The sequence below is a fragment of the Pseudomonas fluorescens genome, assembly GCF_902497625.1.
Classification (GTDB): domain Bacteria; phylum Pseudomonadota; class Gammaproteobacteria; order Pseudomonadales; family Pseudomonadaceae; genus Aquipseudomonas; species Aquipseudomonas fluorescens_BQ.
Genome location: NZ_CABVGX010000042.1, coordinates 1 through 50,192, shown reverse-complemented (window position 1 = coordinate 50,192; position 50,192 = coordinate 1). Strand labels below are relative to the sequence as shown.

The 50,192-nt window shown below is 55.2% G+C and carries 42 protein-coding genes and 2 pseudogenes; 22 read left to right on the top strand and 22 right to left on the bottom strand.

Translation table 11 applies throughout. From position 1 onward, the window contains the following. The 3 genes and pseudogenes from F8N12_RS21645 to F8N12_RS21635 all read left to right on the top strand — a co-directional run. Positions 1 to 613, top strand: a pseudogene (locus tag F8N12_RS21645) (16S rRNA (cytosine(967)-C(5))-methyltransferase); the annotation flags it as partial. A gap of 21 nt (positions 614 to 634) precedes the next feature. Next, complete coding sequence (gene trkA, locus F8N12_RS21640) at positions 635 to 2,008, top strand: Trk system potassium transporter TrkA (RefSeq protein ID WP_150582220.1); 1,374 nt, start codon at positions 635 to 637, stop codon at positions 2,006 to 2,008. Positions 2,009 to 2,057: 49 nt separating this feature from the next. Next, positions 2,058 to 2,372: a tetratricopeptide repeat protein gene (locus F8N12_RS21635; protein ID WP_150582219.1), complete on the top strand. Its 315-nt coding sequence runs from the start codon at positions 2,058 to 2,060 to the stop codon at positions 2,370 to 2,372. Between the two features lie 113 nt (positions 2,373 to 2,485). Here F8N12_RS21635 and F8N12_RS21630 read toward each other — a convergent pair whose 3' ends face one another. Further along, positions 2,486 to 3,373: a lysophospholipid acyltransferase gene (locus tag F8N12_RS21630; RefSeq protein WP_150582218.1), complete on the bottom strand. Its 888-nt coding sequence runs from the start codon at positions 3,371 to 3,373 to the stop codon at positions 2,486 to 2,488. Between the two features lie 38 nt (positions 3,374 to 3,411). Beyond that, on the bottom strand, positions 3,412 to 3,969 hold the full coding sequence (gene tag / locus F8N12_RS21625) for a DNA-3-methyladenine glycosylase I (protein ID WP_150582217.1): 558 nt from the start codon (positions 3,967 to 3,969) through the stop codon (positions 3,412 to 3,414). A gap of 81 nt (positions 3,970 to 4,050) precedes the next feature. On the opposite strand from tag, the gene glyQ reads away from it, so the two are divergent. The 7 genes and pseudogenes from glyQ to F8N12_RS21590 all read left to right on the top strand — a co-directional run bounded on the left by glyQ (position 4,051) and on the right by F8N12_RS21590 (position 12,701). After that, positions 4,051 to 5,004, top strand: coding sequence for a glycine--tRNA ligase subunit alpha (glyQ, locus tag F8N12_RS21620; RefSeq protein ID WP_008155694.1), 954 nt, complete (start codon positions 4,051 to 4,053; stop codon positions 5,002 to 5,004). After that, entirely contained in the window at positions 5,001 to 7,055 is a 2,055-nt protein-coding gene (gene glyS, locus F8N12_RS21615; RefSeq protein ID WP_150582216.1) for a glycine--tRNA ligase subunit beta, read from the top strand. Before glyQ ends, glyS begins: the two co-directional genes overlap by 4 nt. 6 nt (positions 7,056 to 7,061) lie before the next feature. Next, positions 7,062 to 7,595, top strand: coding sequence for a D-glycero-beta-D-manno-heptose 1,7-bisphosphate 7-phosphatase (gene gmhB, locus F8N12_RS21610; RefSeq protein WP_150582215.1), 534 nt, complete (start codon positions 7,062 to 7,064; stop codon positions 7,593 to 7,595). Positions 7,596 to 7,676: 81 nt separating this feature from the next. Beyond that, positions 7,677 to 8,456: a lysophospholipid acyltransferase family protein gene (locus F8N12_RS21605; protein ID WP_150582214.1), complete on the top strand. Its 780-nt coding sequence runs from the start codon at positions 7,677 to 7,679 to the stop codon at positions 8,454 to 8,456. An 870-nt stretch (positions 8,457 to 9,326) separates the two neighbouring features. Beyond that, a pseudogene (locus F8N12_RS21600) lies at positions 9,327 to 10,822 on the top strand (recombinase family protein). Next, positions 10,819 to 11,721 (top strand): plasmid partitioning protein RepB C-terminal domain-containing protein, encoded by a 903-nt coding sequence (locus tag F8N12_RS21595; RefSeq protein WP_150582213.1) that lies wholly within the window; start codon positions 10,819 to 10,821, stop codon positions 11,719 to 11,721. The pseudogene F8N12_RS21600 and the gene F8N12_RS21595 overlap by 4 nt, the downstream one beginning before the upstream one ends. Positions 11,722 to 11,723: 2 nt before the next feature. Further along, a complete protein-coding gene (locus F8N12_RS21590; RefSeq protein WP_150582212.1) occupies positions 11,724 to 12,701 on the top strand; it encodes a plasmid partitioning protein RepB C-terminal domain-containing protein in 978 nt (325 codons plus the stop codon). A gap of 127 nt (positions 12,702 to 12,828) precedes the next feature. Here the strand turns inward: F8N12_RS21590 and F8N12_RS21585 are convergent, their stop codons facing one another. Then, entirely contained in the window at positions 12,829 to 15,195 is a 2,367-nt protein-coding gene (locus F8N12_RS21585; protein WP_150582211.1) for a TOTE conflict system archaeo-eukaryotic primase domain-containing protein, read from the bottom strand. A gap of 513 nt (positions 15,196 to 15,708) precedes the next feature. Here F8N12_RS21585 and F8N12_RS21580 point away from each other — a divergent pair. The 4 genes from F8N12_RS21580 to F8N12_RS21565 all read left to right on the top strand — a co-directional run bounded on the left by F8N12_RS21580 (position 15,709) and on the right by F8N12_RS21565 (position 19,006). Further along, positions 15,709 to 16,341, top strand: coding sequence for a hypothetical protein (locus F8N12_RS21580; RefSeq protein ID WP_150582210.1), 633 nt, complete (start codon positions 15,709 to 15,711; stop codon positions 16,339 to 16,341). A gap of 10 nt (positions 16,342 to 16,351) precedes the next feature. Next, positions 16,352 to 16,693 (top strand): hypothetical protein, encoded by a 342-nt coding sequence (locus F8N12_RS21575; protein ID WP_150582209.1) that lies wholly within the window; start codon positions 16,352 to 16,354, stop codon positions 16,691 to 16,693. Positions 16,694 to 16,708: 15 nt separating this feature from the next. Further along, entirely contained in the window at positions 16,709 to 17,488 is a 780-nt protein-coding gene (locus F8N12_RS21570) for a hypothetical protein (RefSeq protein ID WP_150582208.1), read from the top strand. Between the two features lie 1,071 nt (positions 17,489 to 18,559). Continuing rightward, the gene (locus F8N12_RS21565; protein WP_150582207.1) at positions 18,560 to 19,006 is read left to right on the top strand and encodes a hypothetical protein; all 447 of its coding nucleotides are present in this window, start codon (positions 18,560 to 18,562) and stop codon (positions 19,004 to 19,006) included. Between the two features lie 191 nt (positions 19,007 to 19,197). Here the strand turns inward: F8N12_RS21565 and F8N12_RS21560 are convergent, their stop codons facing one another. The 9 genes from F8N12_RS21560 to F8N12_RS21520 all read right to left on the bottom strand — a co-directional run bounded on the left by F8N12_RS21560 (position 19,198) and on the right by F8N12_RS21520 (position 28,231). Next, the gene (locus F8N12_RS21560; protein ID WP_224787740.1) at positions 19,198 to 20,355 is read right to left on the bottom strand and encodes a hypothetical protein; all 1,158 of its coding nucleotides are present in this window, start codon (positions 20,353 to 20,355) and stop codon (positions 19,198 to 19,200) included. Between the two features lie 283 nt (positions 20,356 to 20,638). Continuing rightward, positions 20,639 to 21,373, bottom strand: coding sequence for a metallophosphoesterase family protein (locus tag F8N12_RS21555; RefSeq protein WP_150582205.1), 735 nt, complete (start codon positions 21,371 to 21,373; stop codon positions 20,639 to 20,641). Positions 21,374 to 21,550: 177 nt separating this feature from the next. Beyond that, positions 21,551 to 21,958: a DUF6957 family protein gene (locus tag F8N12_RS21550; RefSeq protein WP_150582204.1), complete on the bottom strand. Its 408-nt coding sequence runs from the start codon at positions 21,956 to 21,958 to the stop codon at positions 21,551 to 21,553. Positions 21,959 to 22,072: 114 nt separating this feature from the next. Next, positions 22,073 to 22,405 (bottom strand): hypothetical protein, encoded by a 333-nt coding sequence (locus tag F8N12_RS21545; protein WP_150582203.1) that lies wholly within the window; start codon positions 22,403 to 22,405, stop codon positions 22,073 to 22,075. A 15-nt stretch (positions 22,406 to 22,420) separates the two neighbouring features. Further along, positions 22,421 to 22,777 (bottom strand): hypothetical protein, encoded by a 357-nt coding sequence (locus F8N12_RS21540; protein WP_150582202.1) that lies wholly within the window; start codon positions 22,775 to 22,777, stop codon positions 22,421 to 22,423. Beyond that, positions 22,774 to 24,690, bottom strand: a complete 1,917-nt coding sequence (locus F8N12_RS21535) for a TniQ family protein (RefSeq protein WP_150582201.1) — start codon at positions 24,688 to 24,690, stop codon at positions 22,774 to 22,776. The genes F8N12_RS21540 and F8N12_RS21535 overlap by 4 nt, the downstream gene beginning before the upstream one ends. Positions 24,691 to 24,700: 10 nt before the next feature. Continuing rightward, a complete protein-coding gene (locus F8N12_RS21530; protein ID WP_150582200.1) occupies positions 24,701 to 25,600 on the bottom strand; it encodes a TniB family NTP-binding protein in 900 nt (299 codons plus the stop codon). Next, complete coding sequence (locus F8N12_RS21525) at positions 25,597 to 27,525, bottom strand: Mu transposase C-terminal domain-containing protein (protein ID WP_224787739.1); 1,929 nt, start codon at positions 27,523 to 27,525, stop codon at positions 25,597 to 25,599. Before F8N12_RS21525 ends, F8N12_RS21530 begins: the two co-directional genes overlap by 4 nt. Then, the gene (locus tag F8N12_RS21520) at positions 27,515 to 28,231 is read right to left on the bottom strand and encodes a Tn7 transposase TnsA N-terminal domain-containing protein (RefSeq protein WP_224787738.1); all 717 of its coding nucleotides are present in this window, start codon (positions 28,229 to 28,231) and stop codon (positions 27,515 to 27,517) included. Before F8N12_RS21520 ends, F8N12_RS21525 begins: the two co-directional genes overlap by 11 nt. Positions 28,232 to 28,589: 358 nt before the next feature. Between F8N12_RS21520 and F8N12_RS21515 the strand changes: the two genes are divergently transcribed. Both F8N12_RS21515 and F8N12_RS21510 read left to right on the top strand, forming a co-directional pair. Next, positions 28,590 to 29,423, top strand: a complete 834-nt coding sequence (locus F8N12_RS21515; RefSeq protein WP_150582198.1) for a hypothetical protein — start codon at positions 28,590 to 28,592, stop codon at positions 29,421 to 29,423. Between the two features lie 94 nt (positions 29,424 to 29,517). Next, positions 29,518 to 30,408 (top strand): hypothetical protein, encoded by an 891-nt coding sequence (locus tag F8N12_RS21510; RefSeq protein WP_150582197.1) that lies wholly within the window; start codon positions 29,518 to 29,520, stop codon positions 30,406 to 30,408. 160 nt (positions 30,409 to 30,568) lie between these two features. On the opposite strand, the gene F8N12_RS21505 is transcribed toward F8N12_RS21510, so the two are convergent. The 5 genes from F8N12_RS21505 to F8N12_RS21480 all read right to left on the bottom strand — a co-directional run bounded on the left by F8N12_RS21505 (position 30,569) and on the right by F8N12_RS21480 (position 34,456). Next, positions 30,569 to 31,024, bottom strand: a complete 456-nt coding sequence (locus tag F8N12_RS21505) for an antitoxin Xre/MbcA/ParS toxin-binding domain-containing protein (RefSeq protein WP_224787742.1) — start codon at positions 31,022 to 31,024, stop codon at positions 30,569 to 30,571. Between the two features lie 78 nt (positions 31,025 to 31,102). Then, a complete protein-coding gene (locus F8N12_RS21500) occupies positions 31,103 to 31,702 on the bottom strand; it encodes a hypothetical protein (protein ID WP_150582195.1) in 600 nt (199 codons plus the stop codon). Continuing rightward, complete coding sequence (locus F8N12_RS21495; protein ID WP_224787737.1) at positions 31,699 to 32,865, bottom strand: helix-turn-helix domain-containing protein; 1,167 nt, start codon at positions 32,863 to 32,865, stop codon at positions 31,699 to 31,701. Before F8N12_RS21495 ends, F8N12_RS21500 begins: the two co-directional genes overlap by 4 nt. 475 nt (positions 32,866 to 33,340) lie before the next feature. Then, positions 33,341 to 33,793 carry a hypothetical protein gene (locus F8N12_RS21485; RefSeq protein ID WP_191623199.1) on the bottom strand — a complete coding sequence of 151 codons (453 nt, stop codon included), beginning with the start codon at positions 33,791 to 33,793 and terminating at the stop codon, positions 33,341 to 33,343. A 51-nt stretch (positions 33,794 to 33,844) separates the two neighbouring features. Next, on the bottom strand, positions 33,845 to 34,456 hold the full coding sequence (locus F8N12_RS21480; protein WP_150582191.1) for a hypothetical protein: 612 nt from the start codon (positions 34,454 to 34,456) through the stop codon (positions 33,845 to 33,847). Between the two features lie 504 nt (positions 34,457 to 34,960). Between F8N12_RS21480 and F8N12_RS27945 the strand changes: the two genes are divergently transcribed. Beyond that, positions 34,961 to 35,191 (top strand): hypothetical protein, encoded by a 231-nt coding sequence (locus tag F8N12_RS27945; RefSeq protein WP_224787741.1) that lies wholly within the window; start codon positions 34,961 to 34,963, stop codon positions 35,189 to 35,191. Here the strand turns inward: F8N12_RS27945 and F8N12_RS21470 are convergent. After that, positions 35,126 to 35,371 (bottom strand): hypothetical protein, encoded by a 246-nt coding sequence (locus F8N12_RS21470; protein ID WP_150582190.1) that lies wholly within the window; start codon positions 35,369 to 35,371, stop codon positions 35,126 to 35,128. The genes F8N12_RS27945 and F8N12_RS21470 overlap by 66 nt on opposite strands. A 14-nt stretch (positions 35,372 to 35,385) precedes the next feature. On the opposite strand from F8N12_RS21470, the gene F8N12_RS21465 reads away from it, so the two are divergent. From F8N12_RS21465 to F8N12_RS21445, 5 genes are all read left to right on the top strand, one after another. Further along, positions 35,386 to 35,640, top strand: a complete 255-nt coding sequence (locus tag F8N12_RS21465; RefSeq protein WP_150582189.1) for a DUF4258 domain-containing protein — start codon at positions 35,386 to 35,388, stop codon at positions 35,638 to 35,640. A 30-nt stretch (positions 35,641 to 35,670) separates the two neighbouring features. Further along, positions 35,671 to 37,428: an N-6 DNA methylase gene (locus F8N12_RS21460; RefSeq protein ID WP_150582188.1), complete on the top strand. Its 1,758-nt coding sequence runs from the start codon at positions 35,671 to 35,673 to the stop codon at positions 37,426 to 37,428. Between the two features lie 81 nt (positions 37,429 to 37,509). Beyond that, positions 37,510 to 39,840, top strand: a complete 2,331-nt coding sequence (locus tag F8N12_RS21455; RefSeq protein ID WP_150582187.1) for a type I restriction-modification system subunit M — start codon at positions 37,510 to 37,512, stop codon at positions 39,838 to 39,840. Continuing rightward, entirely contained in the window at positions 39,840 to 41,123 is a 1,284-nt protein-coding gene (locus tag F8N12_RS21450; protein ID WP_150582186.1) for a restriction endonuclease subunit S, read from the top strand. Before F8N12_RS21455 ends, F8N12_RS21450 begins: the two co-directional genes overlap by 1 nt. Positions 41,124 to 41,134: 11 nt before the next feature. Continuing rightward, positions 41,135 to 44,086, top strand: coding sequence for a type I restriction endonuclease subunit R (locus F8N12_RS21445; RefSeq protein ID WP_150582185.1), 2,952 nt, complete (start codon positions 41,135 to 41,137; stop codon positions 44,084 to 44,086). Between the two features lie 205 nt (positions 44,087 to 44,291). On the opposite strand, the gene gyrB is transcribed toward F8N12_RS21445, so the two are convergent. The 4 genes from gyrB to dnaA all read right to left on the bottom strand — a co-directional run. Next, positions 44,292 to 46,709: a DNA topoisomerase (ATP-hydrolyzing) subunit B gene (gyrB, locus tag F8N12_RS21440; protein WP_028620335.1), complete on the bottom strand. Its 2,418-nt coding sequence runs from the start codon at positions 46,707 to 46,709 to the stop codon at positions 44,292 to 44,294. Between the two features lie 5 nt (positions 46,710 to 46,714). Continuing rightward, positions 46,715 to 47,818, bottom strand: coding sequence for a DNA replication/repair protein RecF (gene recF, locus F8N12_RS21435; protein WP_150582184.1), 1,104 nt, complete (start codon positions 47,816 to 47,818; stop codon positions 46,715 to 46,717). A gap of 20 nt (positions 47,819 to 47,838) precedes the next feature. After that, on the bottom strand, positions 47,839 to 48,942 hold the full coding sequence (gene dnaN, locus F8N12_RS21430; protein ID WP_008155702.1) for a DNA polymerase III subunit beta: 1,104 nt from the start codon (positions 48,940 to 48,942) through the stop codon (positions 47,839 to 47,841). 38 nt (positions 48,943 to 48,980) lie between these two features. Continuing rightward, a partial coding sequence (dnaA, locus tag F8N12_RS21425) for a chromosomal replication initiator protein DnaA (RefSeq protein ID WP_150582183.1) occupies positions 48,981 to 50,192 on the bottom strand: 1,212 nt, incomplete at its 5' end.

Below are 50,192 nucleotides of genomic sequence, written 5' to 3'. Positions count from 1 at the left end.
GCTGGCCGCCGATCTGCTCGACCTCGCGCCGGGCCAGCGCGTGCTCGACGCCTGCTGCGCACCGGGCGGCAAAACCTGCCACATTCTGGAAGCCGAGCCTGCACTGGCCGGCGTCGTCGCGGTGGACCTGGAAGCCAAGCGCCTGGTGCGCGTACGGGAAAATCTTGCGCGGCTGGGCCTCAGCGCCGAACTGATCGCAGCAGACGGTCGCGACACCGCCAACTGGTGGGACGGCAAGCCTTTCCAGCGAATCCTGCTCGACGCGCCGTGCTCGGCGACCGGCGTAATTCGCCGCCACCCGGACATCAAGTTGACCCGCCAACCGGACGACATCACCGCACTGGCAGTTTTGCAAGGCGAGTTGCTTGACGCGCTGTGGATAACTCTGGAAGTCGGCGGCATCTTGCTCTACGCAACATGCTCCACATTGCCGACGGAAAACACCGAAGTCATCGAAGCCTTCCTCGCCCGCACGCCGGGTGCACGGGAACTGGACCTGGCCACGACCGCTGGCATAAAGCAAGCCCACGGTCGCCAGTTGCTTGCACAGGAAGGCGGCCATGACGGTTTCTATTACGCCAAGCTGATCAAGATCGCCGCCGCGCGCGGTTAACCGGTTTAAGGGAGTGAACGGATGAAAATCATCATCCTGGGCGCAGGGCAGGTCGGCGGTTCGCTGGCGGAACACTTGGCCAGCGAAGCCAACGACATCACTGTGGTCGATACCGATGGCGAACGCCTGCGCGACCTTGGCGATCGTCTCGACATCCGCACCGTGCAGGGGCGCGGCTCACTGCCTACGGTGCTGCGCCAGGCCGGTGCGGATGATGCCGACATGCTGGTGGCCGTGACCAACAGTGACGAAACCAACATGGTCGCCTGTCAGGTCGCCCACACCCTGTTTCACACGCCGACCAAGATCGCCCGGGTTCGCGAGGCCGCGTACCTCACGCGCTCCGAACTGTTCGACAACGAAGCGATTCCGGTCGATGTGCTGATCAGCCCGGAACAGGTCGTCACCAATTACATCAAGCGCCTGATTCAGCACCCGGGCGCGCTGCAGGTGATCGACTTCGCCGAAGGCAAAGCACAGCTGGTGGCAGTCAAGGCGTATTACGGTGGGCCGCTGGTGGGTCAGCAGTTGCGCCAGTTGCGCGAACACATGCCGAATGTCGAAACCCGCGTTGCCGCGATCTTTAGGCGTGACCGGCCGATCCTGCCGCAGGGCGATACGGTGATCGAGGCAGACGACGAAGTGTTCTTCATCGCCGCCAAAGCGAACATTCGCGCGGTAATGAGTGAAATGCGCCGGCTTGATGAAACCTACAAACGCATCGTCATTGCCGGCGGTGGACAGATCGGCGAGCGTCTGGCCGAGGCCATCGAAAGTCGTTATCAGGTGAAGATCATCGAGATGAACCCGGCACGCTGCCGTCATCTCTCGGACACCCTCGACAGCACCGTGGTCTTGCAAGGCAGCGCATCAGACCGCGATTTGCTGATGGAAGAGAACATCGCCGACGCCGATATCTTCCTGGCGCTGACCAACGACGACGAAGCCAACATCATGTCGTCGCTGCTGGCCAAACGCCTGGGTGCGAAGAAAGTGATGACGATTATCAACAACCCGGCATATGTGGACCTGATTCAGGGTGGCGACATCGACATCGCCATCAGCCCGCAGCTGGCAACCATCGGAACTCTGCTGGCGCACGTTCGGCGCGGTGACATCGTCAGCGTTCATTCACTGCGTCGCGGTGCGGCAGAAGCCATTGAGGCCATCGCCCACGGTGACGAGAAATCGAGCAAGGTGATTGGTAAGGCCATTGAGAACATCGGTCTGCCACCGGGCACCACGATTGGCGCGATCATCCGAGATGAAGAAGTGATCATTGCGCACGACGATACCGTCATCGCGGCAGGCGACCATGTGATTCTTTTCCTTGTGGATAAAAAGCATATTCGCGATGTGGAGAAGTTGTTCCACGTGGGTTTGAGCTTTTTCTGATCTGGCAACCAGAGCATGAAAACGATCGCTTTCTGAAGAGAGGTGCAAAATGCTCGAACCCCTGGAGAAAATGCTCGCCAAGGGTGTGGATAACTCCCTGCTGCGTTTCGGCCTTGGCAAGGGTTATCTCGATCTGGGGGACAATGCCAAGGCCGTCAAGCATTTCCAGCGCTGCGTTGAGTTCGACCCCAAGTATTCAGCGGCATGGAAGCTGTTGGGCAAGGCTCATCTGGGTCTGACGAATTTCCCGGCGGCGCGCGATGCATGGCACAAAGGACTGGAAGCCGCCCGCGCCCATGGCGACAAGCAGGCAGAGAAGGAAATGACGGTTTTCCTGAAGAAGCTCGATCGCCAAGAGGGCTGATTAACTTGTGGGCTCTCGTAGGAGCTGGCGCAGCCTGCGATCTTTTGATCTTTTCAAATCAGGATCGAAAATCGCAGGCTGCGCCAGCTCCTACATAGTTATCCACAGCTGAATCAATACCAGCGTTCTTCACCCGGCGGACGTTTCTTGAAGCGCTTCATGCTCCACATGTATTGGCTCGGATAGGCCCGCACATAGCGCTCAACCACTTTGCTCATGGCCGCGCACGACGTTTCGGTATCGGTGCTGTACATCGCATCCGGGGCCGCTTCGAGGATCACTTTGTAGCCTGAACCGTCGGGCAGCCGCAGCGCATGCAGAAATACACCCACTGCTTTACCGCCCGCCAGCATGTTGGGAACAAACTTGCTGGTCAGTGCCTGAGTCGCGAAGAACGGGACGAAGATGCCAGCCGATTCGGACGGCTCCGGGTCAGCGGGAATGCCCACCGCCCCCCCTTTGCGCACTTCCTTGATGACGCTGAGGATGCCTTCCTTGGTCGACGCCGCCACTTTGTTGCCTAGCTGCACGCGCTGCTTACGCAACAAGTCATCCACCGCTTTCAACTTTGGCGGACGGTAAAAGATGATCGGTTTGCACTGACTGCAGTAGAAGTGGTTCAACACCTCCCAATTGCCCAAGTGACTGGTGATGCCGACCACGCCTTTGCCGGAGGCGAGGGCCTCCTTCAATACGTCGAGGCCTTCGACTTCGCGCACCAGATCGATGGAGCGTTGCGCCGGCCAGATCCACGCGCACGCGCTTTCGGTCAGGGACTTACCGATGTCTTTCAGGCTCTGGCCTACCAGACGTTCGCGCTCGGCAGGGTCCATGTCCGGGAAGCATTTAGAGAGATTGATCCGCACCACGTCGCGGGACCGATTGGGGGTTTTCCACATGACCCAGCCAATCGCCGAACCCACCGCCTGCACTGCACGCCAGGGCAGCAGGGCGAACAGCCGTAGAGCGCCTACCAGCAAGGCGCCTTTAAACTTTTCCACAGGTCACTCCTGATCTTGTGCTGTGCGAGGCGGCTATTCTAACCACCGTTCGCCAGCGCCGCGTAACGATCGCAATCCTGGGTGTGATCCATGACCATGCCCGATGCCTGCATCAACGCGTAACAAATGGTCGGACCGACGAACGTGAAACCGGCCTTTTTCAGGCCTTTGCTCATCTCCACGGCGACCGGCGTAACGGCCGGCACCTCGCTGCGATCCTTGAAATGGTTGGTCACTGTCTGACCGCCGACGAACGACCAGAGAAATTTCACCGGATCTTCAAGCGCCAGCCAGGCCTGCGCATTGCGCCGGGCCGCATTGAGCTTGAGCCGATTACGGATGATTCCCGGATCGAGCATCAATTCCTCTATTTCCGCATCGCTCATCTGCGCCACGCGCTGTACGTCAAAGCTGAACAGCACCTGACGATAACGCTCACGTTTGCGCAGCACGGTGATCCAGGAAAGCCCGGCCTGGAACCCTTCGAGCAAAAGCAACTCGAACAAACCCTGCGCATCGCGTAGCGGCGTCCCCCACTCCTGATCGTGATAAGCCATGTACAGCGGATCTTCAGTGCACCAAAAGCAGCGTGGCATAAGGCTCCAGGGGGCGTGCGCAGGAACGAATCGGGTATACTCCCGCTCTTTAAATCGCAGCCCAAGAAACAGGTGAATTTCGTGAGCCAGCCTACGCCAGCCGTGCGTACCTTCCAAGACTTGATCCTCGCCCTCCAGCAATACTGGGCCGAGCAAGGTTGCGTGGTACTTCAGCCCTACGATATGGAAGTAGGCGCCGGCACTTTCCACACTGCCACGTTTCTGCGCGCCATTGGCCCGGAAACCTGGAACGCCGCTTATGTGCAGCCCAGTCGTCGCCCGACTGACGGCCGCTACGGCGAAAACCCGAACCGTCTGCAGCACTACTACCAGTTTCAGGTCGTCCTGAAGCCGAACCCGGACAACTTCCAGGAGCTCTACCTGGGCTCGCTCAAGCATGTCGGCCTGGACCCGTTGGTCCACGACATCCGCTTCGTTGAAGACAACTGGGAATCGCCGACTCTGGGCGCCTGGGGTCTGGGCTGGGAAGTCTGGCTCAACGGCATGGAAGTGACGCAGTTCACCTACTTCCAGCAAGCGGGCGGTATCGAATGCTACCCGGTGACCGGCGAGATCACTTACGGTCTCGAGCGTCTGGCCATGTACCTGCAAGGCGTGGATTCGGTCTACGACCTGGTCTGGGCTGATGGACCGATGGGCAAAGTGACTTACGGCGACGTGTTCCACCAGAACGAAGTGGAGCAATCGACCTACAACTTCGAGCACGCCAACGTCGAGAAACTGTTCGAACTGTTCGACTTTTACGAAAGCGAAGCCAAGCGCCTGATCGAACTGGACCAGCCGTTGCCGTTGCCTAGCTACGAAATGGTGTTGAAGGCGTCCCACACTTTCAACCTGCTGGATGCGCGCCGGGCAATCTCGGTGACTGCGCGTCAGCAATACATCTTGCGTGTACGCACCCTGGCGCGTTCCGTTGCGCAAGCCTATCTGCTGGCGCGCGCCAAACTGGGCTTCCCGATGGCGACCCCGGACCTGCGTGATGAAGTACTGGCCAAGCTGGAGGCTGCACAATGAGTGCTCAAGATTTTCTGGTTGAACTGGGCACCGAAGAACTGCCACCCAAAGCCCTCAATACCCTGGCAGATGCGTTCCTTGCCGGCATCGACAAGGGCCTGCAAGCTGCCGGCCTTAATTACGAAAGTAAAACCGTCTACGCCGCCCCGCGTCGTCTGGCGGTGCTGATCACAGCGCTGGCCACCCAGCAGCCGGATCGCAGCATCAATCTTGATGGCCCACCACGTCAGGCCGCGTTCGATGCCGACGGCAATCCAACCCAAGCCGCGCTGGGCTTCGCCAAGAAGTGCGGCGTTGAGCTGAGCGAAATCGACCAGAGCGGCCCGAAACTGCGCTACAGCCAGAGCATCGCCGGCAAGCCAACCGCGAGCCTGCTGCCGACCATCGTCGAAGATTCTCTGAACGACCTGCCGATCCCCAAGCGCATGCGCTGGGGTGCGCGCAAGGAAGAATTTGTTCGTCCGACTCAGTGGCTGGTCATGCTGCTCGGTGATCAGGTCATCGATTGCACGATCCTCGCCCAGAAGGCCGGTCGCGATTCCCGTGGTCACCGCTTCCATCACCCGGAAAGCGTACGCATCACTTCCCCCGCCAACTACCTGAACGATCTGCGTGCCGCTTACGTGCTGGCTGATGCCAACGAGCGTCGCGCGATCATCAGCAAGCGCACCGAAGAGCTGGCGACGATGCAGGAAGGCACGGCCATCGTTCCACCTGCCTTGCTCGACGAAGTGACCGCGCTGGTTGAATGGCCGGTGCCGCTGGTGTGCTCGTTCGAGGAACGTTTCCTCGACGTGCCGCAAGAAGCGCTGATCACCACCATGCAGGACAACCAGAAGTATTTCTGCCTGCTGGATGCCGACGGCAAGTTGCTGCCACGTTTCATTACCGTGGCCAACATCGAAAGCAAAGACCCGCAGCAGATCATCGCCGGTAACGAGAAGGTGGTTCGCCCACGCCTGACCGACGCCGAGTTCTTCTTCAAGCAAGACAAGAAGCAGAAACTCGAAGACTTCAACCTGCGTCTGCAAAACGTGGTGTTCCAGGAAAAACTCGGCAGCGTCTACGACAAAGCCGAGCGCGTTTCCAGGCTGGCCGCATTCATCGCACAGCGCATTGGCGGCAACGCAGCGTGGGCAACCCGTGCCGGCCTGCTTTCCAAGTGCGACCTGGCGACCGAAATGGTCGGCGAGTTCCCGGAAATGCAAGGTGTCGCCGGTTACTACTACGCTCTCAATAACGGCGAGCCGCAAGAAGTCGCGCTGGCGCTGAACGAGCAATACATGCCGCGCGGTGCCGGTGCCGAGTTGCCGACGACCTTGACCGGTGCGGCCGTGGCCATTGCCGACAAGCTCGATACTCTGGTGGGCATTTTCGGTATCGGCATGCTGCCAACCGGCAGCAAGGACCCGTATGCCCTGCGTCGTGCAGCGCTGGGCGTGTTGCGCATCCTGATCGACAAGAAGCTCGACCTCGACTTGAACGACGCCGTGGCTTTCGCGGTTAATTCGTTCAGTACCAAGGTGAAGTCGGTCGGCCTGAACGAGGCGGTGCTGGAGTTCATCTTTGATCGTCTGCGCGCCCGTTACGAAGACGAAGGCGTTGATGTTGGCACCTATCTGTCGGTGCGCGCGTTGAAGCCGGGCTCTGCGCTGGACTTCGATCAGCGCGTGCAAGCAGTCGAAGCATTCCGCAAGCTGCCGCAAGCCGCTGCGCTGGCCGCTGTAAACAAGCGCGTTTCGAACTTGCTGAGCAAGGTTGAAGGCAACGTTCCCGCCGTGGTGGAAGCCAAGTACTTCGACAACGCTAACGAGTTCTCCTTGTATTCGGCGATTCAACAGGCCGATCAAGCCGTGCAACCGATGGCCGCTGCCCGTCAGTACAGCGAATCGTTGGCGCGCCTGGCGGCTCTACGCGAGCCGGTCGACGCGTTTTTCGAAGCGGTGATGGTCAACGCCGAAGATGCCAACGTCCGCGCCAACCGCTATGCGTTGCTGGCGCGTCTACGCGGCTTGTTTCTTGGCGTCGCCGATATTTCATTGTTGGGGTAAGACCGTTTGAAACTGCTGATTCTCGATCGGGACGGGGTGATCAATTACGACTCCGACGCTTACATCAAGTCGGTGGAGGAGTGGAATCCGCTCCCCGGCTCGATCGAGGCTATGGCGCAATTGAGCAAGGCCGGCTGGACGGTAGCTGTAGCGACCAACCAGTCCGGCATAGCGCGCGGCTACTACACTCTTGCGACCCTGGATGCCATGCACGAGCGTTTGCGTGCCCTCGTGGCAGAGCAGGGCGGTGAAGTCGGTCTTGTCGTCTACTGCCCGCATGGGCCGGACGACGGTTGCGATTGCCGCAAACCCAAACCGGGAATGCTGAAAACCATCGCCGCGCATTATCAAGTGTCGTTGGCCGGTATCTGGTTCGTCGGCGATAGCCTTGGTGACCTGGAGGCTGCCAAAGCCGTCGATTCACAGCCAGTTTTAGTGAAAACCGGGAAAGGCGAGAAGACCATGGGCAAGACCCTTCCGGCAGGCACCCTGATTTTTGATGATCTGGCGGCAATTGCTGCAGAACTTATCCACAATTAAGGCGTTTCGAGATTCCTGACCAGGGATAGATCGGGATTGCGCTTTATATAGACGGGCAAAGCCCGCACGGTAAACGTCACCATGTCGATACTGCAGGCCATCAGAACCTTCCTCTTTTACCTGCTGCTGGGCACCAGCTCTTTGCTCTGGTGCACCCTGAGCTTTTTTATCGCGCCATTTCTGCCATTCAAGGCGCGCTATCGTTTCATCAATGTTTACTGGTGCCGCTGCGCTTTGTGGTTGAGCAAGGTTTTCCTGGGCATCAGCTACGAAATCCGCGGCGCCGAGAATGTGCCTGATCAGCCTTGCGTGATTCAGTCGAATCACCAGAGCACCTGGGAGACTTTTTTCCTTTCCGCCTATTTCCAGCCATTAAGCCAGGTGCTCAAGCGTTCATTGTTGTTTGTGCCGTTTTTCGGCTGGGCGATGGCGATGTTGCGACCGATCGCGATTGATCGTGATAATCCGAAGGTAGCCCTCAAGCACGTGGCGAAGAAGGGCGATGAACTGCTGAAGGACGGCGTCTGGGTGCTGATCTTTCCTGAAGGCACGCGCGTCCCCTACGGCACCATCGGCAAGTTCTCTCGCGGTGGAACGGCATTGGCCGTGAATGCTGACCTTCCCGTGCTGCCAATTGCGCACAATGCTGGCAAATTTTGGCCGAAAAGTGGCTGGGCGAAAAAGAAAGGCGTGATTACCGTCATCATCGGCGAACCAATGTATGCCGAGGGGAGCGGACCGCGAGCCATCGCCGCGCTGAATGACCGGGTTCAAGCCTGGAATGAACAGATGCAGCGCGAAATGGGCTCGTTGCCGCCGGCCCCACAGGCTCCTGTTTCCGCCGATCAGATGGCTGTCTGAAATTTGTGGATAAGCTGTGTACCGTTTCTTCTTTAAGCTGGCCAATATCGTTGTAACCATCTGATATTTATATATATTTCCCAAGCTCATAAAAATCGGGAAAAGGTGCATAAGTTTTTCCAGGCAAAAAAAACCGGCTGATATAGCCGGTTTTTTTATGCTCAAAATCCGGGCGGGGAAGTTACTTCTGAGTCCACGTGATTTTACTGTACTTCAGGTATCAGGCTTGAGAGAACGACGACTGTCCTTACAGAACAGCGACCCTTGAAACATCAACACAAAAAAAGGCCAGCGCATAGCGCTGGCCTTTTGTATTGCAGGATCGCCGGATGTAGGTGGGCAAAGTTAACCGTCTTTGACACCTTGGAATATCAGCGGTATACAACAGGATTGGACAAAGTTAATTTCCACTTCGGGAAAAGTTAATCGTCTAAAACCTAACTTCGGACAATGTTAATCCTACAACTATTACAGCCGATATAAAATTGACAGATTGTCAAAACATGGAATCAATTTAAACTAAAATTTTTGCCAATTCAAGTAGGATTGCACGCTGGCAATGCAGGTACGTCAGCTCTAAACCCTCAATATCTGCAGTATTGAAAATCCACTTTCAACAACTGTACGTATAGACACCTACTTCAAGCTGATGAACGTCGCCATTCGGCTCTCTGTAAAATGTCGCAAGTCCCCTCAGCAGCTGACTGATGGTCGTGTCTCGTCACTATCACGTCATAAATCGCCCCTAGGCTAAATCGCATGGGCCAGGATTTACCTGGCCTAGAGGAGGCCTGTTTGCCCTCTCCACGCGTGCGGACAACTTCAGAAAACGCCTCCGACGGTCTTGTGCCGGCTGCGGAATACGTTCGTATGTCCACAGATCATCAACGCTACTCCACCGAAAACCAGTCGGCGGCCATCCATGCATACGCCATGAGCCATGGCATGGAAATCGTTACCACCTATCGTGATGAAGGGAAAAGCGGCCTGGATATCGGCGGTCGCGATGCATTGCGCGCACTGCTTGATGATGTACAGGCCGGGAAGACTCAATTCCAAGTCATTCTGGTCTATGACGTCAGTCGTTGGGGACGGTTTCAGAACACCGATGAGAGTGCTCACTACGAATACCTCTGCACCAGCTCCGGCATCAGGGTGGTGTATTGCGCAGAGCCCTTCGAAAACGACGGTTCGCCACTGGCAACTATATATAAAGGCATCAAGCGATCCATGGCCGGCGAGTACAGCCGTGAATTGTCCCAAAAAGTTTTCGCAGGCCAATGCCGTCTCGTCGAGAAGGGTTTCACCAGGGAGGGCCAGCTGGCTATGGACTGCGTCGTGCATTGATCGACGAGAGAAACGAGTTCAAGGCAGAGCTCTCGCGGGGCCAGCAGAAGAGCATCCAGACTGACAGAGTCATCTTGATTCCCGGCCCGAAAGCCGAGATTGAGGTCATTCAACGCATCTACTACCAATTCGCCCATGAGCAGATGAGCGAACGTGAGATTGCCAATGCACTGAACGCTGAAGGCGTAGTCACCGATTTTGATCGCCCTTGGAGCCGAGGCAGCGTGCATCAGGTGCTGACTAACGAGAAATACATCGGCAACAACGTCTATAACAAGACATCCTCGAAATTACGAAAACGCATCATTCGTAACTCACCAGACAAGTGGATTCGCTGTGATGGGGCGTTTCAGGGCATTGTCTCACTGGGCGTATTTGCTGATGTACGCGAAATCATCTTGCAGCGCTCGCAGCGCCTGGACGACGCACAGCTACTAGATATGCTTCGCACCCTATTAAAGCGCGCAGGCACGCTGTCTGGGATGCTCATCGACGAGCAGGACAACATGCCCTCCAGCATCACCTATGTAAGCCGCTTCGGCGGGCTTTTACGTGCCTATACCCTCATCGGTTACACGCCAGACCGAGACTATCGATACCTTGAGATCAATCGGTCACTTAGACAGTTGCATCCCCAGGTTCTTGAAGACGTCGTGAAGCACTTCGAGCGCGTCGGAGCGGGAGTCGAAACCAACAATCAGCATGACCTACTGACCATTAACGATGAATGGACGGCATCCGTGGTCATAGCCCGTTGCCAGGCTACACCCGCTGGAACTCTTCGCTGGAAACTTAGATTCGACAACAGCCTAACGCCCGACATCACTATCGCTGTGCGCATGGAGGAAGCGAATCTTCAAGTGCGGGACTATTACCTCATTCCCAACATAGACATGGGGACATGGCCACAAAAAATGGCCGAAGAAAACAGCCCCTTGATAGACAGCTACCGTTTCGCAACGCTGGACGTACTTGATGGGCTGGCCGCGCGTTGCTCCCTAAAGGAGGCTTTTCAATGACCGTACCATCTGCAGCACGTGATCGCGTCGCGCTCATTCCCATAGCGCAAATCCACATCCTGAACCCTCGCTCGAGAAACAAAAAAATTCACCGTGAGCTCATTGAGAATATCAAGACGGTAGGCCTCAAGCGTCCAATTACCGTGAGCCGAAGAACCGCGCCGCAAGGACAGTTCAATTACGACCTCGTTTGCGGACAAGGCCGTCTCGAAGCATTCCTCTCTTTGGAAGCCACAGAGATTCCGGCATTTGTCATTAATGCGGTGGAGGAAGATTGTCTGGTCATGAGCTTGGTGGAGAACGTAGCTCGAAGACAGCATCGTCCTATAGACCTGATGAACGAAGTGGGGCGCCTGAAGGAGCGTGGCAATACAGACGCAGACGTCGCAAAGATAATTGGCACCACGGCATCATGGGTGAGCATGATTGTTGGCTTGCTCGAACGCGGCGAAGAGAAGCTCTTATCTGCAGTTGAAACAGGACTGATTCCTCTCAGCATGGCAACGGACATCGCCCGCAGTTCCGAGAGTGAAATTCAAAACGTGCTCACGGACGCGTACGAGCGAGGAATAAGAGGGAAGAAAATTACCAAACTACGACACCTCCTGGAGCTGCGGGCCAAAAAGGACAAGCTCGTCCGGGGAAACCCTTTAGGGAGCGTCCAGAGCAAGAAAAAGCGACTGACTCCCGCAGACTTGAGGCGCCTGTTCGAACGAGAGGCCGAGCGACAACGTCTGATGGTGAAGAAAGCGACTTTTACTCATGATCGAGTCGTATTCGCCACTCAGGCAATCAAGGAACTGTTATGCGTCAGTGATTTCGAAAAGCTGCTCTGTGCCGAACAACTGGACTCAATGCCGAAGCTCATACAAGCCCGGATAAGGCAAGTAAGGGGGTAATAATGTCAGACCAAGCACCCGAGCCGACCAACCATCAGCCAAATCACACACCGAAAAGTGCATTTTTGAATGAGTGCGTTCGAGTCGAAGTGTCCAACATACTTCCCCTTAAAATCTCACGGCCAGCCGTAAAAGAAAGCCATAAATATCAACAAATCCTCGCTTCGATCCAGGATGTCGGCTTGGTAGAGCCCCCTGTTGTAATGCCTGCGCCTGGCCGTAATGGATATTACTTCCTGCTGGATGGGCATTTGCGCATTGAGGCGCTAAAGGATTTGGGGGAGTTGGAAGTCGATTGTCTGGTGGCAACTGACGACGACACATACTCGTACAACAAGCGTACCAATAGACTCTCTGCCGTCCAGAGTAACCAGATGATTGTTCGAGCTATGGAAAGTGGTGTTTCGGCAGAACGTCTTGGTAAGGCCCTGGGGCTATCACCGCAGACGATAAAACAAAAGTTTCGACTGCTTAATGGTATTTGCGAGGAAGCCATCGGACTTCTTGGCGATACAAACTGCCCAGCAAATGTGTTCAACCTTCTGCGGCAGATGAAACCTCTGAGACAAATCGAAGCTGCTGAGTTGATGCTTGGGAACAAAAATTTATCGGTCATGTTCGCCAAAGCACTTTTGGCCGCCACGCCGTCCGAACAACTGGCAATTCAAAGAAAAACTCAACCAGAGCATCAAGTCTCGGCTGAATCAATCGCTCGCTTGGAGCGTGAACTTGCCGCATTGCAGATGCAGATCAAAATAGTGGAAGACGATTATGGCCCTGACGTACTGCATCTAACTGTCATCAAAGGTTACCTAACCAAGCTTCTTGCCAACGCTGCCGTTGTCCGATGGCTGGCCAAGCACCAACCTGAGTACCTGAAAGAGTTCCAATCCATCGCGGAGCTGACGGAGCTGCCGTGGGGAACCGAGGAATCAGAAGCGCTTCCACTTGAGCCCGCTACCGAGCCGACAAGTGGATGAGGTGCGCCGAACACTAGCGCCTGGTGAGGGGTAGGCAGTTTGAAGGGGACATCCATCGACAAGCCTCAAACTCACTCGGAAAGCTTCATAGCTCCTAACACATCGAAACCGGCTGCCACCACCCAGCTTAAAACAGATCCATTGAGTTCAAGTCAGCCAATCGATAGCCCATGGCCCGGTATCCACTTTGGCGCTTGTCCCACATCCGCAACAACGCGGGATGTCCGCCATCAATGAAGTCGATTATGCGGACATCGGCTTTACTTGCATGCTCCCGATGCAAACGCCCGGCGTACTGTTGAAGTGTTCCCTTCCAGGAAATAGGCATTGCCAGCACCAAGGTATCCAATGGCGGATGGTCAAAACCTTCCCCCACCAGTTTACCAGTGGCCAATAGCACCCGAGGGGTATCTGGTGGTAGAGCGGCCAGCTCATCCGTCAGCGCCAAACGCTGCTTCTTCGACATACGTCCATGCAAGGTAAACAGGTTCTGCACCCGACCCGCCAGTGCTGCCTCAATAGCACTCAAGTGATCGGTTCGTTCTGTCAGCACCAGCACTTTACGCCCTTGGTTAAACACTTTCTCCACTTCGAGCGTGACCCGCTCTGTACGCTCAATATTGTCAGCAAGGTGCCGGAATACATCTTGAATACCAACGCCCTCGGGCAGATTGATCTGGCCTGGCAACAGTCGAGTTTCCACCATCAAATCATTAGGAGCACTTGTTGGTCTGCTCGCTGTGTGTCGAATCGGCCCACACTGCATAAATATGATGGGGTGCTGTCCATCACGGCGCACCGGTGTGGCGGTCAAGCCAAGAACATATTTTGCTCGAACATTTTTAAGGATCGCTTCAAAAGAAAATGCCGACAGGTGATGGCATTCATCAACGATGACCTGCCCATAGTTCTTCACCTGATCGCTAACCTCACCTTGCCGTGACAACGACTGCATCACGGCTATGTCGATGATTCCCGTTGGTTTGGCCTTACCACCGCCAATAGTGCCAACGAGGCCTTTGCCAAGGCCAAGAAACATCTGCAAACGCTCTTGCCACTGTCGAAGCAGGTCAGTGCGATGCACAAGCACAAGCGTATTAACACCCCGGCGTGCAATCAGCGCAGCGGCAGCCACGGTTTTGCCGAATGCGGTTGGGGCGCACAGGATGCCCGCGTCGTGTTCAAGCATCGCCGCTACGGCAGCTTCTTGATCTTCTCGCAAGGAGCCAGCGAAGTTAAGGTTGATAGGTTCTCCGGCAAAGCGCTCATCCTGGACAATGGTGGCAATGCCGTTGTCGTTCAGTAGCTCCAATGCGGCATCCAGGCAACCGCGAGGCAGTGCGATATGCTTGGGGAAATTCTCTGCACAGCCGATGATGCGAGGCTTGTTCCAGACCGACAGGCGCATCGCCTGCGCCTTATAGAATTCCGGGTTCTGAAACGCGGCCAGCCTGATTAACCGATTAGCCAGCGCCTGGGGTAGCTCGGACTTTTCAAAGTACATCAGGTTTGCCAACGTAACGGTCAGCGATGCCGGCATTGGGCAGGATAGCTTTTGCTCGCTGGGTTTCTTCCAAGGCTCCTGCTGGTCTTCCTCCGCGACGAACGTTACGTCCAAAGGATGTGCGTGACCGGTCGCACATACGATGGCCGGATCGATATCCTCCACAGCCATTGGCTGAAGGCTGGCCAGATATGCCCATTGATCGGCATGCGGTTTTAGTTCACCGTCCACAAAGACGCTGCCCCCATGCTCACGTGCTTTCTTCTGCAAAGGCAGTGCGATCAGATTGCCGAAGCCGCCTTTCGGCATTCTGTCCTGGTTCGGGAAAAGTCGGTCATACGAGCTCAACTTTAGTTGCCGAGTCCGGGCGCAGGTATGACTAATAATCGCCGTTCCCAGCCGCCGAGCGTCCCGGGCTGTGACAGAATTTGCGAAGAAAATCCAGGCATGAGCACCATTGCCCGAACGAGAAATTTCCAAAGCCACGGGCACACCCAGCTCGTGGCAAGATTGGGCGAAACCCAGCAAGTCCTCCCGCCAGTCGGCTTCGTCAAAATCCACAGCAAGGAAATGACATGTGTCATCAGCCAGCAGGGGGTAAACGCCAGCGACTATCTCGCCTGCTAAATGCCGATAAAGCACTTGGTCATCCAACGGTATCAATTGACGATGGTTGCAGTCACCGCACTTAATTTTCGGCTTCTGGCAAATACCTGGGCGCCATTCATTGGCACAGGCTGGCGAATATCCGACTTTTCCGGTCTTGCTCTCCCAGCGTAGTGGGAACACATCAGTTCGTCCCAGAAACAACCGCTGGAATAGCTTGAGCTTCGCCTTGGTTCCCAGATGCTGCGTAGGCAACTCTACTACCGAAAGGGGAACGGCGGTCGAGGCTACTGTCAGTCGCCATTCGATGGCATTAGCTTCCAGCAAAGCGATCAGTCGGGCATTTTCAGCCCGTAGTTCTGCCAGCGAATCAATATCTGTCATTGGGGCCTCCTTCCGAATCCCGTACCGACCACTGGTCGCTCCACTCGGGTAGTACAGGCTGGAAGAAAACGGTGACTACAGGGCATAAGTCTATGCCTCCCCACTCCAATGGAGTCTGCTGGATTATCCAAGATTGAATCTCTAACAGCTCTCCTCAGACAAGGAGTTTTGGTTCAACCCAGAATGAACAGCTTAACCTCCTGTCCTTCTGCTCAAAATTTGATCAATTATTGCTGAGCGATAATTTGAAATTATTTTGATTTCATTCGTCCATACCCGCTCTATTTAGCTTGCTCACCTATCCGAGTGAAGCACGACCTGTTCCCGGAAGGCCCTGTTAGCGGACAACCGCTTTCTGTTCACCCGTTTAGACAATTCCTCGGGATGCTATGAAGGGAAATGTGGGCGTGAATGCCAGGAGCAGCGCAAAAATTCCATACCAAATGGAATATTCCATTGACAATGGAACTTTATGTCCCTAGCCTATGAAATATTCCAACTGGAGTAGAATATATGCGACTGGAAGACCTCTTCTGCAATCACGTGCAACCCGAAACCAAGCTTTCTCCTGACGACATCTCCAGAGAGGTAACGGAGGCCTATCTCGGCCACTTGAAGGCTGAGGCTGATAGATACCGCTGCGATGCTGATGCTTTGGATAGAGTGTTAGGTGGGGCCGACCATTTCATCGACATTGCGAATAGCTGCTACGAATACGCGGTGAACGGATGTCTAAATACAGCAAACCTCGGCATCCAAGACGATAACTGGCTGGATTTCGCTTCCTTTATCAACCAGGCCCGCTGGGATGAGGAATTCCATAGCGCCAACTCACTGGCACTGGGTCTGGAAAAGCTCTTCAAGCTGGGGGCCATCAGGGCACGGCTCGACTTGGATACCTTGGGCGACGCCGCTCACAAAGCACTGCCCACCGTCCTTCAGGGGGAGGAATGCGGTTATCTGACCCTTTCTGAAGTGGCTGTCTTAGCTCAAATGAACGAGAAGTCTGTTCGTAACGCCACCCAACCTATAGCACCGGATCGCTTGAACACCCGCAAGCAGGGCACGCGAACTGTCGTGGATTCGCATGAGGCATTGCGCTGGTTGAAAGGCCGTCGCAATTTCAATCCTAGCGTTTTTGTCTGAGGTATTTGTCATGCATTTGACCTTGCACGCAGCACAACGCAGCCAACAAAGGGGCATCAGCCAAGAACAATTGGACTGGTTGCTGACCTACGGAAAAATAGGCCACAACAAAGGTGTAAGCCTCTATTTCTTCGACCGTATTGGCTTTGAGCAACTCATTCATGAAGTCGACCCCGCTCACCAAACGCTGGCGCAACGCAGCCGTGACATCTTTGCAGTCGTAGCCGACGACAACGTCATCACCTTGGGCTATCGCGATGAGCGGTTGAAACCGCAGAAACCACATAGGCGGCTGCGGCGTGGCACACCAATAAATACCGCAGCCCGCCGCATTCACAACAGAACTCACTAAATCAAGGAATGACCCATGAGCTATTTTGAGAAATTCAGCCCCCTGCTCGCTGATACAGCCTTCAACCTCGCTGGTCGCCCGCTGCCCCAAGATCTCCTGTTGGCATCCGAAGGTAACCTCGAAACCTTCTATGCACCGTTTGACTACATCAACACTGAAGCCCGCATTACGATTTGCGGAATCACTCCGGGGTATCAGCAAGCTATAAACGCCCTGAATGAAGCTCGTAAACAACTGCATGCCGGCGCCAGCCTTGAGGAGGCAAAACGCCGAGCCAAGGAAACAGCCAGCTTCTCCGGCCCCATGAGAAGCAATTTGATTGCGATGCTGGATCACATCGGACTCCATCAGCTAGTAGGGATCAACAGCTGTGCTCGCCTGTTCGACACTCACCAGCATCTGGTGCATTACACCTCGGCCCTTCGTTACCCGGTATTCGTGGACGGCGAAAATTACAGTGGCAGCCCGGCAATGCTCAGCCGCAGTTCGTTGCGCCAGCAGATTGATACCCATCTGGCCGAGGAAGTTCGTGCCCTTGGCAAGACATGTATCTATGTCCCTCTCGGCCCGAAAGTGGCTGAAGTATTTCAGCGCCTTCAGAACAACGGGCTACTGCGGCCAGAGCAGTTGCTGGACGGCCTGCCACATCCCTCAGGCGCCAATGCCGAAAGGATCAGCTATTTCTTAGGCACAAAGTCCCGAGAGTCTTTATCCATCAAGACCAATCCCGGCGTGCTGGACAATGCCATAGCCCAACTCAGAGGGAAAATAAACAAACTGAAGGCCATGGAGTAAGCGAGATGAGCACGATCACCCAACAAGCTGAAGTGCTTTGCGAGAAAATATTCGCCCGTTTTGCCCCGCCCTAGAAGTACATCGCCGGTTCCCCCACCCGACTGCGGCGGCAGCTCGCCCCCCATCGTACTCAGCAAGCCACTATTGCTGGAGCCAGGTTGAAACCCTTGGGGTAACTGCCGTGCAGCCGACAAAGCACCAATAAGAGTATTGGTGGAAATCCAACCTTCAAAAAATTCTCAAAGAGCTTTCTTCAGGGCAGTTGAAATGGAGCAATCTTGTTCGTTGTCCTGGGATATCTATATACCCACTGAGTCAACAATGCTGTAGGCACTAGCTGGACGAATCTTTTCCTCGTCGATGCTTGGAGTAGAGGCTGATGGCGTAAGCGATGACTACGACTGCTCCCGCGAGAATACCTAGCTGAGGAGCAAGTACCACTATGATCGGCACGCTTACCAGACCAACTTTAGCTCCAAGAGCCGCGAGGCCAGTGGGAGCCAAAGAATATGCCGCAGCGGAGCTAATGATCGCAGCGGTTCGTGTCGCCTTGACCGCCTCCTCGGCGACAACGTTTAGCTGGCTGTGGTCAATTGGCGCCCGTTTTCCGTTCGACCCTCTGGCCCATTTGAACAGGCGCCTTAGTGCCGCCACAACAAAGAACGCAAGCACTAAAAAAACTAGAAGGGTGATGACAGCGCCCATAGATGCCCTTTTGTAGAACGTGCTGAAAAGACTAGATTAACGAACCATAGTCAGAATGCCACTACATAGCCAGCTGAGGGAATCGTTATCTCCGTAGAGCTACGTGTGTGGCTGCCTGGCGCTCCAACACTCCCTTAATGGACGTGACGCTGCTGAGAGTGAACGTGGCCCATGAACGACAGGGCACCAGTACCCCTTACAAAATCTTCGACTGCATCTTGGTCATGCCTTCAGGCGCAGCGAACCATGCAAAGTGCGCCATGTAGTGCCTATGTAATGCTTAGCTAAGCAATACCTGTTGACACTCAGCAACGAGGAAGAATATGCTTAGCTACACATTACGTAGTAAGCACATAGGTGAACTGCATGACAAACAAGATCAGTCTGGCGCTGCAAAATCTTAAGCCATCCGAGGACGGCAAAACCATAAAAGGAACCAATGCATTGATCCAAGCGGTTCAGGAGGCTACGGGACACTCGCAAGGGCGAATTGCAGATATCAGCAAATGCAGCGTTGCTGGAATACAACGCTGGATCAACTTGGATAGCGGTCAAAAAAAACGCCTTAACCATCTTATCCAGTACGCCCGCTCGCTAGCCGAGCAGAGCCATGGGCAAGATGAAAATATCCCACAGCCAGCCTTGGTAGTGAGTTCGTTTTCTGAAGCTGTCCGAACGCTCCGCATAGCTGAGATAGAACAGGAGTTTCGCAATAGCCTGCAACGCCTTACAGGTTTGGCGCTTGAAGTCTGCGAGATTAGTAAACTCGAGTCTCGAGACGGCATAGTGAACTTCGAATTGCGCGTGAAATAAGACAGCCATGGCCGTCCCCGTAGCTTTGGGAGAGGACATTTGCGTCCACTCCTAAGCTACCGCATCACCTTAAGTGATCGCGTCGGGAAGGCGTGTTTACCGGATGCTTACGGCCTTTAAACCAACAGCGGCGGCGCTAATGAAAAAGGGTTGACGGTGCTGAGCGAAATGCGCGGGCACCCCAACGACCTCTACCAGCCATATTGGTTGGGAATTTTAATATCCAGATCCAGCAGCTCATCTGACGTATGGGTAAGGGGATCAAGCCAATCCGCTTTGGCCTTAGCCCACTGTAAATAGGCGAGCTGCACTTGCGTCGGGGCTCCGGCGCGGTAGGTTCCTTTTTCTAACTCGACAAGATACTCCCGAAGCGCATTGGCCCGTCGCCAATGGTGGGCGTCATCCTCAAGCCGCTGTAGTTTTGCTCGCTCGGCATCCTGCTCCGCCTTTTTGGCTAAGGCTTCATCACGTTGTTGCCGACGCCCCACTTCAGCGATGGCCCGCTCTTCCCGCCCGATCAACAGCTCGACGGCGCGCCGAACCATCATGATGATCAGCTTGTTGAGTTGCTGCTCAACAGGCGTATGGGTGGAGTCCATAATTTTCCCGCCATACCCTGCATCGCCCAACACATGAAGCTGGCCTGTGGGAACGTACTGCGACGACGATATCGAACTCCAATGGATGCGTTCACTTCGCGCCAAGGCACGCGGAGGTGGACTGCTCTCAGAACGCTTTGTCGGCTCGAAAAAGCGCAGACCAATTTGTATCCCGAATATTTCGACGTGGCATCGATCACCCATGAGCACTGGATACCCCCGGGTCTCGAAGGCTTTGATCAAGGCGTCAGCAATACGAAGCGCCCGAGGCTGCATGGCAGCCGAAACCTTCATATCAAGTGCCCGCTGACGGCGACTGGGGAAGGGCATGCCCCGCTGATCCAAGACGGGATGAAGCAACGCCTCACGTGTCTGCACAACATAGGCATGGGGATTTGTGAGCCGCTCTGCCACGCGTATCCGGTGGCTCGGCAGTTGCTCATATTCGATGACAGCTTGCAGCCGGGGATCAATCGACTCGATGGCGGGCACTTTGGATTGCGGGGCCGGCACCGGAGCGTGATGCCATAGGTAGCCCGGAGGCCCGGTGTAATCCCGGAGTTTGGGTTGAGGCGGCACGCGCTTACCGGCTTTACGTTTTGCCCAATATCCTCGCATGGGCGTCGGTATCTGCAGTCTTGAGCACAGCTTTTTTAGTCCGACGTCAGACAGCCCATACTTGAGCGCGACCACTGACACGGGGTCAGTCCAGACCTGCTCCAGCAGCACACCACGATCATATTGCTCCATGATCGGCTCCTCAATGCTCAGCAGCTAGCAAAGACCACGTTGATTTCCACAGTATTACCGTCGTGCCAATACCACCGTTCCAACCTTCAACTGAAACCCGCGAGCCATAGAAGGGCGCCACCTGAGTTACATCGCCCAGGCCGACCAGTAAGGTCTTCCGAAAATGTGCAATCGGCGCAAGTGGATGCCCGCCGTTGGGTCACACCCCTCGGGTTTAACCTTGTGCCGGTTATGCGCAGTGCGGTTCGAATCCCCTGATCGCCACCGGCACACCCCGGCAGGCTCATACCGTGATGAGCAACCCCGGCTCAAAGCCAGTGGCTTCCCCGGGATAACCGCGCGGGTTGCACACCACCCGCGTCCCCGCGAGGACGTAATCCTCGGCCTCGTGCACATGCCCGTGCACCCACAGATTAATGGTCGGCCCCATCAACCGTTCCCACGCGTTGGCATACGCCGCGTCGAGATCGGTACCGGCATACGGGCTGTTGCGCAGCGAACGCAGTGATGGGGCATGGTGCGTGATCACCACCGTGGGGCCGGCATACGCCACCGCCAAGCGCTGCCGCAACCAAGTCAGGGCCTGATGGTTCTGTTCCATGAAATCGGCAGGGCGCACCCGCCTATAACCGGCGGTGCGAATGCGGCGAAAATCCGTCATCTGCGCCTGCGCCTGCCATTGGGCGCGCACGGCATTGCCGGTGACGGCATAGTCCGTCCAGGCCGTCGTGCCGAGAAAACGCACGCCACCGATCACCACCTCATCACGCTCGAGCACCTGCACGCGTGGAGTTTGCAACGCCCGCAACTTTTCCAGGGTGCGACTGAGGTGGCCGCCGTAGTATTCATGATTGCCGGCGACATAAAGAATGGGACAGGCGAAGGTGCGCTGCGCCCAGGCCAAGCCTCGGGTACCGACATCGATATCACCGGACAAGATCACCACGTCCGCCTCCACGCTGGGCGGCACGAAGGGGGTGAATTCCAGATGCAAATCGGAGAGCACGTATAGACGCATGGTACGACCTCGTGATGAGAGGACACGTTGGCTCTTCCTCCAGGGGGCTCGGTGATGCCGTGCCCAGTCTCTTCGCCCGCGACCACCGGACGTGGCATCGACCAGTCGTTCACGCCCGGTGGCCAGACGGATCGGTGGCGGTAGCGCCAGGGAAGGCGGCACTGTCATGGCGGTGCCTTAATACAGGCTGAACACCAGCTCCAAAGCTTCGGTTTTGCTGCAGCCCTCGCCCAGAAGTACGTACACGGTATGGCCGGTCTCGAAAAAACCCGGCGCGGCATAGGAGACTTCATAGGTACTTCGAACCCAATAGCCCGGCGGAAAGCGACCGGCGCTGTCGAACACAATGTTATGCGCCAACACGAGGCGCGGCGCTTTCCCCGGATGCTCAGCGGCCCACTGCACCGGATCCTCCACGAGCAGATCCACCACCATCCACTGACTGACCAAACAGTAGGGTTTGTGCGGGTAGCGACGCTGTGCTTCACGGCTCGCCTCCGGCGGGCTGAGGTCTAGGCCCGCCGCCGGCGTGCCGGCGCCATACAGAAAGCGGGCCATCCGCGTTAGGGGATTCGATTCGTTCATCACGCTTACCTCCGTTGAATGATCAACCGCCTGGACGCTGACGACGGGACGTCAGCTCAACCTACGCGGCGGGGGGCAATCGCTGACTACCGGCCAAGGCGCGCTCAGCGCTGGTTAGTGCACGGTGGTGGGGGTTCGAAACAGACCTTCAGCCATCAGCCGGGCAAAACCATAGAACGAGTGCTTGCCCGCTGGGCCAGCAAAACTGACGATCACATACCGGTCAGCCTCGACGGTGGTGACTGTCCAATAGCCTTGGCGCATCACCAGACTCACGATCTCGGCGGTGCAATGCGCTGAGCCATCGGCAAAACGCTCCAGCACATCGGCATAGACGCGCCCGCAGGCACAATCACATTCGATCCGCACCTCCACCAGGAACGCCGTCATGGATAACCACAGCTCACGGTTGCCAAGGGCTTGCGCCAACTCGAGTGACACTGTCATGCGCCGTCCTCCCGGTTAGTGCAGCCGGCCTGGAGTGGAATAAACACCGTTGCACAGCATCTTCAAAAAATCGACAGCCGACCTTTGTCCGCCGTCGGCATGCAAGGGGACGACGACATAGCCACTCTGACTCGCGGTCTGGATGACCCAGAAACGCCCGTCACGAGAGACGCTGTGGATGTCAGACGTACGAATGCGCTGACCATCCGGAAACCGCTCCCGTTTAGCCGGTCGCGCATCGTGATGCATACCCCCCACCGCACACCAATTGCTCATCAACACATCGCCCAGCTCGGCCGTGACCGGCGCCGCGAATGGGGAAGCTAGCGCTTCCGGCAACCGCCGTTCCGCCCAGGTACGACGGACGATCATGGCTGCGTCTTTAGCAAGGACAGGCCGTGCAGGCTCAGTTCTTCAACCAAGGGCGCTCGAGGCTCAGCACACACCGGTGCGGGCTGGCGGGCCCAATCAGACGTGCGACCGGAGGCGACATTGATCAAGGCGTCGGCGGAAAACAGGACGCCACGCTGGCTGCCCTCGCGGGTGGCGTGCGCCCCTTGCGCCAACACGCCTCTGCTCTTGAGCGGCTTGGTCAACCAGATCGACTTGCTCCCCAAACGCTCGGCGGCATCCGCCGCCACCACATAGCGCGAGAGAAACGTCACCAGGTTCGCCACGGAAATAAGCACCCGACGCTTGCCTTCGTCGAGTTCTGTGCGCGCCGGCAACAAGCCCCTGTCGATCCACGCCTTGATGGTCTCGTGTTTCCAGCGCGTGATCTTGGTCAGATCCGTGATGGTCAGTTCAGGCAGGGATGGCTCTAGCCGCAGGTGGCCGAGCAATTCGTCATGATCAAATCTGAACGCCGCCAGGCCCTGGATACCGGCGTCCCTCACCACGGGCTTGATCTGACCGCCGAATATCAACCGGTACAGCTCATGCATCTGCTGACCGGAAAAGCGTTTGCCGCTGATGTCATCGAGCCCCACGCTTGAGGCCGACGCGACGTGGCGACAGCCTTCGGCCAAGGTATCCACCAGGCGCTGGATGTCCTCCACGCGATAATCCCCCTTGGCAAACAGCGGCTTGTCGCTGTCAGTCACCCGATTCAGCACACCCGACGCGAGCAAGCGCTCACGCACCCGGCGGCTGATGTTGAGCAGGCTGAGCAGCTCTTTGCCGGTGACAAAACCCTTGGCGGCCAGCTGCTGCGCTTCCACCGCCAACCGGTCAACCACGCAGAACTCCACCGCCGAACCCTGCATGATTTCCCCCGCCAGCTGGCCGGTCTTCACCAAGGAGACGATTCGATCCGGGGAGGAGCTCAACAAGCGCGCCGCCTCGCTGGCGGTAAAGGTTTTTTTCAGCCCCAAGAGTTCGGCAGCGATGTACTTCATTTTGCGGTTGATGGGGGCATCGGCCTGTTCCAGCATCACGCTGCACACCGTGGCACGAACCGAGCTGTAGGCGGCGGACGCAAACGTTGCATTCAGCTCTTTGTACCAGGGGCCGAGATTGTGGACGAATCGACTGGACTTGAGTTGGTTGGCTGCCTGCACCTTGTTTTGTACAAACGCGTGAAAGCGATTTGGTAGATCTTCCGCCAAGGCAAAGCAGGCTTGATTAATCTCCAATGCGCGCTGAAAGCTGATCGCGGCGTTTTTTCGCTGTGGTGTCGACAGGGCCAAGTTCGCCAGGAAGATGAGAAACCTGTCGATATCCGCCGGCACGCCCGGCTCATCGCTGAGCCCGCTCAGCACGCATGGTCGGCTGGGCTCTGCCAGCAACACCGACGAGATGAACAGATTCGCCGCGTCGGCCGGGCGCCCGCAAGCCTCGCTCAGCGCATAACCACAGCGACAACGAGACACAGCGCCGCGATTGAGTTCGGCTGGCGCGTCGCATTCGGGGCATTGATCGATCAGCAGTACCTGATGCGTCGGGCAGGCCGTAAACAGCTCATGATGCCAAGCCTGCTGGATGTAGCCTTCCTGCCCAAGGCATTCGGGACACACAGCAATCGCGGCTTTGCGCATAAAGGCGCCGGTCACCAGCGATCCGTGAAGGGTGGGAAAACTGGCCAGCCTCTGTAGTCGCTGCACCTCCAGGCCGTGATAGTCGGCAATGACTTGCAGTTCCCGCTGCGCATACTGAGCCTTGAATCGGACTCCAGTCGGCCGCAGCAGGGTCGTGACCGAACCGAGAAAGTTCTCCTCGGCCAATCGCAAAAAATAGCCATTAAGGCTTTCGTCAGCGAAGTCGGTCTCAGGAATAAATGCCAACATGATGTTCTCCCTAGACCTGTACACCGGCTTCTTGCATAACCTTGGCGTAGACCCAGGCCATGTGCTCGACCTGGATCGTCCGAGCGGGGTCAAATGGGTTGAAGTCGACGAGTCGGCCGATCACGGCTTGCTCATACGCCCTTGCGAAGGCCTCATGCAACGCCACTTTGTCACCGCCGACCATTTGTACTTCCATAAAGACCTTGTTGATCATCCCGTAGCGACCTGCAGAAGCGACATACATGCGCTGAGCAAAGTCAGGGTCTTTGCAAGCGAACGTCTCCCAGCCGCTTTCCGTCAGGTACTCAAGCGCCCCCGCCAACGCACTGCGAAAGCTTTTGTAATCCTCGCCCTGCCATTGGTACGGGTAGTATTCGACGGGGCGCCGCGCACGATCAGCGAGTTGCTCGTTGGCTTGAAACAGTCCCAACAGTGTCGGCAAACCGACCAAGACCAAACTGGCCTGCGTCTGATCGAAAAGCCCCTTCAAAAAGTCGGCCGCTGCCCGAACCGTGGTACTGCCACCACGTTCGAGCATGTGCTGGGTCTCGTCAAAGATGATCATCCGCGTTTCCTGCCGGTTGACGGCTTTGATGAACGCAGCGGTGGCTTCGACATGGTTTTTGAACAGCGCGGGGCTCATGCCGATGCTCATCAGGCAGGCGTCCGGTAACGCTCGCCCGGTCAGGTGCTTGGGACTGACGACGCTGATGATCTCCCGGCGGTTGCCCGTCACCGAATGTGTAGCGATAAGGCTCGCCAGTAACTTCGACTTACCAACTCGAGTAGGCCCGACAATTGGCAGAATTTGCGGGTCTTTCGCCTGAGCACGGGCGAGCACTGCTTCAATTTGCGCCTGCACAGTGTTGAAGCGGTCGTGGCAAACCAACTGATCGGCAATCCGACTCATTTCAACCCCCTACGCAGTGCTGGGGAAAAATCATCGTCCGTTTCGCCCGCCGGCGCCGGTCGCAATATGCCGCTCTGCGTAGGCGTGTGCTTTTCAAACTGCGCAGCGATGTCTGCCTTCTGCGCCAATTTCTCTCGCGCACGCAATGCTTGGTTGTTGGCCTTGATTTTGGGGCGGCGCTGGCTGTCAGCAGTGAACTGCGCAAGCATTTGAGCATGGACACGCTGATAGTCATGACCCGACATCGTGTCCGCAGGGCCCGAGTAAGCTTTTTTGAGCGTTTTGGCGACCTCAAAAGATACTTCCGGTATGCCCACCGTCTTGTTCGCAAGCCGGATCAGACTCCCATCGTCAGGGTGCAGCGCGTAGATTGCCGTGCAGTTCTCCGGGTTAAACAAAAAGTCGACGCTGTTGATGACCCGCTCGCGCGCCAACACCGCCAGCGCCTGACTGTGGAACTGAAACCCTTCAAAATCGACGCCGTAATGCTGAAGCTTGCGGGTGTCCCGGTTGACCTCCAACAGCAATTTTTTGAGCTGCTCGAGTGACGGTGGCGGTACCGGTAGAAAGGTGGCGAGCGCTTCATCCATAGCGCTTTTGATCGTCATCGGCTTGCCATGCCGAAACCCTAGCTTTTGATCCGGTTGATGGATGTACACGTCCGCGATGAAGGCCACCAGGTGGCGATAGATCTCTTCGATGGAGTAACAGGCTTCGGCAGCCGCTTTGGCATGGCGATTTTTTATGCGCTTATCTTGACTTTTTTTCGCCCCCGGCATCTTGGTGAACAGGCCTTCATCCGCCGCTTTAAAGAAGGATTCCACATGCGGTTTATCGTCACCGCGCCCGACGCGCGCATACTCGATCTGAATGCCGAGTCGGCGCACGATAACCAGGGCCAGATCCGAGAAATTCTCTGAAGCATTGTCGAGCACCACCGTGGCAATCCCACAGGGCTGCACCCAATTCGTTTCGATGCCAAACAGTGCATTGAAGGCCGGGTCTTTCGGGGTAAAAAAAAACTCAAATACTTTGAGCAGGGTGTATTCGCTGGGCTTGCCGCCGCTGACGAATACGCCAACGGGGTAGGAGGTACGCGCGCAGACCATGGCGTATAGGGTCAACTCCGTGTAGCGATGGCCATACTCATCACAGCAGTACACATCAATCGTCTTGGCATCAATCTCCACCCGTTCAAAAGGCAGTTTGACGTCATAACGGCGGACGGCCTGGCGATTCCACAAGTTGAAGGTACGCGGGTCGAGTCGCCCCTCTTTAACAAGCGAGCTAGGCAGTTGTTGAAGCAAACGAGCAATGGTTTTGCGATCAACTGTCTGATCGCCCCCGGTCACCTGATTAAGCGTTTTCAGTTCCTCATTGACCAGCAATGCCACAGTGGACAAATTAACTTTGTCATCCTTCATAAAGGTCTGAATCAAGACCTTCTCTGCGACCGCCTTCGCTGCGTTTTTTTTGGCCCAGCCCGCACCACCTCGCCGACTGAAATTGGGAATAAGCCCTTCAAAGCCGTGACTTTTTAAGGTCTTCCGGTAACCCTTGATGGTCTTGTTCGACGGGCGTTTATGGCCATGCTGCAGACAAAACGCATCTAGTTGTGCATCGCGAGCAGGCTGGTCAATGCCTTGCCGTTCTAGCGCCAACTTAAGTTCGACCAACTGCTGGCGGAAGTCAGCCTCGCGTTGTTCGCTCGCCGTCCACGAACGTTGCGTGGCTTCGATCTGCCGCTGCGGCAATGTAATCTCGCCCGACGCGATGTGGTTGTACAAGGCTCGAATGTCGACAGTGCGCTCCAGCCCACCTTTGGCTTCAAGGACGATATCGCCCAACGCCGGCTTGATGGCCTTGATGACATAACACGTGTTTTGCCACACCACGACTTGGCCGGTATGAAGACTAGGATTCATAGCGAATCACCTCAAATGCACTCAAACTGCCAAACGCCGGGGCGATATCGAAATCCATGCGCTCGAATTGATGACGTATCAGGTCAAATGTTAATAATCCCAGCAGCACTCCCGCCGCCAACTGATAGTTCAGCGGCACATCGCCTGTTAGCACTTGGGTTACAGGCCCCGTCAGAGCCTGAGGATCCCGTGTTTGCAAGGCGGCGACCCAACCGGGTAGGGCGGGCGCGGCTTGCGTCAGGTATTGCATGAAGAGCTGGACGTTTCTCAGGTAATGGCCAGTGAAATCAGCCTCAGTGATGACGATGAAACGCAAACCTTGCTGGCGTAAAGCGTCGCGTACTTCCTCCAGTAGCGCCCTATGCTCCTGCACGAACGCGCGAGGCTTAACTTCGACAACGATCTGTAGGTCATCCAGATCCACGGCGAAATCCGGGGTGTAATACGCCGCTCCTGGCGGCTTTTTCAGGTGCTTTGCAGCCAGCCGTTCGCCCGTAGCTAAATCAAGCGTAAATGGTTGGGCCCGATAGGCCCGTACCCGTGGGTCGAGCTCAAGCGCTTGAGCGACGGATTGCTCCAGTCGTGACTCCAATTTGAGCTCCACAAAACCATTTTTTGCCGAGCACATGACGTACGCCCTACGTGACCGGTGGGTGCGTTTCGCGACATCCCGGCTGCTCGCGGGGCTGAGGACATCACTTTTCATTGGTAGCTTCCAATAGGCATGCCATCGAGTCCCTCTCTGGGCGCTTCAAGAGGCATCGCATGCCACCCTCGGTGCGTTCACATCGCATACAACATCAACTCCAATAGATGGTAAACCAGCATCTATTAAAGGTATAACCACGCTTGCCCCCCCTGTCAAGATAGATTATGTTCCACCAACAATTTCGAGGCAGATAGCGCCACTTTACGGAGTGAAGTGGCTGGGGAGCAGGATGGGACGGAAGGTAAATACGGCCTGGTTTCAAGCCTACCGTGAGGCCACGGAGGATCTGTTGAGTGGGCTTGCAGCAGGACACAGTCGTGCAGAGGTCTCGCGGAAACATGCTGAAAAGTTGGGCATGAAAGACCAATCCTTTGCTCGATTGATGAAGGCGGGCCGTTTCCTCGACAGCGAGATGAATAACCTCTCTGCCGAGGCGATTCTGTGCAGCTATGTCCAGGTCGAAACCCTTGAAAAAATTGCGCGCCTCTCGGCAGACACTGCCAAGAAGCAATTGAAAGCTGTCATTGCCAACCAGATAACGCTGCCGAAGTTGGAGGAGCTACTTCGCCAAGTCAAAGCAGGCAACCCCATGGCACAAGTGGTGATTGGTCGAGACAACACCCGCAAAATCACCAGTCAACATGAGCGTCAGTGTGCGGATGCGATTGCCAAAGCCGGCCCGGCGTTTTTTGGTGCTGCTGGTGGACGTATCTTCAAACAATCCAAGGCGCGTCAGTACACTTCCCCTGCCTTCGTTGTGACGCGCGACAATCAACCATTCGCCGCCATTTTCCCTCGTGTAGGTGGGGCTTCGAAACAGCCGCTAGCGATTGCATTCGAACTGTACGACTTGGCATGCTCGCGACGGGAAGTGACCCCAAATATCTGGTTCATTTTCCCCGAAAGAACCCCAGCTTATGAAATGCTGGCGTATATAGCTTTCCGGTTTGGCGGAGCGTTTGATAAAGGTGACTGGTTGCATTTGGCAATCTGCAATCCAGAGGAGTCCGCGCTCATTGCCCTTGATTACATTGGCTCCAGAAAGATAGCGTTTACCCGCGATACGGAATTAGGGGGATCTATCGATTCGGATTGTTCATGGCATGGAAAGGATATTTACAACGATGATCCGCTCAATATTGATGGTTTTAGAGCCACCGGCAGCTCGGCCGACCCGTCGAGCGGTTAAGGCATGTACCTGACAAGGACTCACGTGTAGATACAAATACAGACCGTTGGCGCTACGGGAGTCGAGTGTTGCCCTGTTACAGATATTCGCGCAGATGAGCATTGTGCCCTGGCTCAACCCGCCCCTCTCCGACAAGCCTCCGTCTTCGATGTTGGTAAGAGCAGACGCGTTAGTGGCGAAGACAGCATTTCTCGCCGGCATGCTCGCACCAGAAGCTACCGCATGTTTGAGTCGAGTGCTGATCGGCACCAGCGCCTATTACTCGAGTCAACTTGAGGGGCACGACAGCGGGCCAGAGGATCTAGAGCATCTGCTCGTGCATGAGAATCTGCAGTGCACGCACGACACTGTCACAGAGCTTCGGCGACGAATCATTGCAGCTTTAACCCAACACTATCGCCTTCTAGTCATCCGACCATTGATCGAGGGGAATGTGGCTCCGGCGAGGATGAGCATTCACCTGCAGCTGGATCAGCTCGGCCTGCGGCCGCACCTCTGGTCTCTTTCTCGCGGCTTGGCCCGTAGGCAGGATGAATATCTCGCTTCTTTGGCCATGACTGATCGCACACGAGACAGTGAGCTCGATGGTAGTGTCCGGCTGTCAGGCAAAGCCTCTTTCACCTTCGTCGAGTTCATGCTTGATGTCTGTCACGAAGAGGTGGATTACATGACTGCTGCCCTGAATCGTCGCAAGCTTCGTGAGTCTGTTACGCATGCGTTCAGAACAAATTCGCGCTTACAAGAAAAAGGGATCAGACCAGAAACAGGGTCTGCATTCCTTGCGTTGCTGATCCAAGGCGCGCTAGCTCGCGCCGAGTTCGAGACCTTCACCGGACTTCAGCGTGAAACAGCAAGCGATCAGCTCAGTAGGTTGATCAACCTCGGTCTCGTGGTGAGCTCGCCCTCTAACTTCCATATGCTGGAGGTAGACCTACCCGTTTGGTTTGCACAGGAGATCCTTCCGGATTTGCACAAACGTTGGTAGTCATACACCCATGGCTGCATGGCTTTCGTTTGCGCACTCCGATGGGTTCGCATTGGAGTGACCGACAGAGTGGCCATAGGCCACAAAATGAACGCTCATTGCGTGTCAGTATTCAGTGGGTGGGGCCGCACTAATAGAGACACGACTCACTCTGATTCAGCTATGGCGTTACGCCATGCTCTAGCCGTCCTATCAGTTGGCGAATCGCTTCGGTTCCAGCGGAGGTCGCGAGCAATTCGATGGCACTGCGGTTGGCCAAGCCTCGCTGGGGCCGTCTGAGCCAGGCATATGCGGCTGCCTTATCTCCCTCGAAGAGCTCAATCGCCAGATCGAGTACCGACGCGAAGCGATAGAGCCGATCACTCTCTCGAACGCTCAAACAACCGGTTTGTACCCGCCGGCGCCAGGTCGACTGCGAGATGCCGACACACTGCCGTCCTGCCGATTGGGGGATGACTAGCCAAGTGGCAAGGCGCTGGAGCATCGCGCACGGTAAGCCTATGTTCACCGCCTCCAACAGTTCGCTCCCGCGCTCTGGAAGTTCGAGCGCCTGCCACACCGTATAAGCGGGGTATGCAGCAACGGCTGGGTTAGGATGAGCGGGTAAGCGGAGCATGGGCAACGGGTTCACTTTTGGATGGTCACTCACCCAGCTTAGTCCGCCGCAGCGGAGGGCATCATAAAGACAATTACCCTAGCCCTTACCGAATAGCTTGAGAAAGGTGGTGTGTTTCGCCTGGCGCCACGTTTCAGTCAAGTCTCCATTGAGCTCCAGCGCTTCGAAGATACTTTTGACCTGCTCATTGGTGATTAACTTTGCCGTGAGCATTTTCTTGAGCAACTCATGGCCATGCCAGACAGCAATTCCGAAATCTTGAGCCAGTTTGTGCATACCGAGGTCATCTGTGACCACAATGGCGTCTCGAATTTGGCCAAACGCAAGCACCCGACAATCCGTTGAGGAAGGGGGCGAACGACCAGCCGTGGTATAGACCGTCGGATTCATTAAGACCCAGCCACGCAGCACACTTAGCGCAGCTTCTAACTGACCTTTCTCGTCGGCGCTGAGTCGAACCTGCTTCGCAACCCGCTCAGCGGCAAGATCCTCACCGTCGAACCAAGGGAATTTGAATTTCAGCGCACCACTGCGATGCACTTCCTCTTCAACATCCTTCAGAATGGTCAGAACGTAGTTTTTCTGCCCAAACGCAACGCCCAACATCGGTCGTACACGCTTCGCCAGTCGAAGATACGCATTGGTATCCAGTAAGACGAGCGTGGACGCCGCACTCAACGCACTAGCTCGCCATAAAGCGCGGTGGCATCACTGAGTGACACGTCCATGATTTGCTGTACATACGACGGGCCCGTTCCATGTTCGCGAATCATGCGTTTCAGCGCCATGAAGAACTCCGACTGAAACACATTCGACGCTGCGGCAATGTATTGCGCCGGTTTGGGTGGAGCCGGATCAAACAGGATCGTACTGACCAACTGCGGCGTGGAGCTGTTGCGCACCGCGTGAATTGTCCTTTCCGCTACCCGCAAGGATGGCAGATTGTTTTCCGCCGCATATCCCTGTGCCTGCTGGAACACAGTGTTCAGTGAAATTTGGTGATGCCGGGCATGCTGCTGAAGGACACTCACCTCCCCAGCTGCGCTAGGCGCTTGCGCCGCCTCGGCATACGCTAGCTGCACACAAGCCTCAGGAAACAGCAGGGCACCGGCAAAGGCATCCGCAAAATCCTCCCCCTCGTCACTACCCGCAAGCTCAGGGGTGTAGACATGCGCTAACTCGTGGGCCATCCAAAACTTGAAGTCTTCCAGCTTGGTATCCAAGTTGACGAAGACAAAGGTGACATCTGACGCCGGCAATAGAATGTGCAACGCATTCTTGTGTTGCTGCTTTTGTCCCCAAAGAACGGGCACCAGAACCGCCCCGCACGCCTTGAACTCGGCGATCAGCGCTTCATAACCCAGCACGCTGCGCTCACCCAATCCCAATTTACTGCGTACCTGGGACGCATCGCTTTGCAAACGCGCGTAGCTGATGGAAGGCGATGAAATCTTGGTGCGTAAGGTCGGCAGCTTCGGTAAAAAATCGACCAAGGGCTTAAGCAAACCGCCAATGCCCATCGCTTTTAGAATGTGTTCGTCGGTGGTTTTGGTTCCCGCCTTCTTGCGGAACGCCACCACAGGCTGATCCTCAGGTGGCGCCACCAACTGCGAAAATGACAGCTGCAGCGTTGTGGCCAGCTTGAGCAGCTTGTCAGGGCGAGGAAAATCCTTACCTTTGAACCAGTTGGTAACGGACTGTGCCGATACTCCAAGCTGATCCGCGAGGTCTTTTTGTGTCCAGCCACGCTGAACGAGGGCCGCCCGAAGCGACTCGATGTGTAGGGTATTTTGCATAACAGCAATGTAGTGCTTCGCTCGGTCAAAATCAAGTTTGATCAAGTTTTACTTGCGCAGCATAGTCAAAACTATCATGTGCTGGAGACGCCGACGCGTCTCTCACCGTCCTGCGCCCGGCCACAGAGGGGCGAAAACCAACGCCTGGCCGATGCAAATAACCGCTACCTGATACCAGAGAACTTGGACTGGGCTGCCGCCGGCTGGACGCATTAAGCGACAGTTTGCACACTCTAGGCATCGGTGCTGCGCGAATAATTAAAGAGCATGAACACTATGAATAAAGGCCTTAACCGGATGACGATTCGTCAAGGCCTTCCCCGATACACCGCTGGAAGGTACCACCGTACGCATGGATGCTTGGTGCGGGAGTGAGCCACGGCCTCACTTTGCAATGCGTTTATCTTCGCTTACCCCAAAGCTCTTACAGAGCGGGCAACGGACTAGCAGCCTGCGGTCAGCCATGAAGTGATGATCACACCTCTTGCAAATGAAGAAGTACGGCGGGGCAGAGCGGAAATCAGACATTGCGCTTGATTTTCAAGTGCGCGGATGTTTTTCCTTTGGGGATTCCGCCTTCAAGACCTGAGGAGCTAGCTGAAAAACCGGCTTCGAAATCATAGTCTTTCACCATGGCCAGAGCCGAAATACCGAGAGCCGCTAAAAGCACCAGTACGCCGCCAATGATTGCGGCGGTACCCGTAGTAATACCTGCCGCAGCTGCGGCGCTTGCAACCACACCGACCCCTGCTGCGCTGCCGGCTGCCGCCCCGAACCAGCCGACAGGGTTCCAGAATGCTACGGCAGATGCTCCGACCACACCGATAATGGCAGCAAGCTTTTTGTAGGGGATATTTGAAGCCACTTTGACGCAGGTTGCTAAATTGGCATCAGTGATAATGATGTCACTGATCTTGTCATCAATGGCCTTCTTGAGTTCCTTTGTTGTGCTTACCGTTCGGCTGCTGCTCATTGCTCGTTCCCTCATTCTAAGGCTCCCCATGGGGACAGGAAGTACGTTGTTTCAATCGAACATCAGGGCCTCGGTCAGCCCCTTGTCGGGATCCGGTTCATCGATGAGGTGGGCCATGCCGACTAGGCTGCGAGCCAGCTTTTCGTATGCGACCCACTGAGTATGCAGGTGATCGAACACCTGGTTGATCAGTCTAGTGGTTTCGACTTCCAGGCTGTCTTCATCGAAGGCGAACACCTGATCGAATCGGACAGACTCCAAGTGTTCGTTAAGTATCTCTTGCTGTTCGAGCAGTGAGTCATAGCCGTCGCGGCACTCTTCGCGAATTTCATTGGCGAATTCGGTGAATGCCTCGTCTGTATCGTCGAAGTGCTCCCGCAGGTGGGTGGGGATGTCGTTCAGACTTGTAAAACGCTTGCGTCCTCCATCCCGGCGGATCTCTCCAACCAGTGCCTCTAACTCATCGAAATCGCCGAAATCTGGCAACCAACCGCACAAGGTATTGGCATGCAGGGCTTCGGAGACGCACTCACTGATCTCGTTCATGCTGGCCGCCAGGGGAGTGCGGCGAAAGAACGGGGCCAATAGCGCATGCAAATCGTTGAAAGCTTGTGCACGTGCTTGGTAGCGTTGGGCGATGAGGTTGGCTTCTCGGGCGTTCATAAGGCCTCACTGGCATTGGTTGGACGTTCAAAATGCGCAGACGTCGACGACCTGCGGCTGGCGTTTATAAGCCGGCGTTGGCCCTGATCCGGGTAATAGTGGCGAAATGCCCTGAGGCTGTCGAGAGTGCAGTCGCCGATCTTTCGGGGAATGACGGCTGAGCGCTTTCCGGCATTTGCTCGAATGCGCAGGGAAGATTGAATTATCGCCGGTCGTTTAAGGCAGTGGTGCCGTTAAACGACGCCAGGTGTTCTGGCCAAACTGCGTCGCGCCCAGCGACCTCCCGATCAGACCACAGTGGCCCTGCCTTCAGGCAGGCACAAGCAGGGGACAACGCGAAGCCCCGCCCACCCGCTCATCATCCGGACTGCGTGTGATTGGCAGTTACGTTAAATCGCCCCCCACAGGTATCCACAGCCTGGTGACACTGACGGGGCAAGCTGGTAGCCAGGTGCCGTTATTGCGCTATACCAGTTGGGTGGAGCATGGCCGAAGGGGCGAAGTATACGCACGGCCATCGAACAGGAGACCTTAGCCGCCCTGGTCGAGATTGGCGCGGCGTGGGAGTTTCGCGTGCTGCGCGACGGCGAGGTCTGGCGCTTGGAACTGCGCCTCGGCGCCAAGTGGCTACCGGTGCGCTCGCGACGTGAACCGGTCAGACTCTGGCGCTCACTGACGGCGGTGGGACGGTTCTGCGAGGGGGTGGGCATCCAGGTGCTGACGGTCGAGTTGTAAAGAGTGGCGCGCGTGTATTTCTGACGCATCGACTATTCCTGCACCTACACAACCGGTGGCGTTTTCAGCGAACGCAAACATGTCGCCCATGGAAATACGCAATACAAACAACAAAAAAGCATTAATTGCTTTATTGACACACAAAAAGCTTTCTTTTACATTTAGCTCATGGTCAGCCACCAGGAGCACATTGCATGCACGCCACTCACCACTGCAAAGCCCGCCAAGCCCAACGCGGCATCCCCCTCAAAATGATCGATTACGTGCTTGCTCACGGCACTGTGGATCAGGACAAATTCATCATCGGCACCAAGGAAGCCAAGCTACGCCTGGCTGATTTAGAGAGGGAAAAGCACTTACTGATGAAGATCAAAGATAAGGGGGGCGTAGTGGTCGTGGCGGAAGGAGATGCGCTGATTACCACCTACAACTGCACACAGCGCGCCTAATCGCCTAATCGCCCTCTTTCAGGACGCAGTATGAACGAAAAAATTTTCTTCCAGCTGATGGATTCGATACGTGGACTCGCGACGTCCCATGCCTCTCTATCGCTGATTCTTCAGCTGCTGTGTTGGCAGAAGCTGTCCAAAGACTTGGATGTTCCAGTGGAACTCCGTTTCGAAACCGTGGCGGATCAAGGGCTGGCAGAACAAGTTGTGGCACTGCGCCAATTGCAGCCATATGCGAATTTTCCGTTCCTGGACGAAAGTGCTTGGCAGATACATGGGGTGCGTGACCTTTCCCCGCTGATGCAAAAGATTCGTGCTTTCGAGACTCAAGGTTTACTCGATACCCTGATGATGGATGACATTTCTTTCTGGGCAGCTGACGTTCACACGGAGTTTTTTGGGTACAACCCTACGCTGTGTGACCTGCTGGTCGCTCTTTTGGAAATCACCCCACAGCAAACCGTGTACGTTCCTTGGGAGGGGTCTGGGCAGATTGCCGCACGGGTTGTACGACGTAACGCCAAGGTTTGGGTTGAGTCCCAGATGCCCACAACGCCTGCGCAAATACTTAGTCTGATCAACACAACTGGCTGGAAGCTGCACCCCACCAACCCAATACAAGCGCCTGCTGCTCTTGAAAAAGGCAAGCTGATCCAGTTTGAAGCGGCGGTCTGTGCTCCTCCCATGGGGCTTCGCTATCCACCAGAGGTTGCAGTACATGACCTATGGGGACGGTTTGAAGAAAAAACGCCAGTTGGTAATGTTCTTCATATCCAGCACCTCTTGGCCCAGACCAAGGGACGTATCGTAGTCACGGTACAGAACTCCGTACTCTTCGGCAAAGGTGCAGAAAAACAACTGCGCGAGTATTTGATCAAACATGGTTATTTGGAGGCAGTCATCGCTCTCCCTGCCGGGCTCTGTAGCCATACGGCAATCCCACTAACCATTCTTGTTCTGAATAGAAGCCGTCGGACTGATGTCATCCGCTTCGTCAACGCGGACACAGACGAGTTCCGTGAGCTCTCAGCCAAAAAACGTTGTGCACTGAAGAATATCCCTGAACTGCTGGCGTTGATCGCGAACAAGAGCACTTCAGCTATTGCAGCCAGCATTCCGATCAGCCAGATTGCTGATAATGACTTCAGCCTTGAGGTCAATCGTTACGTACTAGACGAATCTGCGCACAAGCTGAACGAGATGCTGACACGTTATGAAACACGTAAGCTGAGCGAGTTGTACGATATTATTCGTCCGCGCCAGCATACGACTGCTTCATTCGGTGTGCAGGTATGGGAAGTACAGGCTCAAGACATCCCGCAGTACGGTTACATTCAACACGCCAGCAAAGAGGCCATGTTTGACCTCGATTCCCCCAAAGCAAACTCATACTTCATCAGGCCCAATGATGTCTTGATGACTTTCAAGGGCACCATTGGCAAAACCGGATTCGCCGGCAACATTCCTGCTACTGAGGAAGCTGGATGGATTGCTGGGCAATCTCTGGCGATCCTGCGCAGCAAAACCCCTGAAATGTACCCGCCTAAAGCCCTTTTGGTTTTTCTGCGTTCGGAAATGGGTCAGGCGCTTCTAAACCGCATCGCGGTGAGCGCAACGATCCCCTCCATCCAGCTCTCCGCCCTCAAAGATCTAGAGATCCCTGTTCCTTCAAGGGAAGAAATGAACAGCATGATTCAGTCCTTTGAGCAGGAAACCCTGATCGAAAGCGAAATTGAACAGTTGCGTGCAAGGCAGGCAATACTGGCTCGCAAGTTCTGGTGCCTATAGGCACCTATCCGTACGAACCCAGCGACAAATTAATAAGCCTCCGGGATTACCTGGAGTTCTGAAAAAACATATGGAAGCCTCATGGATCACTCCGCCCACAACCGCATCGTTTCCTTCATATGGTCAATCGCTGACGACTGCCTGCGCGACGTGTTCGTGCGCGGCAAGTACCGTGATGTAATCCTGCCGATGTTCGTGCTTCGTCGCCTTGACTGCCTACTCGAACCGACCAAGGATGCTGTCTTGGAAGAGGTTCGATTTCAACGGGAAGAGGTAAAGCTGGCCGACTTGGATCTCACTGGCCTCTGCGAAGCCTCCGGTTATGTGTTCTACAACACCTCCCGGTTCACCCTTAAAAGTCTGTTGGGAAACCACTCTCAACTGGAAGCTAACCTGAAGAACTATCTTGATGGCTTCTCCGACAACGTGAAGGAGATCATCGAGAAATTCGACCTGCGCAACCAAATCCGCAAAATGGATCAGGCTGACGTACTGCACGATGTCATCGAGAAATTCGTCTCCGAGGAGATCAATATCGGCCCGGCAGATCGCAAAGGGCCGGATGGGCGTACCCAACCCGGGCTTTCCAATCTAGGCATGGGCTATGTGTTCGAAGAGTTAATCCGCAAATTCAACGAAGAAAACAACGAAGAGGCGGGTGAGCACTTCACCCCTCGTGAGGTCATCAAACTGATGACCAACCTGGTGTTCATCCCGGTTAAGGACAACTTGCCCAACCCGCTGACCATCTATGACCCAGCCTGCGGGTCGGGTGGCATGCTCACTGAATCTCAGGACTTCATCACTCTTCCAGATGGTGAAATCAAAGCCAACGTCGGGGTGTATCTGTACGGGAAGGAGATTAACCCTGAGACGTATGCCATCTGTAAATCCGACATGATGATCAAGGGCAACGACCCGGAGAACATCAAGTTCGGCTCGACCCTGGCCACTAACAGCTTCTCTGGCACCCGCTTCGACTTCATGCTGTCCAACCCACCTTATGGAAAGTCTTGGAAGAGCGATCAGAAGAGTATTGTCGACGGCAAGAATGTAATCGATCACCGCTTCCTGGCGCACCTGTCCGACTTCCGAGGTGAGGGCTCGGCATGGCACCCAGCGGTGCCTCGCTCATCCGATGGCCAGTTGCTGTTCCTTATGGAAATGGTCGACAAGATGAAAGTTGTGAGCGAGGGCAACCACGGCTCACGTATCGCCAGCGTCCACAATGGCTCAGCGCTGTTTACCGGTGACGCGGGAGCTGGTGAAAGTAATATCCGTCGCTACATCATCGAGCGGGACTACTTGGAAGCAATCATCCAGCTGCCCAATAACCTGTTCTACAACACCGGTATCACCACGTATGTCTGGCTTCTGTCGAACAAGAAGGACGAGAAGCGGCGCGGCAAGGTGCAGCTCATCGACGCCTCCAACCTCTACCAGAAGTTGCGCAAGAACCTAGGCGAGAAGAACTGCGAACTCTCTGAAGAGCACCTCCGCCAGATCACCGATTTGTACCTGAGTATGCCCAACGAAGGCATCTCCAAAGTCTTCGATAATCGGGACTTCGGTTACTACAAGGTCACGGTTGAGCGCCCTTTGCGCTTGGCTGCTCAGTTCAGTACCGAGCGCATTGCTAACTTGCGTTTCACTCCAGGCATGCAAGACATCATGGAGTGGGTTTATGACAAATATGGCGATGAAGTTTACACCAGCCTAAAAGAGCACGCCGAAGCCATAGAGCTACATCTGGAGCGTGAGGAAATCACCCTGTCGCCGAAGAATCGAAAAGCTTTGCTCTCGGAAAAAACATGGCTAGCCCAACGCGAAATTATGCTAGCAGGCGAAGCGCTGATGGCCAAGATCGGCACCGATCTTGTTCTCGACTTCAACCGGTTTGAAGCCTCCGTTGATGCAGCAATCAAAGCCCTAATGCTAAAGCTGGCAGCACCTGAACGTAAGCAAATCCTCAATGCGCTCAGCTGGCGCGAAGAGAAGGCCGCCAAGGTCATCAAGAAGGCCCACAAGCTGCTCGGCAACAAACTCCAGGTGGTACTGGATGGGTTGCGAATCAGCGCAGAAAAACTGATCGACTATGGGTATTGGCCAAGCGAGAAGGTGGATGAATACATCGAATATGAAACCGATAGCGAGTTACGTGATACCGAGAACGTGCCACTGAAACAGGATATCCACAGCCATTTCATCCGTGAAGTACGCCCGCATGTGGACGATGCCTGGATTGCCATCAACAAGACGGTGATCGGCTATGAAATCAGCTTCAACAAATACTTCTACCAGCATAAACCCCTGCGCAGCCTGCAAGAGGTGACCAAGGAAATACTGGCCTTGGAAGCCGAGACCGATGGCTTGCTCAAGCAGTTGGTGAGTTTTGTGGGAGGAGCTCATTGATGCAACGGTATGAGAGCTATGAACCAAGCGGTGAAGAGTGGTTGGGTAATATCCCATCTCATTGGGAGCTGCAACCTTTACGCGCCGTGACTCAACTCAAATCTGACCGAAACCAGCCTGACTTGCCCGTATTGTCTGTATACAGAGATTATGGCGTGATCTTGAAAAGTTCTCGCGAAGACAACCACAACGCCACGTCTCTAGATACCAGCACCTACAAAGTTGTTAAACCAGGTGACCTAGTCGTCAACAAGATGAAGGCATGGCAAGGCTCCATGGGAGTGAGTTCTTACGAGGGCATCGTCAGTCCCGCCTACATCACCTGTACAACCAACCACGAACGCATTCAACCGAGTTACCTGCATTACCTGCTCCGCTCTGCACCTCTAATAGGGGTCTACAACGCTCTATCGTACGGCGTTCGAGTTGGTCAGTGGGATATGCACTACGAAGATTTCAAACAAATTCCGATTCCATTGCCTCCACGTCTGGAGCAAGAACGCATCGTCAACTTTCTTGACCAGAAAACCACTGATATCGATACTGCTATTGCTAAAAAGAAGCAGTTGATCAAGCTCCTAGAAGAACAGAAAGAGATTTTGATCAATCAGGCCGTAACTCGTGGCCTGAATCCGGATGTAGAAATGCGGGACAGTCACGTCGCGTGGCTAGGCAAGGTTCCCTCTCATTGGGCCGTCGCTACTATTGGTCTGTACGCCCGTGTCAGCAACGGGTCAACGCCAAGTCGCGATATTCCCTCTTACTGGCGTGATGGCTCAATAGCTTGGCTGTCTTCGGGAGCCGTGAATGACTTTGAAATCACCAATCCATCAGAGTACATATCCGAACTTGCATACAAACAGTCCTCACTTCGCGTGTACAAAGCGGGTACAGTTGTGATCGGGATAGTTGGCCAAGGTAAGACTCGCGGCACATCTGCAATTACTAGAATTGACACCTGCATTAACCAAAATATGGCGGCAATAGAATCTAGGCAGAAATTAAACTCAGATTTTTTGCATAGATACTTGATTGGCTATTACAGCCAGATACGTACTGGAGGTCGAGGTTCAAATCAGGAAGCCTTGAACTGCGATCTAGTAAAGAAATTTCCTCTAGTAATTCCTCCTATTTCGGAACAGCAAGAAATAGTCGCGTACATAAATAATGAAGCAGGAAATATTGATAAAAGCATTGGCATCGCAATCAAGCAAATTGCTCACCTAGAGGAGCTAAGAGCCATAATTGTTGCGGACGCGACTTTAGGAAAAATAAGGGTCTAGAAGGAGAAATCATGGTCAGTCAAACCAACGAAGCCGCACTGGAAAGCCATATTGAAAATGCTCTAGTGCGGGACAGTTACAGGATTGGTAACCCAACCGACTTCGACCGCGAGTTCGCCATCGACTCCAAGCGCTTCTGGGAATTTCTAGAAGAAACCCAGTCTGCCGAGCTGGCCAAGCTGAAGAGTCGTCCCGACTGGCAGCGGCTGGTATTGGAGCGGTTGAGCAAGAAAATCAAACGAGACAGCGTGCTAGCGGTGCTGAAAAAGGGCCTGGACATCGACGATGCCCATTTCACCCTGCTGTACCGCCTGCCTTACAATTCCCTGAATCCCGAGGTTGAGGCTAACTACGGAAGCAATCAATTCAGTGTGACTCGACAGGTGCATTACTCGGCCAGCGATACCTTCAAATCAGTGGATATGGTGCTGTTCGTCAATGGCCTAGCCATCGCGACCCTTGAGCTGAAAAATCCGTGGACGGGTCAGCATGTCCAGCATGCAATCAAGCAGTACCGCACTGACCGCAATCAGCTGGAACCGCTGTTCGAATTCGGACGATGCCTAGTACACCTCGCTGTCGACCCTGATGAGGTCTACATGTGTGCCCAGTTGGCGGGTAACGACAGTAACTTCCTGCCGTTCAATAAGGGCAATAACTTCGGTAAGGGTAACCCGGTTAACCCCTCCGGGTACAAGACCGCTTACCTGTGGCAAGAAATCCTACAAAGACACTCTATCTCCAACATCATCGAGCAGTTCGCTAAACTCACTATCGAGAAAGACAAGAAGTCTGGTAAGGAGCGCAAGACGCTGATCTTCCCGCGCTACCACCAGCTCGATGCGGTGCGCAGTCTGTTGGCCAACTCCCGTCACAACGGCTTGGGGCAAACCTACCTGATTCAGCACTCAGCTGGCTCCGGTAAATCCAATTCGATAACGTGGCTAGCTTACCAATTGGTGGAGCTTTATGACGCCACTGGCAGCCAAAACCTGTTCGACTCGGTGATCGTGGTGACTGACCGGCGCGTATTGGATAGTCAGATCAAAGACAACATTAAGCTGTTCTCCGAGGTTAAAAACATCGTTGCCCATGCGGAAAGCGCTGCCGAGCTCAAGTCGCACTTAGAACTCGGCAAGAAGGTCATCATCACTACGGTGCAAAAATTTCCGCATATCGTCGATGGGATTGGCGATCTAACTGAGCGAAACTTCGCCGTAATCATCGACGAGGCGCATTCATCACAATCCGGCTCAGCCTCAGACAAACTCAACACCACATTAGGAGCAGAAGGGGAGGAAGAACCCGAAGATTTGCAGGACAAGATTCTGGCGGCCATGAAAGGCCGTCAGATGAGCAAGAACGCCAGTTACTTCGCCTTCACTGCCTCTCCGAAACCAGCCACCCTGGAGAAGTTCGGCAGGCAGAGCGCGGATGGCAAGTTTTACCCGTTTCACTTGTACTCGATGAAACAAGCCATTGAGGAACAATTCATCCTCGACGTACTGGGTAATTACACCACCTACAAGAGCTATTACGAACTTACCAAGTCGACAGAAGATAACCCGTTGTTCGACAGCGCCAAAGCTCATAAGAAGCTCAAAGCCTACGTCGAAGCCGCGCCGGAAACCATTGAGGTAAAGGCAGGCATCATGGTGGAGCACTTCATCTCCAAGGTCTGGCAGGCCAAGAAACTCAAGGGCCAAGCCAAGGCGATGGTGGTGACCCGAAATATCGAATGCGCCATGCGCTATTTCTTCGCTATCCGTGACGAACTGAAGAAGGTCAATGCGCCCTTCAAGGCGATGATCGCCTTTTCGGGCGCCAAAACCATTGATGGCATCGAGCACACAGAAGACAGCCTTAACGGCTTCCCGGCCAAGGATACTCCGGCAGAGTTTGACAAGGATGGATACAAATTGCTGGTCGTCGCCAATAAATACCTTACTGGCTTCGACCAGCCGAAGCTCCACACCATGTATGTGGACAAAAAACTGCAAGGGGTATTGGCGGTACAGGCGTTGTCACGCCTCAATCGCTGCGCCTGGAAACTGAGCAAGACCGACACCTTCGTCCTCGACTTCTACAACAGCATCGAGGAAATCAAAGCCGCCTTCGATCCGTTCTACACATCGACGTCACTATCCGAGCCGACTGATGTGAACGTACTGCATGACCTCAAGGATGCGCTGGACGCCTTCAGTATCTATGACGCTACTGAGATCCAAGCCTTCAACGAGAAGTTCTTCAACAATGCTGAGGCCGAGGAACTGCATCCGATCATTGACGTGGTTGTCACACGTTTCGATGAAGAGCTGGACGACGATCAACGTATCGAATTCAAGATTAAGGCCAAGCAGTTCGTCAAAATCTACGCCCAGATCGCCTGCATTATCCCGTTCCAGAATGCAGCGTGGGAAATGCTGCACTGGTTCCTCAAATTCCTGATTCCGAAGCTCAAGGTTAAAGACCCACAAAAAGATGCTCTGGACGAACTGCTCAATAGCATCGACCTGAGCACCTATGGCCTTGAGCGTTCAAAACTGAACCAAGAAATAGGCCTAGACAGTTCCGAGGCAGAGGTAGATCCACAGAACCCCAATATGCGTGGAAACCATGTGGCTGAACCTACGTTGGACGAACTGGATTACATCATCAATATGTTCAACGAACGCTTCTTTGTCGGCTGGGACGCTACACCAGAGGAGCAACGGGTAAAATTCATCAACGTAGCCAACCATGTGATTAAACACGCAGATTACATCACTCAGGTACAGAACAACCCGGATGAGCAGAATAGCCGGTTGGCCATGGAAAAAATCATCGCTCAGGCGATTCATGCAGAGCGCAAGCGGGAGCTCGACCTCTACAAAAGCTACGCGTCAGACCCTGACTTCAAGCGCGCCTTCGATGCCAGCATCGCTAGGTTGGTGAAGAGTGGCCAGATACAGTTAGGGGCCTGACGAAGTCGCCGAAACACCTAATGCAGGGCGGTTTATACAATTTCTAGCGCCAAGTGCCCTCCGGATAACACTTAGGCTGAAAGCAAAAACCCCGGCAGATCTGCATCTGACGGGGTTTTTGCTTTCAGCCTAAATGGAAACTAACCTTGGCTACATCGCTTAACTTTGACCGAAGTGGAAACTAACTTTTCCCACCTACACCGGATCAGAAATCCAGGTTAGACACCGCCAGAGCATTACTTTCGATGAAGTCGCGACGTGGCTCGACCGCATCCCCCATGAGGGTGTTGAAGATCTGGTCGGCGCCAATGGCGTCTTCAATAGTCACTTTAAGCATCCGGCGCTGGCTTGGATCCATGGTGGTTTCCCACAGCTGATCCGGGTTCATCTCGCCCAGACCTTTGTAGCGCTGGATAGTGTGACGCTTGGTGCTCTCAGCCATCAGCCACTCAAGAGCTTCCTTGAACTCGGTGACCGGCTTCTTACGCTCGCCACGCTGGATGTACGCGCCGTCGTCCAGCAAGGTGCTCAATTGAGCGCCAAGCGAAACCACAGTCTTGTAATCGTTGCTGCCGAAGAAGTCGCGGTTGAAAGTGACATAGTTGGATAGGCCGTGAGAGATCAGTTCAACCTCTGGCAGCCAGACATTACGTTCACGGTCTTCACGAAGGCTGGCTTTGTAAACCAGGCCGGACTTCTCTCCAGTGCGCAGACGCACCTCATACTTGGCCAGCCAATCTTGCATCGCAGCGTGATCGGAAAGCTGTTCCATGCTGACTGCTGGCAGATAGATGAAGTGCTCGGTCAGCTCCTGCGGGTAGAGGCGCGACAGACGCTTGAGCGTCTTCATCACCAAACGGAAGTCATTCACCAGGCGCTCGAGCGCCTCGCCGGAGATACCTGGCGCGTCTTCGTTCAGGTGCAGGCTTGCATCTTCCAGGGCCGACTGCGTCATGTACTCTTCCATGGCGTCGTCGTCTTTGATGTATTGCTCCTGCTTACCTTTCTTGACCTTGTACAGTGGCGGTTGAGCGATGTAGATGTAACCGCGCTCGATCAGCTCTGGCAGCTGGCGGAAGAAGAAGGTCAGTAGCAGAGTGCGGATGTGCGAGCCGTCGACGTCAGCATCGGTCATGATGATGATGTTGTGGTAACGCAACTTGTCGATGTTGTATTCGTCACGACCAATGCCGCAGCCCAGAGCTGTGATGAGCGTGCCCACTTCCTGCGAAGAAATCATCTTGTCGAAACGTGCTTTTTCGACGTTGAGGATCTTACCCTTCAGCGGCAGGATGGCTTGGGTGCGACGGTTACGTCCCTGCTTGGCGGATCCGCCAGCAGAGTCACCTTCCACGAGGTAAAGTTCGGAGAGGGCAGGGTCTTTTTCCTGACAGTCCGCCAGTTTGCCCGGCAGGCCGGCGATGTCCAGCGCGCCTTTACGGCGAGTCATCTCACGGGCCTTGCGCGCCGCTTCACGGGCACGTGCGGCGTCGATCATCTTGCCGACGACCAGTTTGGCTTCGTTCGGGTTTTCCAGCAGGAAGTCGGAGAAGTACTTGCCCATTTCCTGTTCGACCGCGGTCTTCACTTCAGAAGACACCAGCTTGTCTTTGGTCTGCGAGCTGAACTTCGGATCAGGGACCTTCACCGAGATGATCGCGGTCAAGCCTTCACGCGCATCATCGCCGGTGGTCGCGACTTTGTGCTTCTTCGCCAGGCCTTCCGCTTCAATGTAAGTGTTGAGGTTACGCGTCAGTGCGGAACGGAAACCCACCAAGTGAGTACCGCCATCGCGCTGCGGGATATTGTTGGTGAAGCACAACAGGTTCTCGTTGAAGCTGTCGTTCCACTGCAGAGCGATTTCAACACCGATGCCGTCTTCGCGCTGAATGTTGAAGTGGAACACCTGATTGACGGCAGTTTTGTTGGTGTTCAAATATTCAACGAACGCACGCAGGCCGCCTTCGTACTTAAACAGCTCTTCTTTGCCGCTGCGCTCATCCTTAAGGACGATACCGACACCGGAGTTGAGGAAGGATAGCTCACGGATCCGCTTGGCCAGGATGTCCCAGCTGAAGTGGATGTTTTTGAAGGTTTGATCGGACGGCTTGAAGTGGATCTGCGTACCTGTGGTTTCGCTCTCGCCAACAATCTTCATCGGCTCTTGCGGAACACCGTGTACGTAAGTTTGTTCCCAGATCTTGCCGCTACGGCGAACAGTCAGGATCAGCTCTTCGGACAGGGCATTAACCACCGATACACCTACACCGTGCAGGCCGCCGGATACTTTGTAGGAGTTGTCGTCGAACTTACCGCCGGCGTGCAGCACGGTCATGATGACCTCGGCTGCCGAAACGCCTTCTTCTTTGTGCACGTCTACCGGGATGCCACGACCGTTGTCGCGAACGGTGATGGACTCGTCCGGATGGATGATGATGCTGATGTCGTCGCAATGGCCAGCCAATGCTTCGTCGATCGAGTTATCAACCACCTCGAATACCATGTGGTGGAGACCACTGCCATCGTCGGTGTCACCAATGTACATACCGGGACGTTTGCGTACGGCATCCAGGCCTTTCAGCACTTTAATGCTCGTTGAGTCGTACGTATTTTCTTCGCTCAATGCCTTCACTCCCGATGGTCGTGGGTCTGGGTGATACGGCCCTGTTCCACGTGGAACAAAGCTACTGGCGTTTCCGTCTGCCAGCCTTCCCTCAATAATTCATGATCTACACAGGTGATAAACACCTGGCAGCGTAAGTCTTCCAACAAGCGACAAAGTGCGCGACGGTGTTGCTCGTCCAGTTCGGAAGGCAAGTCATCCACCAGATAAATACACTGCCCCCGACGGGCCTGGCTGACGAGATGCCCTTGGGCTATCCGCAATGCACAAACCACCAGCTTCTGCTGGCCGCGGGACAATATGTCCGCTGCGTTGTGTGCTCCCAGTCGGAGACGCAGATCAGCTCGTTGCGGCCCTGCCTGGGTATGACCCATTTGCTGGTCTCGATGAATAGACCCGGCAAGCACGATACTTAACTCGCGATCCTTGTCCCACCCCCGGTAATAGCTGAGCGTCAAACCCTCAAGCTCAACCAGTTCGCTCAAGGTCTGTTCAAAGACTGGTTTCAAGGCTTTGATATAGGCGCGGCGGTATTCATCAATTTCGGCGCTCGCCTGGCACAGTTCTCTGTCCCAAACCGCTTGCGAAACGGCGTCAAGTGTACCATGCCGCAGCCAAGAGTTTCTCTGGCGCAAGGCCTTCTGCAAGCGTTGCCAAGTCGACATGAAACGCGGTTCCACGTGGAACACACCCCAGTCGAGAAACTGCCGACGAATCTTCGGTGCACCTTCAAGCAGGCGGAAGCTGTCGGGGTTGATTAGCTGCAGTGGAAGAATCTCTGCCAGTTGCGCCGCGCTACGCGCGTTCTGGCCGTCAATGCGGATCTGAAATTCACCTTGGCGATCACGTGAGACCCCCAACGCACTGTGCCCACCTTCGGCCAGCTCTACCTGGCCAAACACCGTGCACGCCATCTGCTCGTACTGAATGACCGGCAACAAACGGCTGCTACGAAACGAACGGGCAAGCCCCAGCAGGTGAATGGCTTCCAGCACACTGGTTTTGCCGCTGCCGTTAGCGCCGTAAAGAATATTGATTCGGGGGGAGGGGGAAAAGGTCACCGGGTGCAGATTGCGCACCGCGGTGACCGAGACGCGACTTAAGGACATCTAGCTTCTGCTGAGCATGGTTACAGACGCATCGGCATGACAACGTACGCCGAGTCGTCATTATCCGACTCCTGCACCAGCGCGCTGCTGTTGGAGTCAGACAGAATCAAGCGCACCTGTTCAGTGGTCATCACACCCAGAACGTCGAGCAGATAGCTCACGTTGAAGCCGATCTCCAGGTTGCCGCCGTTATACTCAACGCCTACTTCCTCTTCCGCTTCTTCCTGCTCCGGGTTATTGGCCTGGATCTTCAATTGACCATTGGCCAGTTGCAGGCGGATGCCTCGGTACTTCTCGTTGGACAAAATCGCGGTACGGCTGAATGCTTCACGCAGGGCCTGGCGATCACCGAGTACCAGCTTGTCTCCGCCTTTGGGCAGGACGCGCTCGTAATCCGGAAATTTGCCGTCGACCAGTTTCGAGGTGAAGGTAAATTCGCCAGTGGTCGCGCGGATGTGGTGCTGACCCAGCACGATGCTGACGATGCCGTCTGGCTCAGTCAGCAGACGCGCCAGTTCAAGAATACCCTTGCGCGGCACGATGACCTGATGGCGATCCGGCTGACCGATATCGGCCTTCATCGAACACATGGCCAGACGATGACCGTCAGTGGCCACGGCGCGGATTATGCCTTCAGAAACCTCCAGCAGCATGCCGTTCAGGTAATAACGCACGTCCTGCTGAGCCATGGCGAAGCTTGTGCGTTCGATGAGACGACGGAGTTTGCTCTGCTCCAGGCTGCACGTGAGCGAGCCTGGACCTTCTTCGACCGTCGGGAAATCGTTGGCTGGCAGGGTCGACAGGGTGAAACGGCTACGCCCGGCCTTCACCACCAGCTTCTGCTCGTCGACCTTGATGTCTATCAGCGCGTCGTTCGGCAGGCTCTTGCAAATATCCATCAGCTTGCGCGCTGGCACGGTGATGGAACCCGGGTCTGCTGGCTCCTCGAGTTGCACACGACCGACCAGCTCGACCTCGAGGTCGGTACCGGTCAGCGACAATTGCTGGCCTTCGACAACCAGCAGCACGTTGGAGAGCACCGGCAAGGTCTGTCGGCGCTCGACGACGCCCGCGACCAGTTGCAGGGGTTTCAACAGGGCTTCGCGTTGAATGGTGAAATGCATGGTCTAGTCCCTTGCCTTAATAAGCTGCACTGGTGTCATCAAGTAGTCAGTGTACGCAGCAGGTTCTTGTAGTCCTCGCGGATGTCCGCATCGGATTCCTTGAGTTCGTTGATCTTGCGGCAGGCGTGCAAAACGGTCGTGTGGTCGCGGCCGCCAAACACATCACCGATTTCCGGCAGGCTGTGGTTAGTCAACTCTTTGGACAACGCCATGGCAACCTGACGTGGACGAGCGACCGAGCGTGATCGACGCTTGGACAGCAAATCCGAAATCTTGATCTTGTAGTACTCAGCAACGGTTCGCTGAATGTTATCCACAGAAACCAGTTTGTCTTGAAGTGCCAACAGGTCTTTGAGGGATTCACGAATCAGCTCGATGGTGATATCCCGACCCATGAAGTGCGAGTGAGCAATCACGCGCTTGAGCGCGCCTTCCAGCTCACGCACGTTGGAACGAATGCGCTGGGCAATAAAAAACGCGGCGTCGTGGGGCAGATCCACTTTGGCCTGATCGGCCTTTTTCATCAGGATCGCGACACGGGTCTCCAGCTCCGGCGGCTCGACGGCAACCGTGAGGCCCCAGCCAAAGCGAGATTTCAAGCGCTCTTCCAGGCCTTCGATTTCTTTCGGATAGCGGTCACTGGTGAGAATGACCTGCTGGCCACCCTCAAGCAACGCGTTGAAGGTGTGGAAGAATTCTTCCTGAGAGCGCTCCTTGCGGGCAAAGAACTGAATGTCATCAATCAGCAGCGCATCGACCGAACGGTAGAAACGCTTGAATTCATTAATCGCGTTCAGTTGCAGCGCCTTGACCATGTCGGCCACGAAACGCTCGGAATGCAGGTACACGACCTTGGCATTCGGGTTCTTCTTTAATAGATGGTTACCCACGGCATGCATCAAGTGAGTCTTACCCAAGCCGACGCCGCCATACAGGAACAGCGGGTTGTAGCCGTGCTTGGGGTTGTCCGCAACTTGCCAGGCTGCAGCCCGGGCAAGCTGGTTGGACTTACCCTCGACAAAATTTTCGAAGGTGAAGGTACGGTTCAGGTAACTGGTGTGTTTGAGCGCACCCTCTACCTGGACCGTGCGCTGCTCGGAACGGATCGGAGCTTGTTGCGAACTGGCGCCTGCCATCGGGTCGAAACTGTCACGAGACGGCTCTTCACTCATATCCGCGACTTTCTGCGCGGCACGCTTGGCCGGCGCAGCCGCTGGAGCCGATTGCGGCGTACTGACAGGGGCATGAGC

Excerpts from the sequence above, each read along its gene's own strand:
- trkA (WP_150582220.1), top strand. The coding sequence starts at position 635 with ATGAAAATCATCATCCTGGGCGCAGGGCAGGTCGGCGGTTCGCTGGCG.
- F8N12_RS21635 (WP_150582219.1), top strand. The coding sequence starts at position 2,058 with ATGCTCGAACCCCTGGAGAAAATGCTCGCCAAGGGTGTGGATAACTCC.
- tag (WP_150582217.1), bottom strand. The coding sequence starts at position 3,969 with ATGCCACGCTGCTTTTGGTGCACTGAAGATCCGCTGTACATGGCTTAT.
- glyS (WP_150582216.1), top strand. The coding sequence starts at position 5,001 with ATGAGTGCTCAAGATTTTCTGGTTGAACTGGGCACCGAAGAACTGCCA.
- F8N12_RS21605 (WP_150582214.1), top strand. The coding sequence starts at position 7,677 with ATGTCGATACTGCAGGCCATCAGAACCTTCCTCTTTTACCTGCTGCTG.
- F8N12_RS21595 (WP_150582213.1), top strand. The coding sequence starts at position 10,819 with ATGACCGTACCATCTGCAGCACGTGATCGCGTCGCGCTCATTCCCATA.
- F8N12_RS21590 (WP_150582212.1), top strand. The coding sequence starts at position 11,724 with ATGTCAGACCAAGCACCCGAGCCGACCAACCATCAGCCAAATCACACA.
- F8N12_RS21585 (WP_150582211.1), bottom strand. The coding sequence starts at position 15,195 with ATGACAGATATTGATTCGCTGGCAGAACTACGGGCTGAAAATGCCCGA.
- F8N12_RS21580 (WP_150582210.1), top strand. The coding sequence starts at position 15,709 with ATGCGACTGGAAGACCTCTTCTGCAATCACGTGCAACCCGAAACCAAG.
- F8N12_RS21575 (WP_150582209.1), top strand. The coding sequence starts at position 16,352 with ATGCATTTGACCTTGCACGCAGCACAACGCAGCCAACAAAGGGGCATC.
- F8N12_RS21570 (WP_150582208.1), top strand. The coding sequence starts at position 16,709 with ATGAGCTATTTTGAGAAATTCAGCCCCCTGCTCGCTGATACAGCCTTC.
- F8N12_RS21565 (WP_150582207.1), top strand. The coding sequence starts at position 18,560 with ATGACAAACAAGATCAGTCTGGCGCTGCAAAATCTTAAGCCATCCGAG.
- F8N12_RS21560 (WP_224787740.1), bottom strand. The coding sequence starts at position 20,355 with ATGGAGCAATATGATCGTGGTGTGCTGCTGGAGCAGGTCTGGACTGAC.
- F8N12_RS21555 (WP_150582205.1), bottom strand. The coding sequence starts at position 21,373 with ATGCGTCTATACGTGCTCTCCGATTTGCATCTGGAATTCACCCCCTTC.
- F8N12_RS21550 (WP_150582204.1), bottom strand. The coding sequence starts at position 21,958 with ATGAACGAATCGAATCCCCTAACGCGGATGGCCCGCTTTCTGTATGGC.
- F8N12_RS21545 (WP_150582203.1), bottom strand. The coding sequence starts at position 22,405 with ATGACAGTGTCACTCGAGTTGGCGCAAGCCCTTGGCAACCGTGAGCTG.
- F8N12_RS21540 (WP_150582202.1), bottom strand. The coding sequence starts at position 22,777 with ATGATCGTCCGTCGTACCTGGGCGGAACGGCGGTTGCCGGAAGCGCTA.
- F8N12_RS21535 (WP_150582201.1), bottom strand. The coding sequence starts at position 24,690 with ATGTTGGCATTTATTCCTGAGACCGACTTCGCTGACGAAAGCCTTAAT.
- F8N12_RS21530 (WP_150582200.1), bottom strand. The coding sequence starts at position 25,600 with ATGAGTCGGATTGCCGATCAGTTGGTTTGCCACGACCGCTTCAACACT.
- F8N12_RS21525 (WP_224787739.1), bottom strand. The coding sequence starts at position 27,525 with ATGAATCCTAGTCTTCATACCGGCCAAGTCGTGGTGTGGCAAAACACG.
- F8N12_RS21520 (WP_224787738.1), bottom strand. The coding sequence starts at position 28,231 with ATGAAAAGTGATGTCCTCAGCCCCGCGAGCAGCCGGGATGTCGCGAAA.
- F8N12_RS21515 (WP_150582198.1), top strand. The coding sequence starts at position 28,590 with ATGAAAGACCAATCCTTTGCTCGATTGATGAAGGCGGGCCGTTTCCTC.
- F8N12_RS21510 (WP_150582197.1), top strand. The coding sequence starts at position 29,518 with ATGAGCATTGTGCCCTGGCTCAACCCGCCCCTCTCCGACAAGCCTCCG.
- F8N12_RS21505 (WP_224787742.1), bottom strand. The coding sequence starts at position 31,024 with ATGCTCCGCTTACCCGCTCATCCTAACCCAGCCGTTGCTGCATACCCC.
- F8N12_RS21485 (WP_191623199.1), bottom strand. The coding sequence starts at position 33,793 with ATGAGCAGCAGCCGAACGGTAAGCACAACAAAGGAACTCAAGAAGGCC.
- F8N12_RS21480 (WP_150582191.1), bottom strand. The coding sequence starts at position 34,456 with ATGAACGCCCGAGAAGCCAACCTCATCGCCCAACGCTACCAAGCACGT.
- F8N12_RS21465 (WP_150582189.1), top strand. The coding sequence starts at position 35,386 with ATGCACGCCACTCACCACTGCAAAGCCCGCCAAGCCCAACGCGGCATC.
- F8N12_RS21460 (WP_150582188.1), top strand. The coding sequence starts at position 35,671 with ATGAACGAAAAAATTTTCTTCCAGCTGATGGATTCGATACGTGGACTC.
- F8N12_RS21455 (WP_150582187.1), top strand. The coding sequence starts at position 37,510 with ATGGATCACTCCGCCCACAACCGCATCGTTTCCTTCATATGGTCAATC.
- F8N12_RS21450 (WP_150582186.1), top strand. The coding sequence starts at position 39,840 with ATGCAACGGTATGAGAGCTATGAACCAAGCGGTGAAGAGTGGTTGGGT.
- F8N12_RS21445 (WP_150582185.1), top strand. The coding sequence starts at position 41,135 with ATGGTCAGTCAAACCAACGAAGCCGCACTGGAAAGCCATATTGAAAAT.
- recF (WP_150582184.1), bottom strand. The coding sequence starts at position 47,818 with ATGTCCTTAAGTCGCGTCTCGGTCACCGCGGTGCGCAATCTGCACCCG.
- dnaN (WP_008155702.1), bottom strand. The coding sequence starts at position 48,942 with ATGCATTTCACCATTCAACGCGAAGCCCTGTTGAAACCCCTGCAACTG.